Here is a 57671-nt window from a genome sequence, read left to right on the forward strand (position 1 = left end):
CAGCGTCAGATGATGTCATCCACGACGCCACCGTCGACGCGCAGCGCCGCGCCCGAGGTGGCGGAGGCCTGGGGCGAACAGACATAAATCACCATATTGGCCACCTCTTCAACCGTGGCCGCGCGCTGGATAACCGAGCTGGGGCGGTTGGCTATCACAAACTCTTTCGCCAGCTGCTCCAGCGATTTGCCGGTTTTTTCGATTTCATCTTTCATCATCTCTGCGAAACCGTCAGACATCGTCGGGCCCGGCAGGACGCTGTTGACCGTCACGCCGCTCCCCGCCACGAACTTCGCCAGACCGCGCGCCAGCGAGAGCTGCGCCGTTTTGGTCACGCCGTAGTGGATCATATCCGCCGGAATATTGCAGGCCGACTCGGAGGAGATAAACACCACGCGTCCCCAGCCTTTCTGCACCATACCCGGCAGCAGGGCGCGGGACAGACGCACGCCGGACATCACGTTGGTCTGCCAGTAACGCTCCCAGGTCTCATCGTCGGTGGCATAGAAATCCTGCGGACCGTAAATCCCGGCGTTGTTGACCAGAATATCGACGTTATTCGCCACCTTCAGAAGCGACTCGACCCCTTCCGCCGTGCTGAGATCGGCAATCGCGGCACGGACCTGTACGCCCGGCACCACCTGCTGGAGCTGCTGAATGCCTTTATTCACCGATTCCGTGCTGCGGCCATTGACGATCACTTCCGCACCGCTTTCTGCCAGACCTCTGGCAATGGCGAATCCGATCCCGCCGGTTGAGGCGGTCACCAGCGCCACTTTCCCCGCAAAGTCGATTTTCATCATCTGCTCCTTATCTTTTTAACGTTCGGACCTTAAAGCGTAGCAGGTGAGGATGACGGCTCCTGGCTAAAAAGGCGCAATAGCGTCTCAACCTGTTCATCAAGCGGGGCGAGGGAACGCTTAACAATCAAGTGTAGCGGCGTTGCCCTGCGCGCGCCGTGGCTCAGCGGCAGGCGTTTTAGTACGCCCTGATCCAGCTGGGTCTGGATGCGTTCCTCCGGCAGCCAGCCGTAGCCGACCTGAGAGACGACGGCCTCTATGGCGGCATCGATGGTGGAGAAGGTCCACGACTCGCCGGCAGCACGCGCGGCGGGCTGGCTGTCCGCAATCTGGATGAGCGGCCACGGGCGCAGCATCTCATCATTGAGCGGCGCGTCGAGGTGAAACAGGGGATGCCGGGAATGGGCCACGGCAACAAAGTCGATATTCATCAGCCATTCGCCGAGCCCGGTAATGTCCTGGCGGCGGGTTAAGACCATCACATCGGCTTCGTCGTTAATGGCGTCGGCGCGGGTATTTTCCAGCACCTCGGTCAGACGTACCTGAGTCTGCGGATACTGCTGCTGGAACTGACGCAGGATGGCGAACAGGCGGCGGCGCGGGAAAATGGAGTCCACCACCAGATCCAACCGCGTGCGCATCCCGTTGCGAAGGGTCGCTGCGCGCGTCTCAACGTACGAAAACGCTTTCAGCAGCGGTTTAACCTGGTTGAGAAGAAGCTCTCCGGCCGGGGTTAACACCGCCCGTCTCCCCTCCGGGACCAGGAGCGCCACGCCGAGTCGCTCCTGCAGCAGCGACAGGTTATAGCTCACCGAGGACTGGCTGCGGTGGGTTTCTTCCGCGGCTTTGGCAAAGCTGCCCGCTTCCACCACTCTTTCCAGTAAAGCCCATTGTTCCAGCGTCGTCTTATGCATGATTTATCTAAAATTTGGATGGATTTGATTAAAACATAGCGTTATTCATTCATTTTTTGAAGGGGTACGATCGTCTCATCAAAACAAAGGAGACATCTTATGAACACCTTCGACAAACACGACTTAAGCGGCTTCGTTGGCAAACATCTTGTATATACCTACGATAACGGATGGAACTACGAGATTTACGTAAAAAATGAGACCACGCTTGATTACCGTATTCACAGCGGTCTCGTGGCCAACCGTTGGGTGAAAGATCAGCAGGCTTACATCGTGCGGGTAGGGGAAAGCATCTATAAAATTTCCTGGACCGAGCCAACCGGCACCGACGTCAGCCTGATCGTGAACCTGGGCGACAAGCTGTTCCATGGCACTATCTTCTTCCCACGCTGGGTCATGAACAATCCGGAAAAAACCGTCTGCTTCCAGAACGACCATATTCCGCTGATGAACAGCTATCGCGATGCGGGCCCGGCGTATCCAACGGAAGTGATTGATGAGTTTGCCACGATCACCTTTGTGCGCGACTGCGGTGCAAATAATGAAAGCGTTATCGCCTGCGCGGCCAGTGAATTACCGAAAAACTTTCCAGATAACCTGTAATAAGCGCGACAATTAACTAAAAAGAAAAGTTCCCGGCTATTTCATATTATTTTGAAATAGCCGGGATTTTTTTTGTTTGTTGAGGATTGGTTTAAAGCAATTCATTTCAGAATGTTGCAGAAGATCACATTAAAAATAATTAAACGTAATTTAACTTGTTGTTTTTCAAGAAGCTGCTAGTTGTTTTATAACGTTGTATACCTTGTCTTAATTTTTCCCTAAGGAAAGAGAGCTACTTTGATATAAGTTTATGGTTCGTTGAAATAAACGGGCTGGCATTTGGTTAATATCAAAAACATGCCATTTTTATTGCAAGGAAATTAATAATGAGTGATTTTCTGCCTTTTTCGCGGCCGTCGATGGGCGCTGAGGAAATTGCGGCGCTTCAGGACGTTTTGATGTCGGGCTGGATCACCACCGGGCCAAAGAATCAGGAACTTGAAGAGGCATTCTGTCAGCTTACCGGGAATCAGCATGCGATTGCCGTCTGTTCAGCCACCGCGGGTATGCACGTCACGCTGATGGCGCTGGATATTGGCCCGGGCGATGAAGTCATTACCCCTTCCCAGACCTGGGTCTCCACGCTGAATATGATCGTGTTGCTGGGTGCCACGCCGGTCATGATTGATGTGGACAAAGATACATTAATGGTGACGCCAGAAGCCGTTGAAGCCGCCATTACCCCGCGTACCAAAGCCATTATCCCCGTTCATTATGCCGGCGCGCCGTGTGAAATCGACGCCATTCATGCCATCGGCGAACGTCACGGTATTCCGGTTATTGAAGATGCGGCCCATGCCGCCGGAACGTACTACAAGAACCGTCATGTGGGCTGGAAAGGAACGGCGATTTTTTCCTTCCACGCCATTAAAAATATGACCTGCGCGGAAGGCGGCCTGGTGGTCACGGATAATGCCCAGCTGGCACAGCGGATCCGCAGCCTGAAATTCCATGGCCTGGGCGTAGATGCCTATGACCGCCAGACGCACGGCCGCGCGCCGCAGGCGGAAGTGATCGCGCCGGGCTATAAATATAACCTGGCGGACATCAACGCCGCGCTGGCGCTGGTGCAGTTAGGCAAGCTGAAAGAGGCTAACAGGCGCCGCCAGGAAATTGCTGAACGCTACCTGCGTGAGCTTGCCGATACGCCGTTCCAGCCGCTCACCATTCCGTCATGGCCGCACGTGCACGCCTGGCACCTGTTTATTATTCGCGTTGACGAAGCGCGCTGCGGGATCTCACGCGACAACCTGATGGCGGCGCTGAAAGAGAAAGGCATCGGTACCGGCCTCCACTTCCGCGCGGCACACACCCAAAAATACTACCGCGAGCGTTTTCCTGATGTATCGCTCCCGAATTCTGAATGGAATAGCGCGCGTATTTGTTCTCTCCCTCTTTTCCCGGATATGACTCATGACGACACAACCCGCGTCATTACCGCACTCCATCAGCTTGCAGGACATTGATATGTTCAGTGCACCGCCTGTACAAAAAGTTTCCGTGGTAATCCCGGTTTATAACGAGCAGGAGAGCCTGCCCGAACTGATCCGCCGTACAACCGCCGCCTGCGACACGATGGGCAAGGCTTATGAAATTCTGCTGGTAGATGATGGCAGTAGCGATCATTCCGCGCTGATGCTGACCGAGGCCGCGCAGGCCGAAGGCAGCCATATTGTTGCCGTGCTGCTCAACCGCAACTACGGCCAGCACTCGGCGATTATGGCGGGGTTTAGCCATGTCACGGGCGATCTGATCATCACCCTGGACGCAGACCTGCAAAACCCGCCGGAAGAGATCCCGCGTCTGGTCGCCAAAGCCGATGAAGGCTATGACGTGGTCGGCACGGTACGTCAGAACCGTCAGGACAGTCTGTTCCGCAAGCTGGCCTCACGCACCATCAACCGCCTTATCCAGCGCACGACCGGGAAAGCGATGGGCGATTACGGCTGCATGCTGCGCGCCTACCGCCGCCACATTGTCGACGCGATGCTGCACTGCCATGAGCGCAGCACCTTTATTCCGATCCTCGCCAACACCTTTGCCCGCAAGGCAACGGAAATTCCGGTTCTGCACGCCGAGCGCGAGCACGGGGAATCGAAGTACAGCTTTATGCGTCTCATCAACCTGATGTATGACCTCATCACCTGCCTGACCACCACGCCGCTGCGTCTGCTGAGCGTGTTCGGCAGCATCATCGCCGTGGCCGGTTTTGCGCTGTCCGTTCTGCTGGTGGTGCTGCGACTGGTCTTTGGCCCGCAGTGGGCGGCGGAAGGGGTCTTCATGCTCTTTGCCGTGCTGTTTATGTTCATCGGCGCCCAGTTTGTCGGGATGGGCCTTCTCGGTGAATACATTGGCCGTATCTATAACGATGTTCGCGCGCGTCCGCGCTACTTTATTCAACGTGTTGTCCGTCAGGAACACAAAGCATCTCAAGAGGAAATTCACCCATGAAAGCTGTTGTATTTGCCTATCACGATATGGGGTGCACGGGCACGCTGGCCCTGCTGGAAGCGGGCTATGACATTGCGGCAATTTTTACCCATCCGGACACGGCCGGAGAGAATAACTTTTTTGGCTCCGTGGCGCGTATCGCCGCCGAGCGCGGGATCCCGGTTTATGCACCGGACGATGTCAACCATCCGCTGTGGGTGGATCGCATCCGCGCGCTCGCGCCTGACGTGATCTTCTCGTTCTACTATCGCAACCTGCTTTCCGACGAAATCTTAGGTCTGGCCGCAAAAGGCGCCTTTAATCTTCATGGTTCACTGCTTCCCGCCTACCGTGGCCGCGCTCCGCTGAACTGGGTGCTGGTGAACGGTGAAACTGAAACGGGCGTAACGCTGCACCGCATGGTGCGCCGTGCGGATGCGGGCGCTATCGTGGCACAGCAGAAGGTCGCTATTGATGCGGACGAAACGGCGCTGCAGCTGCATCAAAAGCTGAATGCGACGGCACAGACGCTGCTGCGTGATGCACTTCCAGGCATCCTCAACGGCACCTTTAGCGAGACCGCGCAGGATGAGAGCAAGGCAAGCAGCTTTGGCCGCCGCGCGCCGGAAGATGGTCGTCTGGACTGGAGCAAGCCTGCCCGCCAGCTGCACAACCTGGTGCGTGCCGTGACCGACCCGTGGCCGGGCGCGTACAGCTTTGCGGGCGTAAGCAAATTTATCGTCTGGAAATCCCGCGTGCGTGACGACATCCCTGCCGCCAAACCGGGCACCGTCGTCTCTGTCTCTCCGCTGATTGTGAGCTGCGGCGAGCAGGCGCTGGAGATCGTCACCGGACAAACCGACAACGGCCTGTACGTTCAGGGCACGCAGCTGGCGCAGTCTCTGGGTCTGGTGGCCGGGGCGCTGATCACCAGCGCACCGGTTGTTGCCATCAAGCGTCGTACCCGCGTGCTGATCCTCGGCGTGAACGGCTTTATCGGTAACCACCTGACGGAACGTCTGCTTAAAGACGACAACTACGAGATTTACGGTCTGGATATCGGCTCTGACGCCATCAGCCGTTTCCTCAACAACCCGCGTTTCCACTTCGTGGAAGGGGATATCAGCATCCATTCCGAGTGGATTGAATACCACATTAAAAAATGCGACGTGGTGCTGCCGCTGGTCGCCATTGCCACGCCAATCGAGTACACCCGTAACCCGCTGCGCGTGTTCGAGCTGGACTTCGAAGAGAACCTGAAGATCATCCGCGACTGCGTGAAATACGACAAGCGCATCATCTTCCCGTCCACGTCTGAAGTGTACGGCATGTGTACCGATAAGAACTTCGATGAAGACACCTCCAACCTGGTGGTCGGGCCGATCAACAAACAGCGCTGGATTTACTCCGTCTCCAAACAGCTGCTGGACCGCGTGATTTGGGCCTACGGTGAGAAAGAAGGCCTGCGCTTTACCCTGTTCCGTCCGTTCAACTGGATGGGCCCGCGTCTGGATAACCTCAACGCGGCGCGTATCGGCAGCTCCCGTGCGATCACCCAGCTGATCCTGAACCTGGTGGAAGGCTCGCCAATTAAGCTTATCGAAGGCGGGAAACAGAAACGCTGCTTTACGGACATCAGCGACGGTATCGAAGCGCTGTTCCGCATCATCGAAAACAAAGATAACCGCTGCAACGGTGAAATCATCAACATCGGTAACCCGGACAACGAAGCGAGCATTCGCGAGCTGGCAGAGATGCTGCTGGCCAGCTTTGAGCGCCATCCGCTGCGCGACAAGTTCCCGCCGTTTGCCGGTTTCCGCGAAGTGGAAAGCAGCAGCTACTATGGTAAGGGCTACCAGGACGTTGAGCACCGTAAGCCAAGCATTCGCAACGCGAAGCGCTGCCTCAACTGGACGCCGACGGTGAAGATGGAGCAGACCATTGACGAAACGCTCGATTTCTTCCTGCGCACCGTGGAGCTTTCGGAACAGGTCTCATGAAAAAAGTCGGTTTACGCATTGATGTCGACACCTTCAGGGGAACGCGTGACGGCGTACCCAAACTGCTGGAACTGCTGAACAAACACGATGTGCGTTCCAGCATTTTCTTCAGCGTGGGGCCTGACAACATGGGACGCCATTTATGGCGTCTGATTAAACCGGCATTTCTGTTCAAAATGCTGCGCTCGCGCGCAGCATCCCTCTACGGCTGGGATATTTTGCTGGCCGGCACCGCCTGGCCCGGCAGACGTATCGGCGCGGGTAATGAAGCCGTTATCCGCGAGGCGGCGCAGCATCATGAGGTGGGTCTGCACGCCTGGGACCACCATGCCTGGCAAGCCTGGGCGGGAGTCTGGGATATCCCGCGCCTGTCCCGTGAGGTTGAGCGTGGGATGCTGGAGCTGGAGGCCATTACCGGTCAGCCCGTGCGCTGCTCCGCCGTGGCGGGATGGCGTGCGGATCAGCGCGTCGTGAAGGCCAAAGAAGCCTTTGCGTTTCGCTACAACAGCGACTGCCGCGGAACCGGACCTTTTTTGCCGCTGTTAGGCGAAAATCGCTACGGAACGGTGCAAATTCCGGTCACGCTTCCCACCTGGGATGAAGTGGTCGGGCGCGAGGTGAAGGCGGATGAGTTCAATCGCTACATTCTGGACCACATCCATCGTGACGCCGGCACGCCGGTGTATACCATCCATGCCGAAGTGGAAGGGATTGCGTATCAGCATGATTTCGACGAACTGCTGACGATGGCCGCTCAGGAGGGCATTGAATTTTGCCCGTTGAGCGAGCTGCTGCCGGACGACCTCAGCACCCTGCCCGTGGGTAAAGTCGTACGCAACGAAATGGCTGGCCGGGAAGGCTGGCTTGGCTATCAACAAACCGTGAGTCCGGTCCCATGAAAACAGCCCGTTATGGCTTAGCGCTTCTCGCACTGTTTATCGTTTACTACCTCATTCCGGTCGATATCCGCCTGCTCTGGCAGCCTGATGAAACGCGCTACGCGGAAATCAGCCGCGAAATGCTGGCATCCGGAGACTGGGTAGTCCCGCATTTTCTGGGGCTGCGTTACTTTGAAAAACCGATTGCTGGCTACTGGATAAACAGCATCGGGCAGTTGCTGTTCGGGCACACCAACCTCGCCGTGCGCGCCGGTTCTATCTTCTCCACCGGTTTAGCGGCGCTGCTGGTCATCTGGATGGCCTGGCGTCTCTGGCGGGATAAGCGGACCGCTATTTTCTCCGGTCTTATCTTCCTGACCCTGTTCCTGGTGTATGGCATCGGCACGTATGCGGTGCTGGATCCTATCATCACCCTGTGGCTGGTGGCGGCGATGTGCAGCTTCTGGCTGGCCTCACAGGCTCAAACCGTTGCCGGAAAAGCGGGCGGCTATGTGCTGCTTGGGCTGGCCTGCGGAATGGGGGTGATGACCAAAGGCTTCCTGGCGCTGGCCGTTCCGGTGATTGGCGTGCTGCCGTGGGTGATCGCCCAGAAGCGCTGGAAAGAGGTGCTGATTTTTGGCTGGCTCGCGATCCTGAGCTGCGTGCTGATTGTTCTGCCGTGGGGGCTGGCCATTGCGCACCGTGAGCCTGACTTCTGGCGTTATTTCTTCTGGGTGGAACATATTCAGCGTTTTGCCCAGAGCGACGCGCAGCACAAAGCCCCGTTCTGGTACTACATACCGTTCCTGATTGCGGGCAGCCTGCCGTGGCTGGCGCTTTTGCCCGGCGCGTTTCGTCTCGGCTGGAATGACAGACAAAACGCGGGTGGCGGGTTCTATCTGCTGGGTTGGGTGGTGATGCCGCTGCTGTTCTTCAGCATCGCCAAAGGCAAGCTGCCGACCTATATCCTGCCGTGCTTTGCCCCGCTGGCGATCCTGATGGCGCGCTATGCCTGCCTCGCGGCGGAAAAAGGTGCCAGAGCGTTACGCATTAACGGCGGGATTAACCTGGCGTTTGGCGTTATCGGCGTGGCGGCGGCGCTGGTGGTCTCGCCGTGGGGGCTGTCTAAACATCCGGTCTGGACGTCGGTAGAACTGTATAAAGTGTTCTGCGCGGTGGTGGCGTTCCTCATCTGGGCCGCGGTAGGCTGGTTTACGTTCCGACAGAGCCAGCAGCGCTGGTGGCTGGCGGCACTGTGCCCCGCAGGGCTGGCGCTGCTGATTGGTTTTGCCATTCCGAACCTGGTGGTGGATTCCAAACAGCCGCAGTCGCTGGTCGATACCGTGCGCGAGCCGCTTCAGGAAAGCCGATTCGTGCTGGCCAATAACGTTGGCGTGGCCGCGGGCCTGGCGTGGGAGCTGAAGCGCAATGACATCACGATGTTCGATCAAAGCGGCGAACTGCGCTACGGACTGGATTATCCCGATGCGAAAGATCGTTATGTTGATAAAGATGACTTCGCGCAGTGGCTGGCGGAGCATCGTCAGCAGGGGCGCGTATCGCTGGTGATTCTTCTGTCAAAACACGATGAAATCGCGCGCGCAAATCTGCCGAAACCGGACAGCCTGTATATTCAGGGGCGTCTGGCCCTGCTGGAGTATCTGCCGAAGTGATGACCTGGATCTGGCTGATACTGGCAAGCCTGCTCAGCTGCGCGGGACAGCTGTGCCAGAAACAGGCCACCCGTCCGGCGAAAGCCGGGCGGCGCGGGGCGCACATCGCGCTGTGGCTTGGCCTGGCACTGCTGGCGCTTGGCAGCGGGATGCTGGTCTGGCTGGTGGTGCTGCAACGCCTCCCTGTCGGCATCGCGTACCCTATGCTGAGCCTCAATTTTGTCTGGGTGACGCTGGCGGCGAAGGCGTTCTGGCGTGAGCACGTCGCTGCGCATCACTGGCTGGGGGTAGGGTTCATCATCATTGGGATTGTTATCCTGGGAGGGAGCCTGTGAAAGGAGCGTTCTGGGCCATATGCAGCGTGCTGTTAGTCAGCGCGTCGCAGCTGCTGCTGCGCAATGCCATGCGGGCACTGCCACCGGTCAGTGAGATCATGGTGTTTGTTTCCGCGCTGTGGCACTTCTCGTCCGGCACGGGCGCGCTGCTGCTGGGGTTGACGGGGTATGTGGCGTCCATGGGCTGCTGGTATCTGGCGCTGCACCGTATGGCGCTCAGCAAAGCCTATGCCCTGCTGAGTCTCAGCTATATTCTGGTGTGGGGCGCCGCGATCCTGCTGCCGGGCTGGGGGGAGCGCTTCTCCTGGCACGGGCTGGTGGGGGTCGGGTTTATTATTCTGGGCGTGTTAGTGATTTTTCTGCCCCGAACGTCCCAACGTGAATAATCGACTCGTGGGTCAGGGTATAAGGGGTCGATGTGCAGACGGCAAGGCTCAGCGAGCCGACCTGTAGCTGACTGACCGCGTGCGTCTGCGCCGTGCTGTCGATGCTGACAATCTGCCATGCGCTGCCGCCACGCTGTTTCACAATCGCTTCTTTCCGCGTCCAGATGCGCCAGAACGCGGAAAGACGTTCCTCGGGCGCTTCACGCTCCAGCTCGTCATGCTCCGTCATGCTGAATACCGCATTAGCCAGCGCCTGCCAGTTCTTCCTCGGGCGAATCACTTCGATATCGCAGCCAACTTCACCTTCATCGCTCATCAGCAGGGCAATATCGTCACCGCTGTGGCTCAGGTTGAACCACAGCGGATGACCCTTCGCAAAGGCCGGTTTGCCCTGCTCGCCGTAAATGATGTCGGGGAGCGGGCGAGGGGATAACGTTCTGGCGAGCAGCGTCCTCCCGGCCAGCCAGGAGGCCTGTCGGGCACCCTGAGGCGCCCTGTCTGCGAGCGCTGACGCCAGCGGGTCCGCGCAAAGAGTGGAAATTTTTCCCAGTACAAACTGGTACATAGTTACGCCCAGCGTTTAATGATAATCGAGGTGTTGATGCCGCCAAACGCGAAGTTATTGCTCTGCAGATACTCGCAGTCAATCTGACGGGCTTCTCCCATAATATAATCTAAAGCACCGCATTGCTCATCCGGCTGCGTTAAATTGAGCGTCGGGGCAAACCAGCCTTCACGCATCATCTGCAGGCTCATCCACGCTTCCAGCGCGCCGCAGGCACCCAGCGTATGGCCAAAATAGCTCTTCAACGAGGAAACCGGCACGCTGTCACCATAGATAGCGGCGGTCGCCAGGCTTTCGGCGATATCGCCGCGATCGGTGGCGGTACCGTGCGCGGAGATATACCCCATATCCCGGGCGCTTAATCCCGCCATGGACAGCGACTGCTCCATGCAAATCTGCATGGTTTCACGCTGAGGCTGGGTGATATGGGCCGCGTCGCAGTTAGTGGCAAAGCCCACGATTTCGCCGTAGATCGTGGCCCCGCGCGCTTTTGCATGCTCCAGCTCTTCCAGAATCAGGGTGCCTGCGCCTTCCCCAATGACCAGACCATCGCGCTGCGTATCAAATGGCGACGGGGTGTGTTTAGGCGCGTCATTGCGCTGGCTGGTGGCGAACAGCGTGTCAAACACCGCCGCTTCAGACGGACACAGCTCCTCAGCGCCCCCCGCGACCATCACGGTCTGATACCCGTGGCGAATGGCCTCCCAGGCGTAGCCAATCGCCTGGCTGCCGGAGGTACAGGCGCTTGAGGTCGGGATGACGCGGCCACGTAGTCCAAAGAACAGGCCGGTATTCACCGCCGTAGTGTGCGGCATCATCTGGACGTAGGTTGTCCCGGTGATGTTATTGGTGTGCTTTTCGGTGAGCATGGTCGCGAATTCGCTGACCGGACCGGTGCTGCCAGTCGAAGAACCGTAGGCGATACCGGTTTGACCGTTGGTGAGCACCGCTTCGCCAATCAGCCCCGCCTGCTCCAGCGCCAGCTCGGTGGCGCGGGTCGACATCAACGACACCCGGCCCATGGCGCGAATACGCTTGCGGGTATAGTGCTCCGGCAGCGTGAAATCATCGATCGGCGCGCCCAGCAGGGTATGCAGGCCATCATACACCTGCCATTCCGGCATTTTACGCACCGCGTTTTCATACGCCAGCAGCCTGCTGGAAACGGATTGCCAGCTTTCGCCAAAGGCGGTCACGCCGCCCATGCCCGTAATCACCACGCGACGCGTCATAGCATTCCTCCGTTAATAGAAATGACCTGGCGGGTAACGTAGCCCGCAATATCCGACATCAGATAGCTTGCCAGCCCGGCGACCTCCTCAGCCTGGCCCATACGTTTCATTGGGATGATGGACATCGCTTCCTTCAGCGCGGCTTCTTCCATCTCAATCATGCCGGTATCAATCAGACCCGGGGCGATGCAGTTGACGGTGATTTTGCGTTTTGCCAGCTCAATCGCCAGCGCTTTGGTGGCGCCGATAATGCCCGCTTTGGCCGCGCTGTAGTTCACCTGTCCGCGGTTTCCCATCACGCCGGACACGGACGATAAGGTGATAATACGCCCCCCTTTACGGGTGCCAATCATCGGCATAATGCAGGGGTGAATGACGTTATAAAAACTGTCGAGATTGGTGTGGATCACGCTGTCCCAGTCGTCTTCGCTCAGCGCCGGAAAGGCGCCGTCGCGCGTAATTCCGGCGTTGTTGACAACGCCATACCATGCGCCATGGGCTTCAATCTCCTGCTCCAGCACTTCGCGGCACTGTTCGCGGTTGCCCACATCAAAGGCGAGTAAACGACCTTTGCCACCCGCCTGCGTGATGGCGTCCAGCGTCTCCTGCGCGCCTGCGGCATCACGATGGTAATGCACGCCTACGGTAAACCCGTCGGCGGCGAGCTGGCGGGCGATGGCGCGCCCTATGCCTTTGCTGGCCCCTGTGACCAGTACGGAACGACTCATGCGTTAGATCCCTGATTAAAAAGCGATGTTAATTCTTCTGCGCTCGGCTGGAAGGTGTTGACCCGGCCCGTGGCCAGCGTCTCTTCATTCGCGAAAATCGCGCATTCAAAGCTGCCGAAGCGTTCATCCTGCATCAGCAGCTTAACGGTGATGTCCAGCGTCAGGCCTGCGGCGAAATGCCCGCTGGCGCAGACCAGCTCGCGCGCGCCGAGCACCATGCCCAGCGCGATATGATCCTGCCCCTGCTGCTGGCGATGCCAGCCTGACCAGACGCCGACGGTCTGCGCCATCAGCTCGAGCGCGTACCAGCCCGGCAGGTCGCCATCGGCATTGAGAAACGGCGCCAGCACGCTTTGCCCGTTGACGGCCACGCGGCAGACCGCCGTGTCGTCCGTAACGTTCTCAACGGACCCCAGCAGCATCATTGGCGCCTCGTGCGGCAGGTAGGCTTCGGGTGATAAGTAGCTCATGAGGCTCTCCCCAGCAGGATGCTGGCGTTATTGCCGCCAAACGCGAACGAGTTAGACAAAATGACCGGCTTTTTCAGAGCGGCGCGCTGGTGCAGCAGGCCGCACGACGCCAGCGTGTCGTCCGGCGCGTAGCGGGCGAAGTCCTGCGGCGGCAACGGCAGATCGCGCGTCAGAATCAGCCAGCTCAGGGCCGCTTCGGTAATACCGGCGGCGCCCAGCGTATGGCCGGTAAGGTGTTTGGTTGAGCTGCACGGCACGCTTTCCCCGAAGAGATCGTGCACCACCTGCGATTCAATCTGATCGTTGAGCGGCGTGGCCGTGCCGTGCAGGTTGATGTAGCCGATATCCTGCGGCTGCATACCCGCTTCATTAAGCGCCTGTTTGATAGCCCTTACCGCCCCTTCACCCTGAGGATGCGGGGCGGAAATATGGTACGCATCGCTGGATTCGCCCGTTCCGAGCAGCGCCACGTCGGCGGGCTCCCGGCTCAATACCATCAGCGCGGCGGCTTCACCAATGGTGATGCCCTGGCGGTCGCGACCAAAGGGTTCACAGAGCGTAGGGGAGAAGGATTCAAGGCTGTTAAAGCCGTTGACGGGCATCCGGCTCAGGGTATCGGCCCCGCCGACGATGGCGATGTCCACCAGCCCGGCTTCAATCAGACGTTTGCCGCCGATCATCGCCCGCGCGCTGGAAGAGCAGGCCGTCGAGATCGTATAGGCCGGGCCTTCGAGCTGAAGCCAGTTGGCGAGGAAGCGGGACGGATCGCCAAGCTCCTGCTGCGGATACTGCCAGCGCGTGCTCGCTTCGCCATGGGTCATGCGCTGTACGTGTTCATCGCCTTCATCCAGCCCGGAGGTGCTGGTTCCCAGCACCACGGCCACGCGGTCGCGACCGACGCGGGCGATAGCCTCGTCGACGGCGGGCTGAATCTGCGCCAGCGCGGCCAGCAGCAGCTGGTTGTTGCGGGTGCGGTGTGCGGAGAAGGCGTCCGGGATGGGCGGAAGCTCGCCTTCCACGCCGCCCAGTACGGCTTCGGGTAAACCCTGCAACCAGCCGGTCCGGGCGTGCATCCCCGGCGCCACGCCTGCCGTCAGGTTCGCGGCAATCTCGTCAGGCGAGTTGCCCAGCGCGTTGACCATGCCAACAGCGGATATATAAATCATCTCAGTCACCCAGATATTGAATGGTGATGTGGTATTTAAAGACGTGTTGCTCGATGCTGATCGGCTCGCGCTTGCCTTTGCGCTGCAGGTAGACAATCTCCGTCACCAGCTTGCCGCTGGCGTTGCGCAGCTCGCGCCGATCGCCATTGTCCGTTAACGTCCAGCCCTTCGGCAACTGCGGCTGCCAGGCGCTAATCGGCCAGTGGCTGAGCATCACGTCGGCCAGCACCTGGCTGGCGGGCGGCAGCTGTGGCACGACGATCGACTGTTCGGTATGAATACCGGTCTCATCGTACGTTGCCAGGAACAGACGAATGCCCACGGAAGAGAGCCCGGCCAGCGTGACCTTATGCGCATCCGCGTTGAGCATCACCAGCAGGGACTGCGTTTGTCCGTTAAAGCTGCCTGTCAGCAGCTGCTGGGAGCTGACCGCCGGGCTAATGCCGGGCGGCGGCAGCGTCACTTTGGTGCCCGGCTGGAGCCAGGCCTGAGGCCGCGTCTCTTTGGTATCGGTCGAATGGCTGCAGCCCGCCAGCAGCAGCGCCGCGGCCAGCGCGACGGCGCGATAAAAAGCGTTCATTTACGTTTTCTCTCTTTCTTATCCGGCATCGCCAGCGGAGCCAGCAGGAAGGCGATAAAAATACCGCTCACCAGCACGATGCCAAAGCTGCTGATGGCCTGGGTGGCGCTGAAGACGAGCATGCCCAGCGTCAGCAGCGTGGTCATCATGGCCAGCGTAATCGCCAGCATCGAGGTCAGCGGCGTACCGCGCGGGTTGCTGAAAAACAGCGTGTAGTTAATGCCAATGCCGAGCACCAGTACCAGCGCCAGCAGTGAGAACAGATTCACCGGGTGGCCCGTTGCGGCCAGCACCGCCAGGCCGCAGCTCAGCGACAGCACGGACGGCACCAGGCTTATCAGCCCTTTACGCCAGCCGAGGCGCAGCATCGCCCCGCAGGCAATCACCGCCAGCGCGGCAAACAGTAGCCCCGTCAGCAGCGTGCGGTAGAGGGCAAACAGGCTGTCAAAGCTGGCTTTGCGATCGACCCAGACGACGCCGTCATGGCGCGCGGCCAGTTCACCGAGGTAAGCGCTGTTTTTCGCGCCGTCCACCGGCACGAGCACGCCGCTTTCCCCGTTGGGCAGGGTCAGCCAGAGCAGACGCCAGCCTTCGCTGGCCGGGCTTTTAAGCCACGCGTCCACGCTGACCGGCATGGCATCGAGGTTTGGGGATACGGCGCTGAGCCCGGCGCTTTTCAGCACGTTCGTCACCGCATGAGCAGCCTCGCGCAGTAGCTTCAGATCGCTTTTCTGGCGCGCCAGCGAGTTCAGCGGCAGGGTACGCCAGCGGGCGATCTCTCCGGCTTTCTGCGCCTGTGCCAGCGCCGGGGTAAAGGCTTCCAGCCGCTCCAGCGTTTGCTGAGGCGAGGCGCCATGCACCACAAACCATTTCTGATCGACACTCTGTCCGGTCAGGGCGGTAATGGCCTTCTCCTGCGCCAGAATATCTTTCGGCAGGGCCTGCAGCTGGGCGATGTCGTCGTCCACCCTCAGGGTGCTCATCCCCACGGCGGAGAGCAGCGCCAGCGCGACGGGCAAACCAACGGACAGTTTTTTATTGCGTCGCCAGGCGGCCAGCCAGCGCAGCATCAGGACCATCAGCGGAACCGGGCGCACCGGTAAACCGCGGCACAGCCACGGATGCCAGAAAATCACCGTCAGGCAGGAGGCGCTCAGCCCCACGGCGGCGAACACCGCCATCTGGCGGATCCCGGGGAAGGGGGCCAGCATCATAATCAGGTAGGCGGCAACGGTCGTCAGCAGCGCCAGCAGCAGCGCATTGCGCACTTTGGCCAGGCTTTGCCAGGGGGAATGCTCCGCGCCGTGCACCATCCGTTCGGTCAGGTAGTAGAGCGTGTAGTCGGCTGAAATACCGATGATGCTCATGCTCATCACCAGCGTCATCAGGTGCAGTTCGCCAAAGAGCAGCAGCGTCACTACCGTGCCCGCCAGCGCGCCGATGGCAATGGAGAGCACGCTCAGCAGCAGCGGGCGCAGGGAGCGGAACACCGCCACGATGAGCAGGAACACGCCAAGCAGGGTGGCGATGCCCAGCGTCGAGACGTCGCGTTTGGCCTGCTGGCTGGCGTAATCGCTGTAGAGCACGGTCCCGCGAGAAAGCAGCTGCGCCTGCGGGAAACGCGCTTTTAGCCTCTCCTGCAGCGCGTTAAGCGTCGTCACGAGCCGGTGGGTCTGCTGCATATCAAATGACGAGCCCGCCAGCTCGCCGTGCAGCAGATACCAGTAGTTTCCCGCCTCATCCTGTGTGACCAGCCAGCCGTCCATCAGCCGCAGCTTCTGGCCGTTTTGCGCCAGAGCGAGCTGCGAGCCGCGCATCAGCATCAGGGGATCGTTTTGCAGCTCTTTGCCGCTGACGCCGGAAAAGGCCGAATAGAGCTGAGATAAAATCCACTGCGCCTGCGCTTCTCCGCCGTTTTGCAGGCGGGCGCGGGTGGCGGGATCGATCAGGCCATTCCGGTGCTGCCAGAAGAACTCTCCCCAGGCCTTTTGCCCAGCGGCATCCATCGGGCCTTTGACCTCGCTGAGCGAATCGCTACTTTGCAGCAGCGCCAGCCACTGCTGCGCCACGCGCGGATCGGGCTCTTTGCCGGGGCTGACCAGCCAGACCAGCTGGCGGTCGAGACGCTGCATAAACCCGTCGTTGAGCGCCGGCGGGATCGCCCCCAGCGTCTGCTTCGGCAGCATGGCCAGCACGCTGCTGTTCAGACGCGCACCGGGCAGCAGCGACAGCAGCACGCCCAGCAGAATCAGGCATAGCGTGGCCCACAGCAGCGCTGGGCGCAGGGATTTACGGTGCGGCAAAGCGTTGGCGTTCGTCATCGGTCAGGCTGGCGGGCGTCAGTTGGTGGCGTGAAAGGGCGATATCGGTACGGTCGCCCTGTTTGTCGTTGAGACGAATCGTCTCCAGATAGGTCGCGCCGCCCAGATCGAGGGTGGCGAAAATCTTGTCCAGCGGCGTCGTTTTTGGCGTAAGCACCAGCGACCAGCGGCCCGCGCCCAGGTCTTTAAAATCGATGCGGAAGTTCTCTTCAAGCACCTTGCGGTCGGCCTGGAACAGGGCCCGCAGAAGATGGTTGAACTGGAACATCTGCGGATTATTGTCGGCGGTGACGGTCTGCGGCGGCTGGCCGTTAATGGCCTGAACCATCCGCTTGTCGTCCAGCAGGAGCATCATCGGAAACGGCGCTTTTTGATCCCACAGCAGGCCGCTGTCGCGGGCGATCAGCATCTCGCCCTGCGAGCGCAGCGGCTGCGGCATATCTTTTATGGTGCGAACCTGTTCGAAGTGCGCACGCACGACGGGCTGCCCGGTGAAGCGTTGCTGCAGTTCATCCAGCGTCACGGCGCTGACCAGCGGGCTGACGATCAGCGCCAGCAAAGGCAACCATCTCATGGCGTCACTCCCATTCGTTCAAACAGTATTGTCGGGCTCACAAAGCACATTTCGCGGGTGGCTTCTTCCACCGCCACCTGGATGGTGTAACCGGTGGTTGTGCGTTTGCCGGTCTGCGCATCGAAAATTTGATAGGCAATGCGCAGGCGGTTTTCATACTCTTCAACGTGCGCGCGGACGCGAATACGCTGCTCAAAGGTCACCGCATCGCGGTATTTCACCCGGGTATCGACGACGGGCCAGACGTAGCCGGAGGCCTTCATCTGGCGATAGCCATAGTCAAACTGATTGAGCAGCGCCTCGCGGGCGATCTCAAAGTAGCGGAAATAGTTACCGTGCCAGACCACGCCCATCATATCGACGTCGTGGAACGGAACGGTGATCTCAACTTCAGTCGTAAAGCGGGGATCGGTCAGCACCCTTTACTCCTTCTCTCTGGACTCTGGCAGATGCCAGAAATCGAAAAAATTAAACCAGTCGAGCGGCGACATGAGGGCGTAATGCTCCAGCCGCTGCGCGTAGCGATCGACAGTCTCCTGCAGCGCCTGCTGGCGTTCACCGCGCGGCAGGCGCAGCGGGTCGGCAAACGGTTCGCTGTGCAGGACGAGCTTACCCTGCTGGCGCAGGGCAAAAATCAGCACCACCGGGCAGCGCAGGATGGAGGCCAGGATAAACGGCCCCTGTGGGAACGGCGCTGGCTGGCCCATGAACGGACTCCAGATCACGCGCCACTCGCCGCCACGCTGCGGATTCACCGCGATGCGGTCGCCCACAATCGCGACCCATTCTCCCCGATCAAGCTTCTCTTTGATGGCAATCGCGGTGTCCGGGCCGATGTCGGTAACCGACATCAAATTCACGCCCGCCTGGGGCGCCATTTCGCTCATGATTTGCTTAAAGCGCTGGGCGTTCTCGCTGAAGACCAGGGCGGTGATAGTTTTGCTGCCGTCCAGCTGGGCCAGCGCCCGGCAGGCCTCAACGTCGCCAAGATGCGAGGCCAGCAGCAGCTTGCCCTGCGGCGCCGCGATATTAAGCGTTTCGCTCGCGCCGGGGGCAAAGACCACTTCGCGATCAAACTTCAGCTCACCGCGCCAGCTGGCGACTTTATCCAGCATCGCGTTGCCGAAGCGCATGAAATGGAAAAAGCTGTTGAGCCGCGGGGGAACGGGCATGTTCCGCTGACGCAGCTCTTGCTTCACTCTCTCAATCCACTGCCGCGAGGCCTGGCGCGCCGGACGCGCGATAAGCCAGTACACGCCGATTACCGGCCACAGCAGCACGGTAAAGGCCCGGCGCCCCATCAGCTTCCAGACGCGCAGCATCAGGCGCATGCCCCACAGGCCCTTGACCTCGTCCTGCTGCGCCCAGTGCTGGCGGCGTCGACGGAAAAGCAGGCCGGGCATGCGGGGCAGCATGCCGAAGAACAGCCGGGTATGCATCAGGGAGATCCGCACGTTATCTTTTAACGCGTCGAAGTGGGACAACCCGTCCTGCGGATAGGTGACGCGGGTGGGCAGAAAGACGCTGGTGTTGCCCTGCCAGTAGAGACGGACCATCACTTCGGTGTCAAAGTCCATCCGTTTGCCGAGCGTTTCACGCGCTGCCAGCCGCAGCGTGGGCGAGACCGGGTAGACCCGAAAGCCGCACATGCTGTCTTTAAGCTGCAGGGATAAGGTCTCAATCCACACCCAGACGTGGGTTACCCAGCGTCCGTAGAGTCGCGAGCGTGGAATGGAATCATCGTAAATGGGCTGTCCGGAAATCAGCGCGTCCGGGTGGCGCTCCGCCAGCGCCAGCAGTTTGGGGATATCTTCGATGGCGTGTTGACCGTCCGCGTCCACCTGCACGGCGTGGGTATAGCCCGCGCGCGCGCACTCCTCCAGCCCCCTGATGACCGCGGCACCTTTCCCGGCGTTTTGTGCCAGACGGACCAGCGTTACCTGTGGCTGCTCCGCCGCGAGGCGCTCGAGCTCCTGACGGGTGATCGCTTCGCTGCCGTCATCCACCACCAGGCACGGCAGGCCGAACGGGGCGAGACGCGACAGCACGCGGGCGATCATGTCGCCGTGGTTGTAGCACGGGATCAGCACGCAGGGGCGAAAGGTTACTGACATAGCCGAATTTTCCCGCTGCTGGCGGTATGGCGCTCCGCTCCGGCGTGACGCTGGTAGCTGAAGGTCAGCATCTGACGTTCGGCATGCCACTCAAGCACCAGCGTCACCGTGGTTTCCGGCAGCAGAGGCGCCTGGAACTTCACGTTTTGAATGCTGTGAAAGCGGTAGCCCGGCGCCAGTAACGTCGTGGCGTAGTGCATCACCCAGTCAAGCTGCGCAACGCCGGGCAGCAGCGGCTGTACGGCAAAATGGCCCTGAAACCAGAACAGCGCCGCGTCGAGATGCAAAATGATTTCCAGCTTCTCCGGCTGTGTCTGGCGGCGCTCAATTTCATGAATTTTCATGAAATAACTCCTCTAACTGCGCATAGACACGCTTGTTCATACTGTTTACCGGCATTTCATCGACAATGCGCCAGTAGCGCGGAACGGCGACGGGTTCAAGCCACGGCAGGAGCGCGCGACGCCAGGCGAACTCCTGCGCTTTTTTATCCTGCATATAGCCGCGCTGGCGAACCGCTTCGTCCAGGACCAGCAGTGCGCCAATCCCCTGACGGCCCCCGCGCGTGACCGGCAGCGCAGCCGCTTCGCAAATGCCGTCGATCTCCAGCAGGCGACGTTCGATCTCGTTAAGCGAGATGCGCTTTTCTTCAATTTTGACCACCCGCCCGCGACGACCGGCGATGCTGAACAGCCCCTCGCTGTCGAAGTGCAGGATATCGTCCAGCTGGAGTCCTTCAGCCTCGTGGATCAGTGGCGACGTGACGCGACAGGCATCATCTTCCTGATGGAAGATAACGCCGGGGAAGGCCAGCCACGGGACGTTATCCTGCTGGCGATGGCGCCAGGCGAGGATCCCGGTTTCGGTGCTGCCATAAATTTCATCCGGGCAGATGTTAAGCCAGCCCGCGGTGGTGGAAACGTCACACCAGGGCAGCATGCCCCCTGCTGAAATCAGCATTCTGACGGGCGGCGCGGGCAGTTCCGTATCCAGGCGCTTCAGGAACGCCGGGCTGCTGATGAACAGGTAGTGTTTGTCATGAGGAAGGGCGGCCAGCTGCTCTGCGTAGTAGAGCATCGCGGCATGCAGCGGCAGGCCCAGCGCCATCGGCAATACGATGCGGAATGTCAGGCCGTACAGGTGTTGCGGTACGACCGAGGCGACAACGCTACAGCCGGTCAGACGCTCGCCGAAGCGGTCAGCCAGCAGACGGGCTTCGCGATCCAGGCTGACGATGTGCTTAATCACCCGGCGCGGGGTACCCGTGGAGCCGGAGGTGAACAGCTCAACGAAGCGGCTTTCGTCAATCTCCGGCAGGGGCGCCCAGCGGCTAGCCGTCTGATGGCTGGAGGCCACCACAATCAGCTTGCCATGGAAATCGAGAGTCCTATCGCTCAGAACGCCGCTAAACAACGACTGCTGTTCTTCAAGCTGCGAGACGCGGCTATGGCCGGGAATGACCGGCGTTTTACCGGCATGCAGCGAGGCCAGAAGCGCAACGATAAACAGGTAGCTGTTTTCAAAGCACAGCGCCCATCGTTCGCCATCCTGCTGACGCAGGGTGTCGACCAGCAAGGTCACGTCGTGGCGCAGCTGGCCAAGCGTCCATGTACGATCGTCAAGCCAGGCAACGGGCGTATCGTCAGGGCGGGGCGCATTTAACCACTGGCCCAGCGGAAGAGGGTTAGTCATTGTGCATCTCTTTTTTAATCACCCGCTGGCGCACCAGCCACTCGGCCGCCATCAGCGTTCCCATCAGGATATAAGCCATCATACCGTTCCACAGCGTCCACAAACGCATGTCGCCATGGAGCACGGTGAACAGCGCCATCGCGCCGTTTCCGATGAAAAAGCCGCACCAGACGAGGGTCACCTTGCGGGTATAGCGCACGCCCTCCGGGGGCAGGTTTGGCTCGCGCAGGCGCGCCAGCCGTTCGACCAGCGGCATCGCGGTCCACAGCGAACCGCCGAACACGGCCAGCATCACAAGGTTGACAACCACGGGGTAGAACAGCAGCCACTGGTGGGTTTTCAGCAGGTAGCTTGCCGCGCAGAGCGCGATGCCCGCGAGCGCCACGCACTGAACCACATACCGCATCGGGCCGGCGTTCCGCCGCGCCTGGCGCAGCCGCAGCAGCAATACCAGCGCCATCACCGGCAACAGCCACTGCAGGCTGTTGTGGGTTAGCCCAAATCCAATCAGGAAGGGCCACGCCAGCAGCATCAGCCCCGTCAGCAGTGGGATGACCGGGAACGTCCGTCCACCACGCACGAGGTCTTACTCTTCGCGCAGAAGCTGTTCGACGGCGTCTACCACATCCTGAACGGTACGAACCGACTTGAAGGTTTCCGGCTTGATTTTCTTGCCCGTTTTCTTCTGCAGATGAACAATCATGTCCACCGCGTCAATGCTGTCCAGCTCCAGGTCTTCGTAAAGACGGGCTTCGGGCGTAATGTCCTGCGGGTCGATTTCAAAGAGCCTGGTCAGAAGGCCGCAGACTTCCTGATAAATGGTTTCTTGTTCAGTCATCGTTCACATCTCAGGCGCGTTGAGCGTTGATAAAGGACGCCAGCGTGGCGACGGAAAAGAAGTGCTGGCGCATCTCTTCGCTTTCGGCAGAAAGCACCACGCCATACTGGTTTTTTACCGCCAGACCCAGTTCCAGCGCATCAATGGAGTCCAGACCCAGCCCATCGCCAAACAGCGCGGCATCGGTATCAATATCCTCTGCGGTAAGCTCGTCCAGATTCAGCGTGGTGATAATGAGATTCTTAATTTCAAGATAAAGCGCTTGCATCATTAATTCCTGACAAAGATTGAAGGCCTGATGTTAATCGATGCTGCAGATGCCGGTTTAACTGCCTTGCCGCCAGCGCCGGTTCTTGTTCATTTGCATCGTAAAATTCGTCGATGTTCACGCGGTCGCGGACATCCACGGTGAAAACAGGTTTTTCTGGCGGTACATCATACCAGCGGTTTTTTTTATCCAGCAGGTGTTCGCTACAGTGGATCAGCACCACCCGCAGATCGCTGTTACAGCGCACGGCGATATTTGCCGCGCCGCGCTGGAGGGAGATAGCCTCGCCAAACCGGGTACGCGTGCCTTCCGGGAAGATTAACAGCGTGTCGCCCTGAGCCAGACGCTGCTGGCTGGCCGCGAGCAGGGGCTCGGCTTCGCTGTTAATCAGGTAATCCGCCGCGCGGATGACGCCGCTGACAAAGGGATTGCGCAGCAGCGCGCTTTTCACCAGGCAGTCGGTTTCGGGCATCACCGACGCCAGAATCACGTAGTCTATTAACGTGGGGTGGTTAGCCACCACCAGACAACCCCGATCGCTGCGCAGCGCGTCAAGATTGTGAATGCGATAGTCCAGTACGCCGAGGCCGCGCGCCACGGTCAGGAAGAAGCGGAAGCTGGCCGCAATGCTGCGACGCGCCAGGCGGCGACGGCTGGCGCGGTCGCGCTGGACGATCAGCAGCAGGTTGAACCAGACCAGCGACAGCAGCAGCCCGCCCACGCCAAACAGCGCGAAGCAGAAGCCGGTCATCGCCAGACGCCATAGCCAGTTGATACGGGCAGCCAGGCGGTTCATGCGCGCGTCCATTGCCACAGCAAACGTTCGCCGGGCACCGCAAACTGACGTTCCTCGCTGAGATAGCGCTGCAGGAACATCAGGCTTTGCGGCAGGGCGGGTTCTTCACCCGTGCTGCCGCTATGGGTTTCACACTGCATTCCGTTGCCGGATTCAATCACCAGCGCCAGCGCGTAAGGCCAGGTGGGCATCTGCGGCGGTAGCGCCGGATGGTAAAATTCCGGCAGCGCGCCGTCAAAATCGACCAGCAGGACGCGGGAATAGCCCGCATGCAGCAGGCTCAGCACTTCACATAAGGCCTGCTGGAAGGTGTCCAGCCCGGCAGAAATGGATGACGAGACGATGGCCTGGCGTGCGGTAATCGTAAGATTGCCCACCGCGGAATTGTGCACGGACATCGCGAAGTCGGTGGGTGAAACGGACTGCCCGGTCGCCAGAGCATGCAGAATACGGTCGTTGCGCTCCAGCTCGCCGTGGCGGCTGGAATAGACGACGGCATCAATGGCGTGGTTTTGCAGCATGGCAAGACCAATATCCACCGCCAGCTTACTGCCTGAGTTGAGGCGGCGTGCGGTCATCATGGGTAAAGCGGTCAGGCGGGGAAGCGGGGCCGCTGGATCGACGGTCAGCTGCAGGCGCGACCACGCCTGCCACTCTGTGGCATCGCTGAGTCCTGGCGCTCTCGCCTGCCAGTCGATAATGTTCAGTGAAAATTTCATCTACGCGCGTCCGCGACAAAAAAACCGTATTCAAAGGGCAGGCTGGGCCACCCGGGCAGCTAAGCTGCTCTATTGTTCACGTTTGGTGCATATCAGCAGGGTATGACCGACCCCAAGGTTGTCCAGCCGCTGTTCAACGCTGAAACCTGCGCTCTCCAGGTAGCGATAAAACTTCTCTACGCTGTAAAACCGGCTATTGCCATTCGCCATACAGGTGAAATAGAGCGAGGTGGCATTCAGGCTGAAAGAGGCTGCTTCAAATTTCTGAGCATCCCAGAAAAGCTCCATGATGCACAAACGTGCGCCTGGCTTCATGGCCTGTGCGACGCGCGTCAGCATGGCGACAATCTGATCCGGAGAGAAACAATCCAGGAACTGGCTCATCCACCAGACGTCGGCGTCACCCGGCAATGTTGCTGGGCTAAGCATATCGACAGCATGGAATGCAATACGATGAGAAAAACCTGCTTTTGCGATGTTTTCCTGCGCCAGCGCTATCTGCTGCGGCAGATCGAGGATCGTCACGGCAACATTTTCGTCATAGCGGCAGCAGCGTAACGACCATTTACCCGTATTTCCGCCCACATCGTACAATTTTGTCGGCGAGCTTGCGAATATATATGGCAAAGCAGCGTCAAAAGCGGCGTCAGAATAGTAATGATCGAAGGCGAACCAGCTCTCTTTCGCCGGAGCTGGTAATTGGGATAACGCCGGGTAGATGGTTGGCCAGTTGCCAAACACGGCTAATCCGGCCGGTTTTTCCTCCTGCAGGGCGTCCGCCAGGTGAAATAGCCCCTGATAACAAACGTCCTGGGTGAAATCCATATTTACGCGGGTCATTTCGTCGTGCAGTAAAAAATGGCCCACTTTCGCCAGAAAATAACGTCCATTCTGTTGGGTAACGATTCGACCGCTTAATCCCATATCCAGCAGTACGCTGACGCCATAGCTGCCGAGCGTGCTGTGTTCGGTTATTTCCTCGAGGCTTGCGCCCTCTTTTCCTTGTTTATCGAGCCAGGCGAGAACGCCTGAGTTACGCAGACAAAGCGCAGTCTGGAATAACATCGGGGCAAAGGCGATGCGTTGCGCTTCGGTAATGGCATCCAGTGCGCTGAGTGTGTCCTTTTCGTACATTCCTGCGTAACCTTTGAGGCTAATAAAGAGAGGTTATCGGGCCATACGCGGCCCGACTTTAGAAAAAAATTACAGCGCGGCGCTAGCGGAGAGGTTCAGCTGAATGTCGTGGTCGAGGTTATTCACCCAGCGGTTATAATTTTTGTGGATTTTACCGTCTGCCGCTTTCAGGTTAAGGCTGTTTTCATAGTTGATTGAATAGCTTGTGGCCGTGTACGGAATACTCACCTGGACCGAGTGATCGCGTGACTGCAGACGCCCCTTAATCATTCCCGGGCCGGTTTCCGTCATGATCCAGTCGCGTTTTTGGCCTGCTTTCAAAATTGCCGTTTTTACCTGATCGGCAGTATGGCCCGCGCTGACAATAGAGTGAACCTGAGCGATTGGCGCGGTACGCGCGCAGCCTGCCAGCGCGCCAACGAATACGGCAGCAGCACACCATTTAACGATCTTTTTCATCAACAACTCCATATCAATAATAACAATTAAAGGCAGTGGTTTTTACAAATAATATTCATCCGGCTTTTTGTTATCGCCAGGCGTATTTTTAATCAATATTAATGTTTGCATTACGTTGAAGCGAAGGCGGGAATAATAGCATGGAAAATAAATAAGGATTTCATTTTTTATAATTTGCGTTAAATCATGAATTGCGTTTGAACGTAATGCGCGCGGCGTAATTAAAACCGGAATGAATATCGCCTTAACGCAAATAAAAATACCGCGACGGATTAGGGGCGCGGTAATTCATGGTGTATTACTGACGGTTTAAACCTACCTGTAAAGGTAGGTCGGTTAGCCGGGTAACCGGCTTTTCGGCCTCCCCGGACCGAGCAGGATCGCCAGCTTGCTGCCGCCTTTGGTGGTTTCCATCCAGATTTTACATACGCTGGTAAGGGGGACCGACAGCAGCATACCGACCGGGCCCAGCAGCCATCCCCAAATCAGTAAGGATAAAAAGACCACCAGCGTCGACATGCCCAGCCGGTGCCCCATCATGCGCGGCTCAAGAATATTGCCCAGCACCATATGCACCACGAGGAACAGCGCGCCGACCAGCATGCATTCGTAGAAGCCGTTAAACAGAAACGCCTGAATCATCGGCGGCACGGCGGAAAGTACCGCGCCAATATTGGGCACGTAGTTCAGCAGAAAGGCCAGCACGCCCCACATCAGCGCGAACTGCACGTCCATCAGCATCAGCCCCAGCCAGACAATCACCCCGGTCCAGACGCTCAGGAGCGTTTTCAGCGCCAGATATTTGGAGACGCCCTTCAGGGCCCGGTGTAACCCGGCAATGTGAATTTGCGGATTGTTCAGCGCAAAGCGCAGCTTATAGGGGACGTGGCGGACTTCGAACAGCATAAACACAACGGTCATGACCAGCAGCAGAATGCTGGCCATCGCGCCGGAAAGCCCCGTCATCAAGGTGGTGGCGTAGGTCATGACCTTCTCGGAGTCCATCCTGCGCAGCATCCGTTCGGGTGAGATATGCAGATTGAGGAAGGGCACCATCTCCTGCAGCGCGACAATTTTACGCGTCAGCTCTTTATTGTACTGCGGCAGCATGGTGGAGAATTCGCTCAGCGATGCCGCCAGCACGCCGAAGAGCGCCGTCAGGCCAATCAGCATGACAATAACCACGATGGTGATGGCTACCGGACGGCTGACGCCCCGGCGTAAAAACCAGGTGACCAGCGGATTTAGCACAATGGCAAAAAAGAGCGCCAGCAGGAGCTGAACAATAATATCGGCGGCAGCATGGATACCCGCAAGGATAACCACCAGGCAGGCGAGTTTTAATAAGATGTGGAGTCCAGCTTTGTCGGACGGGTTAGCGATCATGCGTGTTCCTTAATATGATGACCCGATAAGTGTAGTGCCCGGGCTTCGCTTCGTCTGGCACCGTTAATCTGAAAGTCGGGGCTGATTTTCTTATTGCGCCGTGGTAATAGTGAAACACTGTTGTAAAAAATCCAGGTAGAACCCCATGCCCGAACCTGCCGCTGAACCGGCACTGAGCGGACTGCGCCTCAATCTGCGCATCGTTTCCGTTGTGATTTTCAACTTTGCCAGCTATCTGACCATTGGCCTGCCGCTGGCGGTCCTGCCGGGCTATGTCCATGACGTGATGGGCTTCAGCGCCTTCTGGGCGGGGCTGGTGATAAGCCTGCAATATTTCGCCACGCTCCTCAGCCGCCCGTATGCCGGGCGCTACGCGGACACGTTCGGTCCAAAAAGCATCGTGGTGGTGGGATTGTGCGGCTGTTTCCTTAGTGGCCTGAGCTACCTGCTGGCTGCCACCACCGGCCACTGGCCGCTGGTCAGCCTGGCGCTGCTCTGCCTGGGCCGCGTCATTCTTGGCATCGGGCAAAGTCTGGCGGGAACCGGCTCAACGCTGTGGGGCGTGGGGGTGGTAGGCGCGCCGCACATTGGCCGGGTGATCTCCTGGAACGGGATTGTCACCTACGGTGCGATGGCGCTCGGGGCGCCGCTCGGCGTGGCCTGCTATGCGTTTGGCGGGCTGTATGGGCTGGCTATCACCATTATGGCGGTCGCGCTGCTGGCAATCCTCTTTGCGCTGCCGCGCCCGAAAGTGAAGGCCAGCAAAGGCAAGCCGCTGCCGTTTCGGGCGGTGCTGGGGCGCGTCTGGCCGTACGGCATGGCCCTGGCGCTGGCGACCACCGGCTTCGGCGTGATTGCGACCTTCATTACCCTGTTCTACGACGCCAAAGGCTGGGACGGCGCAGCCTTTGCGTTAACCCTTTTTAGCTGTGCGTTTGTTGGCGCCCGCCTGCTTTTCCCTAACGGCATCAACCGTCTTGGCGGACTGAATGTGGCGATGATCTGCTTTGCGATAGAGATTGTCGGGCTGCTGCTGACCGGAATAGCGATGGTGCCCTGGGTCGCGAAAGTGGGCGTGTTCCTCGCGGGGGCTGGCTTTTCCCTGGTCTTCCCGGCGCTGGGCGTGGTGGCGGTAAAAGCCGTACCGCAGCAGAATCAGGGGGCGGCGCTGGCGACCTATACGGTGTTTATGGATATGTCTTTAGGCATTACCGGCCCGCTGGCGGGGCTGGTGATGGCCTGGGCAGGAGTTCCGGTGATCTATCTTGCCGCGGCGGGACTGGTGGTGATTGCGCTGCTGCTGACGTGGCGGCTAAAAAAATGGCCCCCGGTGCAGGCACCGGAGGCCACGTCATCATCGTGAAGCGTTACTGGATCACGATGGTGTTAATAATGTTTTCAGCAGCCGTCTGCGCTTTCTGCTGATCTTCCGCTGGCAGGGTGATCTGCAGGGTCAGCAGCTTATTATCAACCTTGCCCAGCACCACAGAAGAGTATGCGGTCTGGCCTTTTGCGGAGATGATGCTGTCGAGCTGTTGCAGCGTGTGGCCTTTCAGCTCGATGGATTTATTGGTCACGACCTGCAGCTGAGGATCGCGGCCGCGCTGCTGATCTTCCAGACGTTTGGACAGGACGGCCAGATCTTCGCTGGTATCGTCGCCCACAATCACAATAACCGCTTTCTGCCCGGTTGCGTCGGAGTAAACGTGCATGTTATTCGCCTGGGTCCCCAGCTTGCCGCTCTGATCGGTCATATCGGCTGGCAGAGAGAAGCTGAGTTTGCCATCCATCAGATTCACCGGCTGGCCGGTCGCGTTGCTCTCTGCGGATGCGCCCTGAGCAGGCGTTTTCGTGTCGCTGTTATCACAGGCTGCAAGACCCACAACCAGCAGGCCAATCCCGACATATTTAACCAGATTGCGCATTGACTTCTTCCTTTCGATAAACGGCCATAACGGCTCATTCGCTCATCTTATCACAACTGATAAAGCGAACCCTTAACCAGCCTGCAATGCCGTGATTTCAGATTTATCTGCCAGCCTTTTCAGCAGCATATTGAGCAGCACGCCGTACATCGGCAGGAAGAACACAATGCTAATGAGCACCTTGAAGCAGTAGTCCACCAGCGCGATTTCCATCCAGTGTTCAGCCATGAACGCATCCGGGCTGCGCCAGAAGGCGATGAAGAAGAAGGCCAGCGTATCGCTCACGTTACCGAACAGCGTGGAGGCGGTTGGCGCCATCCACCAGCGATGATTCTGACGCAGGCGGTTAAACACATGCACATCGAGGATCTGCCCCAGCGCGTAGGCCATAAAGCTTGCCGCGGCGATACGGGCAACAAACAGGTTGAAGTGGGTTAATGCTTCAAAGCCCTGCCAGCTTCCCATATAAAACAGTGACGAAACCACGTACGAGATGAACAGCGCCGGGAGCATGACCGAAAAAATAATACGGCGAGCCAGCGGTGCGCCAAAGATACGCACGGTCAAATCCGTCGCGAGGAAAATAAACGGGAAGCTGAATGCGCCCCAGGTGGTGTGAAAACCAAAGATGGAGATCGGGAGCTGCACCAGATAGTTGCTGGAGGTGATCACCAGCAAATGGAAAAGCGAAAGCCAGAACAACGCTTTTACGCGCTGTGATTCAGAAAACGACGTCATATTGTGACCTTTTTATACGTTGGGGTGAGGGAACCCAATAAAAACCGCAGCATGATACTGCTTTGTCAGGACATTGCAATGGTTAGTTTTTACGCAATCGTTAACCTGGTTTGCATTGATCGCAACCGGGCGTAAACTACAGCCGTTTTTACCAGACCGAGAAGACCATGACCGACCTGTTTTCCAGCCCAGACCACACTCTTGATGCCCAGGGCCTTCGCTGCCCGGAGCCGGTAATGATGGTACGCAAAACCGTGCGCAACATGCAGACCGGTGAGACGCTGCTGATTATTGCCGACGACCCGGCCACGACCCGCGATATTCCCGGCTTTTGTACCTTTATGGAGCATGAACTGGTGGCACAGCAGACCGAAGCGCTGCCGTACCGGTATTTGATTCGTAAGGGGTAGATGGGCTGGCGTTGCTGTAGGTCGGGTAAGGCGAAGCCGCCATCCGACGAATATGTGTCCTCTGCGGCCTGATGCCCTCACCCCGACCCTCTCCCACGGGGAGAGGGGGCAAACACTAAAAACGGCAATCTTTGATTGCCGTTTTGCGTTTACCTAGCCTTTCATCCACGCGCGGATCCCGTCCAGGAACATCTGCGTTGCCATCATCACCAGAATCAGCCCCATCAGGCGTTCCAGCGCGTTCACCCCTTTCTCACCCAGCAGGCGCAGGAATAGCGACGACTGCAGCAGGATGATAAACGTCCCGCCCCAGGCGATCAGCAGGGCAATCACCAGATGGCTCATCTGGTTCGGATACTGATGCGACAGCAGCATCAGCGTGGCCAGAATCGTTGGCCCGGCGACGAGTGGAATCGCCAGCGGCACGATAAACGGCTCTTCACCCGCGGGCAGGCCGCTGCTGCTGCCTTCCGCGCTCGGGAAAATCATCTTAATGGCAATCAGGAACAGAATAATCCCGCCGGAAATCGAAACGGTTTCGGCGCGCAGGTTGAGGAATGCGAGAATTTTCTCACCGGCAAACAGGAAGATAAACATCACCAGCAGGGCGATGAGCAGCTCGCGGATCATAATCGCCCGGCGGCGCTTCGGCTCGGTGTGCTTCAGCACCGACATGAAGATAGGCAGGTTTCCCAGTGGATCCATAATCAGGATCAATAAAACCGCCGCGGAAATGATTTCACTCATCTTTAAATTATCCCTGATACTTAGTAGTGTTATTCCGATGATTAGCGCTTTTTCTGATTGCCGGGCAATCATCGATTAATTTCGCTTGCGACTTTGGCAGCATTTTGTAATGTGAAGCATATCCCAGTTCAATACTGGCTTGCACAATCAGCACACACCCTCAGCAGGAAAAAAATGCTATGAAAAACGTTGGTTTTATCGGCTGGCGCGGTATGGTCGGCTCTGTACTCATGCAACGCATGGTTGAAGAGCGCGATTTCGACGCTATCCGCCCGGTCTTCTTCTCCACTTCCCAGCTCGGCCAGGCTGCTCCGTCCTTTGGTGGTACCACAGGCACGTTGCAGGATGCTTACGATCTGGAAGCGCTGAAGGCACTCGACATTATTGTGACGTGCCAGGGCGGCGATTATACCAACGAAATCTATCCAAAGCTGCGTGAAAGCGGCTGGCAGGGCTACTGGATTGACGCGGCCTCTTCGCTGCGCATGAAAGACGATGCCATCATCATTCTCGACCCGGTAAACCAGGGCGTCATCACCGACGGCCTGAACAACGGCGTGAAAACCTTTGTCGGCGGTAACTGTACCGTCAGCCTGATGCTGATGTCCCTCGGCGGCCTGTTCGCGCAGGATCTGGTTGAGTGGGTCTCCGTGGCGACCTACCAGGCGGCGTCCGGCGGCGGCGCGCGTCATATGCGCGAGCTGCTGACCCAGATGGGCCTGCTGCACCAGAGCGTCGCGACCGAGCTGGCAAACCCGGCGTCCGCGATCCTCGATATTGAACGTAAGGTCACTCAGCTGACCCGCAGCGGCGAGCTGCCGGTGGATAACTTCGGCGTACCGCTGGCCGGTGGCCTGATCCCTTGGATCGACAAACAGCTGGATAACGGCCAGACCCGCGAAGAGTGGAAGGGCCAGGCTGAGACCAATAAAATTCTCGCGACCGCGAACACCATTCCGGTTGACGGTCTGTGCGTGCGTATCGGCGCGCTGCGCTGCCACAGCCAGGCCTTCACCATTAAACTGAAAAAAGATGTGTCTATTCCGACCGTGGAAGAGCTGCTGGCCGCGCACAACCCGTGGGCGAAAGTGGTACCAAACGATCGCGATATCACCATGCGCGAGCTGACCCCGGCTGCCGTTACCGGCACGCTGACCACGCCGGTTGGCCGTCTGCGTAAGCTGAACATGGGGCCGGAGTATCTCTCCGCGTTCACCGTCGGCGACCAGCTCCTGTGGGGCGCCGCCGAGCCGCTGCGCCGCATGCTGCGCCAGCTGGCGTAATAATTTGTTAACTACCGGGGGTGATTTTCACCCCTTTTTTTTGCGTACTACATGGAGTAACACGCGTATGTCTTATTTTTTATCAGGAGTCATCTAGAGCGTTGGCTATGCTTTAAGGAAGAGTCATTTCTTACCTGAGGTTCGAACGGAGCAGAATGGATGCACATTTTTGTGCTGTCCCGTTCAGGTCACATTAAAAGTCGTCCCGGAGCGCTTAAAAAGGACGACATAAAAAACAGGATGAATACCATGTCCGATCGTGTGGATAGAGACGTGATTAATGCGCTTATTGCGGGTCATTTTGCTGACCCCTTTTCTGTGCTTGGGATGCATCAAACTGAGGATGGCCTTGAAGTTCGGGCACTGTTACCGGATGCCACAGAAGTCTGGGTGATTGAACCCAAAACCGGCCGCAAGGTGGGTAATCTTGAATGCCTCGATTCCCGTGGCTTCTTTTCGGGCGTAATGCCCCGCCGTAAAAACCCTTTTCGCTATCAGCTCGCCGTTCTCTGGCACGGTCAGCAAAACCTGATTGACGATCCTTACAGCTTCGGCCCTCTGCTTAAAGAGATGGACGCCTGGCTGCTCTCCGAAGGAACGCATCTTCGCCCTTATGAAACCCTGGGTGCCCATGCCGATACCATGGACGGCATTACCGGCACGCGGTTCTCCGTGTGGGCACCTAACGCCCAGCGCGTCTCCGTTGTCGGCCAGTTCAACTACTGGGACGGTCGCCGCCACCCGATGCGCCTGCGCCGGGAAAGCGGCATCTGGGAGCTGTTTATCCCCGGAGCGCACCCCGGGCAGCTTTATAAATTCGAGATGATCGACGCCAACGGAAAGCTGCGCATTAAAGCCGACCCGTATGCCTTCGAAGCGCAGATGCGCCCGGATACCGCGTCGCTGATTTGCGGCCTGCCGGAGAAGGTCGTCCAGACGGAGGAGCGTAAACAGGCCAACCGCTTTGACGCGCCCATCTCCGTCTATGAGGTACACCTTGGCTCCTGGCGTCGCCACACCGATAACAACTTCTGGCTCAGCTACCGTGAGCTTGCCGACCAGCTAGTGCCCTATGCCAAATGGATGGGCTTTACCCACCTTGAGCTGCTGCCGGTCAACGAGCACCCGTTCGACGGCAGCTGGGGCTATCAGCCCACCGGGCTGTATGCGCCAACGCGCCGCTTTGGCACGCGCGATGACTTCCGCTATTTCATTGATGCCGCGCACGCCGCCGGGCTGAACGTCATCCTCGACTGGGTGCCGGGCCATTTCCCTGCGGATGATTTCGCGCTGGCAGAGTTTGACGGCACGAAGCTGTACGAGCACAGCGACCCGCGCGAAGGCTATCACCAGGACTGGAACACGCTGATCTACAACTACGGTCGCCGTGAGGTCGCAAACTACCTGGTAGGGAATGCCCTGTACTGGATCGAGCGGTTTGGTATTGACGCCCTGCGCGTCGATGCGGTGGCGTCGATGATCTACCGCGACTACAGCCGCAAAGAGGGCGAGTGGATCCCGAACGAGTTTGGCGGGCGTGAAAACCTGGAAGCGATTGAATTCCTGCGCAATACCAACCGCATTATCGGCGAACAGGTGGACGGTGCCGTGACCATGGCGGAAGAGTCGACCGACTTTGCGGGCGTCTCCCGTCCGCCGTCATTAGGCGGCCTGGGGTTCTGGTATAAGTGGAACCTGGGCTGGATGCACGACACGCTCGACTACATGAAGCTGGATCCGGTTCACCGTAAATATCATCACGATAAGCTGACGTTCGGGATGCTCTACAACTACACCGAAAACTTCATGCTGCCGCTGTCGCATGATGAAGTGGTGCACGGCAAAAAATCCATTCTCGACCGCATGCCGGGCGACGCGTGGCAGAAGTTTGCCAACCTGCGCGCCTACTACGGCTGGATGTTTGCCTTCCCGGGCAAGAAACTGCTGTTTATGGGCAATGAGTTCGCACAGGGACGCGAGTGGAACCACGACGCCAGCCTCGACTGGCACCTGCTGGAAGGAGGCGACAACTGGCACCACGGGGTGCAGCGTCTGGTGCGCGACCTGAACCTGACCTACCGCCACCACAAAGCGCTGCACGAGCTCGACTTCGATCCGTACGGCTTTGAGTGGCTGGTAGTGGACGACCACGAGCGCTCGGTGTTTGTCTTTGTGCGTCGTGACAAAGCGGGTAACGAAATCATCGTCGCCAGCAACTTCACGCCGGTGCCGCGCGAACACTACCGCTTCGGCATTAACCAGCCGGGCAAATGGCGCGAGATCCTGAATACCGACTCGATGCACTATCACGGCAGCAACGCCGGTAACGGCGGGCTGGTCCAGAGCGACGCCATCGAAAGCCACGGGCGACCCAACTCCCTGAGCCTGACGCTGCCGCCGCTTGGCACCATCTGGCTGATGCGGGAGGGCGAATGACGCAGCTTACGGCAGGTGAACCCGAACCGCTCGGCGCGCGTTTTGACGGAAAGGGTGTCAATTTCACCCTCTTTTCCGCTCATGCTGAGCGGGTAGAACTGTGCGTGTTTGACGGGGAAGGTAACGAGCACCGTTACGATTTACCCACGCGCACGGGGGATACCTGGCACGGCTACCTGGCCGGGGGACGGCCAGGCATGCACTATGGCTTTCGCGTGCACGGTCCGTGGGAGCCGGCGCAGGGCCACTGGTTTAACCCGGCGAAGCTGCTGATTGATCCGTGCGCGCACCGCGTGGACGGTGAATTTAAAGACGACCCGCTGTTCCACGTGGGCTACGGCGAGCCCGACCACCGCGACAGCGCGCCCGTCGCGCCAAAAAGCGTGGTGGTGAACGATCTTTATGACTGGGAAGACGATGCCCCGCCGCAGACGCCGTGGGGCAATACCGTCATTTATGAAGCCCACGTCAAAGGGCTGACCTACCTTCACCCGTCGATCCCCAAAGAGATGCGCGGCACCTATAAGGCGCTCGGGCATCCCACCATGATCGCCTACCTGAAGCACCTCGGCATCACCGCCCTGGAACTGCTTCCCGTCGCCCATTTTGCCAGCGAGCCGCGTCTGCAGCGGCTGGGGCTTAGCAACTACTGGGGCTACAACCCGCTGGCGATGTTCGCGCTTGAGCCGCGCTATGCCGCCCATCCGGAAAAGGCGCGGGACGAGTTTCGCGATGCGGTGAAGGCGCTCCACGCGGCGGGCATTGAGGTCATTCTGGACGTCGTGCTGAACCACAGTGCTGAAAGCGATCTCGACGGTCCGACGCTCTCCATGCGCGGAATTGATAACCGTAGCTATTATTGGATCAGGCAGGATGGCGATTATGAGAACTGGACCGGCTGCGGTAACACGCTCAACCTCAGCCATCCGGCGGTCACGCATTTTGCTTATGAATGCCTGAAATACTGGGTGGAAACGTTCCACGTCGACGGTTTTCGTTTCGACCTGGCGCCCGTAATGGGGCGCACGCCGGCGTTCACCCAGCAGGCTCCGCTGTTTGAGGCGATAAAAAACTGTCCGGTGCTTTCGCAGGTGAAGCTCATCGCGGAGCCGTGGGACATCGGGGAAGGTGGTTATCAGGTCGGGAATTTCCCGCCGCTGTTTGCCGAGTGGAACGATCACTACCGCGATGCCGCGCGCCGCTTCTGGCTGGAACGGAATCTGTCGCTGGGGGAGTTCGCCGGACGCTTTGCCGCTTCAAGCGATCTCTTTAAGCGCGACGGCAAACGCCCGTCGGCCACCGTCAATCTGTTGACGGCACACGACGGTTTTACGCTCAGGGACTGCGTTTGTTTCAATCAGAAACACAATGAGGCAAACGGCGAAGAGAATCGCGATGGCACTAACAATAACCATAGCTTTAATCATGGTATAGAAGGGTTAGGCGGAAGCCTGGACGTCATCGAGCGGCGACGCGCCAGCGTTCATGCTTTGCTGACAACGCTTTTATTGTCGCAGGGCACGCCGATGCTGCTGGCAGGCGATGAACACGGCCATAGCCAGCACGGTAACAACAATGCGTATTGCCAGGACAACACGTTAACCTGGCTCGACTGGGGTGAAGCCAACAGCGGGCTGATTCATTTTACCGCTGCGCTGATCCATCTTCGCCAGCAGATCCCCGCGCTGACCGCCGACCGCTGGTGGGATGAGGGTGACGGCAACGTTCGCTGGTTGAATCAAGACGCGCAACCGTTAAGCGCGCAAGAGTGGCAACACGGCGTACCACGCCTGCAAATCCTGCTGTCGGATAAATGGCTGGTCACGCTGAACGCGACGGATGACGTCGCAGAGATTGTTTTACCTGAAGGGGAATGGCGAGCTGTTCCCCCCTTTGCCGGAGCGGATAATCCGGTAGTAATGGCTGTCTGGCACGGGCCTGCGCACGGAGTGTGCGTATTCCAAAGATGATAAAAAAGGAGTTAGTCATGGTTAGATTAGAGAAGAACGATCCCTTAATGTTGGCGCGCCAGCTACCATTAAAAACGGTTGCCCTGATACTTGCGGGTGGACGTGGTACCCGTCTGAAAGATTTGACCATCAAGCGCGCGAAACCGGCTGTTCACTTTGGTGGTAAGTTCCGTATCATCGACTTTGCGCTCTCCAACTGTCTCAACTCGGGCATTCGCCGTATTGGCGTCATTACGCAGTATCAGTCGCACACGCTGGTTCAGCATATCCAGCGCGGCTGGTCATTCTTCAGCGAAGAGATGAACGAGTTTGTCGATCTCCTTCCCGCTCAGCAGCGCGTCCACGGCGAGAACTGGTACCGCGGAACGGCGGATGCGGTGACGCAGAACCTCGACATCATTCGTCGCTACAGCGCGGAATACATCGTGATCCTCGCCGGGGACCATATCTACAAGCAAGATTACTCCCACATGCTCATCGACCACGTCGAAAAAGGGGCGCGCTGCACCGTAGCGTGTCTGCCTGTGCCCGTTGCTGAAGCGACGGCGTTTGGCGTGATGCATGTGGATGCCGACGACAAAATTATCGACTTTGTTGAAAAACCGGCGAACCCGCCAACCATGCCCGGCGATGACACCAAATCGCTCGCCAGCATGGGGATTTATGTCTTTGATGCAGATTATCTTTATGAGCTGCTGGAAGATGACGACAAAGACGAAAACTCCAGCCACGACTTCGGTAAAGACATCATTCCGAAAATCACGAAAGCTGGCATGGCGTATGCACATCCTTTCCCGCTGTCCTGCGTGCAGTCCGATCCCAATGCGGAACCTTACTGGCGCGATGTGGGAACTCTGGAAGCGTACTGGAAAGCGAACCTCGACCTGGCGTCAGTCACGCCTGAGCTGGATATGTACGACCAGAACTGGCCGATTCGTACCCATATGGAATCGCTGCCGCCGGCCAAATTCGTGCAGGACCGCTCCGGCAGCCACGGTATGACGCTGAACTCGCTGGTGTCCGGCGGGTGCATTATTTCAGGCTCGGTGGTGGTGCAGTCGGTGCTGTTCCCCCGCGTGCGGATAAATTCATTCTGTAATATCGATTCGGCAGTCTTACTGCCTGATGTCTGGGTAGGGCGCTCGTGCCGTCTGCGTCGCTGCGTTATCGATCGTGCCTGCGTCATTCCAGAAGGGATGGTGATTGGTGAGAACGCGGAAGAAGACGCGCGTCGTTTCTATCGTTCGGAAGAGGGGATCGTGTTAGTCACACGGGAAATGTTGCGGAAGCTGCAGATCAAACAGGAGCGATGATGCAGGTTTTACATGTATGTTCTGAGATGTTCCCGTTGTTAAAAACGGGCGGTCTGGCAGATGTTCTGGGTGCATTACCGGCGGCGCAAATCGCCGGAGGCGTGGATACCCGAGTCCTGCTGCCCGCCTTTCCGGATATCCGGCGCGGTATTCCCGATGCAAAAGTGGTGACCCGCCGTGAGACCTTCGCCGGACGCATCACCCTGCTGTTTGGACATTACAATGGCGTAGGGATTTACCTGATCGACGCGCCGCACTTATACGATCGACCGGGCAGCCCGTATCACGATACGAACCTGTTCGCCTACACCGATAACGTGCTGCGCTTTGCGCTGCTCGGCTGGGTCGGGGCAGAAATGGCGACGGGGCTGGATCCGTTCTGGCGCCCGGATGTGGTGCACGCGCACGACTGGCACGCCGGGCTTGCCCCGGCGTATCTCGCGGCGCGCGGCCATCCGGTCAAATCGGTCTTTACCGTGCATAACCTGGCGTATCAGGGGATGTACTATGCCCATCACATGAGTGAAATCGATCTGCCATTATCGTTCTATAACATGCACGGGCTGGAATTTAACGGGCAGATCTCGTTCCTGAAAGCCGGGCTGTACTACGCCGATCACATCACGGCGGTGAGCCCAACCTACGCGCGTGAGATCACCCAGCCGGAGTTTGGCTACGGCATGGAAGGGTTGCTGCAACAGCGCCACCGCGAAGGTCGCCTGTCGGGCATTCTGAACGGCGTGGATGAACAGATCTGGAGCCCGGAAACCGATCTCCTGCTGGCGGCGCGCTATGGCCGTGATTCCGTGGAAGACAAAGCGGAAAACAAACGCCAGCTGCAGATTGCGATGGGCCTGAAGGTTAACGACAAAGTGCCGCTGTTCGCGGTGGTCAGCCGCCTGACCAGCCAGAAAGGGCTGGATCTGGTGCTGGAGGCGCTGCCCGGTTTACTGGAGCAGGGCGGGCAGCTGGCGCTGCTCGGCGCGGGCGACCCGGTGCTGCAGGAAGGTTTTCTTGCCGCCGCGGCGGAACATCCGGGGCAGGTGGGCGTGCAGATTGGCTACCACGAAGCGTTCTCGCACCGCATTATGGGCGGCGCGGACGTCATCCTGGTGCCGAGCCGTTTCGAACCCTGCGGCCTGACGCAGCTTTACGGCCTGAAATACGGCACGCTGCCGCTGGTACGCCGTACGGGCGGACTGGCGGATACCGTATCCGATAGCTCTCTGGAAAACCTGGCGGACGGTATCGCCAGCGGGTTTGTCTTTGAGGACAGTAATGCCTGGTCGCTGCTTCGGGCGATTCGGCGTGCTTTCGTCTTGTGGTCCCGTCCATCGCTCTGGCGTTACGTTCAGCGTCAGGCGATGTCCATGGACTTTAGCTGGCATGTCGCGGCGCAGTCATACCGCGATCTCTATCAACGCTTGATGTAACGAGGCGAAGTTACTGATATGAACGCTCCATTTAGCTACTCTTCACCCACGCTCAGCGTTGAGGCGTTAAAGCACTCCATCGCCTACAAGCTGATGTTCACCATCGGGAAAGATCCGGTTATCGCCAACAAACACGAGTGGCTGAACGCCACCCTGTTTGCGGTGCGTGACCGCTTAGTTGAACGCTGGCTGCGCTCAAACCGCGCCCAGCTCTCGCAGGAAACGCGTCAGGTTTACTACCTGTCGATGGAATTTTTGATTGGCCGCACGCTTTCCAACGCGCTGTTGTCGCTCGGTATTTATGACGACGTCAAAACCGCCCTGGAAGAGATGGGGTTAGATTTAGAAGAGCTGATCGACGAAGAGAACGACCCGGGCCTCGGCAACGGCGGCCTGGGGCGTCTCGCCGCCTGCTTCCTCGACTCGCTGGCGACGCTGGCGCTGCCGGGCCGCGGCTACGGTATTCGCTACGACTACGGTATGTTCAAACAGAACATCGTCGACGGGCGCCAGAAAGAGTCGCCGGACTACTGGCTGGAGTACGGCAACCCCTGGGAGTTTAAGCGCCACAATACGCGCTACAAGGTGCGCTTTGGCGGACGTATTCAGCAGGAAGGCAAAAAATCCCGCTGGGTAGAAACGGAAGAGATCCTGGCTGTGGCCTACGATCAGATTATCCCCGGCTATGACACCGATGCCACCAACACGCTGCGCCTGTGGAGCGCCCAGGCCAGTAGCGAAATCAACCTCGGTAAATTCAACCAGGGGGACTACTTTGCGGCGGTGGAAGACAAAAACCACTCCGAGAACGTGTCCCGCGTGCTGTACCCGGATGACTCGACCTACTCCGGCCGCGAGCTGCGCCTGCGTCAGGAGTATTTCCTCGTTTCGGCGACCATTCAGGACATCCTCAGCCGCCACCATCAGCTGCACAAAACCTACGCCAACCTGGCGGAGAAAACCGCGATCCACCTTAACGACACCCACCCGGTGCTTTCCATTCCGGAGCTGATGCGCCTGCTGATTGACGAGCATAAGTTCAGCTGGGATGACGCGTTTGAAGTGACCTGTCAGGTATTCTCCTACACCAACCACACGCTGATGAGCGAAGCGCTGGAAACGTGGCCGGTAGACATGCTCGGCAAAATCCTGCCGCGCCATCTGCAGATTATCTTTGAAATTAACGACTACTTCCTCAAGACCCTGCAGGAGCAGTACCCGAACGATACCGGGCTGCTGAGCCGCGCGTCCATCATTGATGAATCGAACGGTCGCCGCGTGCGCATGGCCTGGCTGGCGGTGGTCATCAGCCACAAGGTCAACGGCGTGTCCGAGCTCCACTCGAACCTGATGGTGCAGTCGCTGTTTGCGGACTTCGCGAAGATCTTCCCGACGAGGTTCTGCAACGTGACCAACGGCGTCACGCCGCGCCGCTGGCTGGCGCTGGCCAACCAGCCGCTCTCTGAGGTGCTGGACGAGAATATCGGCCGTACCTGGCGTACCGATTTGAGCCAGCTGAGCGAGCTGGAACAGCATATTGATTTCCCGACGGTGAACAAAGCCGTGCGCGAAGCCAAGCTGCTGAACAAAAAGCGTCTGGCGGTCTGGCTGGCGATGCACCTCAACGTGGTGGCAAATCCGAAAGCGCTGTTCGACGTTCAGATCAAACGCATCCACGAATACAAGCGTCAGCTGATGAACGTGCTGCACGTGATCACCCATTACAACCGCATCAAGGCCGATCCAACGGCCGAATGGGTGCCGCGCGTGAAGATCTTCGCCGGTAAGGCGGCTTCCGCCTACTACATGGCGAAGCACATTATTCATCTCATCAACGACGTGGCGAAGGTGGTCAACCAGGATCCGGACATTGGCGACAAGCTGAAGGTGGTGTTCATTCCGAACTACAGCGTGAGCCTGGCGCAGATGATCATCCCGGCGGCGGATCTCTCTGAGCAGATTTCCACGGCGGGTACGGAAGCCTCCGGCACCAGTAACATGAAGTTTGCCCTCAACGGCGCGCTGACCATTGGTACGCTTGACGGGGCGAACGTCGAGATGCTGGAGCACGTGGGCGAAGAAAATATCTTTATCTTCGGCAATACGACGGAAGAGGTGGAGGCGCTGCGCAGGAAAGGCTACTCGCCACGTCAATATTACGAAGAGGATGAAGAGTTACGCCAGGTGCTGACGCAGATCGCGACCGGCGTGTTTAGCCCTGATGAACCGAGCCGCTATCGCGATCTGGTGGATTCGCTGATTAACTTTGGCGATCACTACCAGGTGCTGGCGGATTATCGCAGCTACGTGGACTGTCAGGATAAGGTGGACGAACTGTATCGCCAGCAGGAGAAGTGGACCAGCGCCGCGATGTTTAACATCGCCAATATGGGCTATTTCTCGTCCGACAGGACCATCAAGGAGTATGCCGAGACGATCTGGCATATTGATCCGGTGAGGTTATAAAAGCAAAACGGCAACCTCGGTTGCCGTTTTTAGTGTTTGTTCCCTCTCCCTGTGGGAGAGGGTGAGGGCAACAGCCCGCACCGATCGTATCACGACGCCAGCGACAGCTCACGCTTCCCCGCATTTTGCAGCAACCACTGCGCCACGCGAGACTGCTGCTCGGCGTTGAGCCACATCCCTTCTTTGGTACGACGCCAGATAGCATCATCCAGACGACGAACCCACTCGTGCTCAACCAGATAGCGCAGCTCGGCTTCGTACAGCTCGTGGCCAAAATGCTCGCCCAGATCCGCAATGTCCTTCGCATCGCCCAGGAACAGCTCGGTATTGCTGCCGTAGGTGCGGGCATAGTGGCGCGCCATCCCTTCGGTGATGAACGGGAAGCGACGGCGCAGTTTGGCGGCGTAATCATCGCGATTGTCGCCGATATCACCGCCGGGCAGTACCGCGCCTTTGGTCCAAGCCGGGCCAATGCCTTTATAGTACGGCGCCAGTTTTTCCAGCGCGTGCTCGGCCAGCTTGCGGTAGGTGGTCAGCTTGCCGCCAAACACGGAAAGCAGCGGCGCCTGACCGTCAACGTCGTGAATATCGAGCGTATAGTCGCGGGTAATCGCCTGCGGTGAATCAGACTCGTCATCGCACAGCGGACGCACGCCGGAGTAGGTCCAGACCACATCGTCGCGTGACAGCTGCTTCCTGAAGTGCGCGTTATACACTTTGAGCAGGTAGTTCACTTCGCTCTCATCGATCTCGACGTTCTTCGGATCGCCTTTGTACTCCACGTCGGTGGTACCGATGATCGAGAATTCGTCCATCCACGGGATCACAAACACGATGCGCTTGTCTTCGTTCTGCAGAATGTAGGCCTGCTTCTGGGTATGCACGCGCGGCACCACAATGTGGCTGCCCTTGATCAGGCGAATGCCGTACGGCGAAGGCAGATGCATGCCGTCGTCGAAGAACTGCTTCACCCACGGGCCGGTAGCGTTCACCAGGCCGCGTGCTTTCCAGCTGAATTTCTCGCCGGTATCGATGTCTTCCGCTTCCACAATCCACAGGCCGTTTTCACGACGGGCAGAGGTCGCGCGGGTGCGGGTTTTCACCTCGCCGCCTTTCTTCTCAACCATCTGGGCATTCGCCAGCACCAGACGCGCATCGTCCACCCAGCAGTCGGAATATTCGAAACCGCGCACGATTTCAGGCTTAAGGACCGATTCTGAGCCAAAACGCAAACCTTTCGAACCCGGGAGGCTGGTGCGTTTACCCAGATGATCGTACATAAACAGACCGATTCGAATCATCCACGCCGGACGCAGATGCGGGCGATGGGGCAGGCGGAAGCGCATCGGAATAGCCAGATGCGGTGCCATTTTCAGCAGCACTTCACGTTCGGCCAGTGCTTCACTGACCAGGCGGAATTCGTAGTGTTCCAGGTAGCGCAGGCCACCGTGAATCAGTTTGGAGCTGGCGGACGACGTCGCGCAGGCGAGATCGTTAGCTTCCAGCATCAGTACGGATAAACCGCGTCCTGCGGCATCGACCGCAATACCGGCACCGTTGATGCCACCGCCTATCACAATCAGATCTTTGGTTTCCATAACACCCTCATGCACTTTCGTTAAAGCTCAGAAATGTTCGATATCGCTCATAATAGCAAAGGAACGCGCTTTTGGTAACATCAAAAAAACAATTTAGAGTGATATGGATAACATAATGGCGTTTACCCGCCGCCAGGACGTACACTACGGGGTAAAATAGTGCGACTAACTTTTCTCCCTCTCCCCGTGGGAGAGGGCTGGGGTGAGGGCATCAGCGCGCACCCAACCTGAACAACAGAAAGAGAACACCATGGATCAGTTTGAATGTATTAACGTAGAAGAAGCCCACCAGAAGATGCACCAGGGAAAAGCGGTGCTGGTGGACATCCGCGATCCGCAGAGTTTTGCGATGGGCCACACGCCGGGCGCGTTTCATCTCACTAACGACACGCTGGGCGCGTTTATGCGCGATAACGACTTCGAGACGCCGGTAATGGTCATGTGCTACCACGGCAACAGCAGCAAAGGTGCGGCGCAGTATCTGCTTCAGCAGGGCTACGACGCGGTATACAGCGTCGACGGCGGCTTCGATGCCTGGCATCGTCATTTCCCGGCAGAAGTGGAATACGCTTTTGAGCGCTGATCCCGCTATACTGTCCCCTTTTGTGTGGAAATAAGCGACCGCTGCCCATGTTGATGATCACCTCTTTTACCAACCCGCGCGTCGCCCAGGCGTTTGTCGACTATATGGCGACGCAGGGCGTTATTCTGACCATTCAGCAACATAACCAGACCGACGTCTGGCTGGCCGATGAGAGCCAGGCCGCGCGCGTAAACGAAGAGCTGGCGCGTTTTCTTGAGAACCCCGGCGACCCGCGCTATCTGGCGGCCAGCTGGCAGTCCGGGCAGACCGACAGCGGATTGCACTACAGCCGTTTTCCCTTCCTCGCCACCATCCGCGAGCGCGCGGGTCCGTTTACTTTGCTGCTGATGGCGGCCTGCATTATCGTCTTCATTATCATGAACGTGGTGGGCGACCAGAGCGTGATGATTGCTCTGGCCTGGCCTTATGACCCATCTCTTGAGTTTGACGTCTGGCGCTACTTTAGCCACGCGCTGATGCACTTCTCGGTGATGCATATCCTCTTCAACCTGCTCTGGTGGTGGTATCTCGGCGGCGCCGTTGAAAAGCGTCTGGGCAGCGGCAAGCTGATCGTTATCACCCTTATCAGCGCCCTGCTCAGCGGCTATGTGCAGCACAAGTTCAGCGGGCCGTGGTTCGGCGGGCTGTCGGGCGTCGTGTACGCCCTGATGGGCTATGTCTGGCTTCGCGGGGAGCGCGATCCGGAAAGCGGCATCTATCTGCAGCGCGGATTAATAACCTTTGCGTTAATATGGCTAATTGCCGGATGGTTTGATCTGTTTGGTATGTCTATCGCCAACGGTGCACACGTCGCCGGGCTGGCCGTGGGGCTGGCGATGGCCTTTGCCGACACGCTCCATGCGCGAAAACGAACATAATTCTCAGGGATAATTGATGAAACAAACACAACGTCATGACGCTATTATCGAACTGGTAAAAAAACAGGGATACGTCAGCACCGAAGAGCTGGTGGAGCAGTTTGCCGTCAGCCCACAAACCATCCGTCGTGACCTGAACGACCTGGCCGATCAGAACCGCATTCTTCGCCACCACGGCGGCGCGGCGCTGCCGTCCAGTTCGGTCAATACCTCCTGGCATGACCGTAAAGCCACGCAGACGGCTGAGAAAGAGCGCATTGCCCGCAAGGTCGCCAGCCAGATCCCGAACGGGGCGACGCTGTTTATTGATATCGGCACCACGCCGGAAGCGGTCGCCCATGCGCTGCTGGATCACGAGAACCTGCGCGTGGTCACGAACAACCTGAACGTGGCCAATACCCTGATGCAAAAAGACGACTTCCGCATCATCCTCGCGGGCGGCGAACTGCGCAGCCGCGACGGCGGGATTATCGGCGAAGCGACCCTCGATTTTATCTCTCAGTTCCGCCTCGACTTCGGCATTCTCGGGATCAGCGGCATCGACAGCGACGGCTCGCTGCTGGAGTTTGACTATCACGAGGTGCGCACCAAGCGCGCGATTATTGAGAACTCCCGCCACGTGATGCTGGTGGTGGACCATTCGAAGTTTGGCCGAAATGCGATGGTAAACATGGGCAGCATCAGCATGGTGGATGCGGTCTACACCGACGTGATGCCGCCAGCGGGCGTGATGCAGGTGATTAAAGATAATAATTTGCAGCTGGAATTATGCTAGGACTTGTGTCGGGTGGCGCTGCGTTCACCCGACCTACAAAACTTTCTCCCTCTCCCTGTGGGAGAGGGCCGGGGTGAGGGCATCAGACCGCAGAGGTCCTACACGCCATACCCCATCATCTTCAACAGCTGCTGCGCATGCTGTACCGCATCCTGACGATGCGCCACGCCCAGCTTCTGATACAGATTGCGGATATGCGTTTTGATGGTGGTCGCCGCCACCGCCAGCTCGCCGGCAATCTGCTCGTTACTGTAGCCTGAATAGATCAGCCCCAGCACCTGCCATTCGCGCTGGGTGAGCGGGCTGGTGCGGATAAGCTCCGGCACTTCCGGGTGGTTCAGCAAACGTTCAACGAAGTTCTCATCAAAATGCGCGAACTTGTGCCGATGATGCTGGTTAATCTCGCGCAGAATGCGCTGGGCGCGATGCTGATCGAGCTCCGGCAGCGTGTTGAGCTGAATAAGCTGACGCAGCTGCTGCGCCATCACTTCACCTTCAATCACAAAGTGGCTGATAAACCCTGTGCGGTTAGCCAGCTGCAGCGCTTCCAGCAGCACGCGCTGGGCATCGTTTTTACGACCCGCCTGCCAGTAAAGCTGGTTCAGCAGCAGCAGGTTACGGTTCAGGTCGCTCATCAGACGCAGGCTGCGCGCGTTCTCGTTCAGCTCTTCCAGCACAATCTCTGCGGGCTCTATTTCACCGAGCAGGATCTGCGCGCGGGCAATGTTGCGCCACTGGCTCTGCAGGAAGTGGTTGTTAGCAAATTCCGGTTTTGGCGTCTGACGCAGCCAGTTGGCGGCGGATTTTTTATCGCCGGTCATCTGCCAGTAAATCACCCGGACCTTATCGGCGTTAGAGACCCAGTCGCTATGATACTGACCGTTGCCGAGCAGGTTCTCCAGGCGGTTCAGATGGTTGCGGGCGTTATCGAGATCGCCGCGCGCCAGCGAGCATTGCACCAGCAGCGCCAGGCACTGCAGCTGCTGCTGAGGCTGGAAGCTGGAAAGGACATCCACACCCTGGCGGGCGCAGCTTTCCGCTTCATCCAGACGCGACCAGGCCCACAGCAGCTGAGCGCGAATACGCAACAGGAACTCGTGCATCGGCAGCTGTTCCAGGTGCTGTTCACGAATCAGCTGGAACGCTTTTTCCTGGTTTTCCCAGGCGGCCTGCAGGAACCCCTGTGCGAATAAAATCTCGCTCTGTTGGATCAGGCTCCACAGCGCGTAATGCCAGACATCATGACGACGCGCCATCTGTTCGGTTTGCTGCATCAGTGAAAGCGAACGCGTGAGGTCGCCTTTGCAGTGCAGCACTTCGCCGTGCACCGAGGTCGCAACGATGCGGCTGTAGAAGTTAGCCAGCGGCAGTTCATCCAGCGCGACCATCGCCAGCCGTTCAGCTTCGTCCGGGTCGCCGTCGTTAATGGCCACCTGAGCGCGCAGCGCGTTGAACTCGCCGTGCAGGGTGGTATCCATCTCGCTTTCCATCTCCTGCTCGGCGCGCGCCAGCAGGGTGTTCACTTCGCTGTAGCGGTGCTGGCTCTGCATCAGCCAGGCCTGCAGCAGCACCAGACGCGGGTTCTCCAGCAGGCTTTCCCACGGCAGGGCTTTGAGAGACTCTTCCAGCAGCGTCAGCTCGCTGTGGTTAAACAGGCCCCACGCATGATTGAGGAGGATATCGCGCAGCATGCTGGCATCACCGGCGGCCAGCGCGTGGTGGATGGCCTCGCTCGGGAAGCCTTGCGCCATCCAGCTTTCGGCAGCGGCGCGGTGGATCTCCGGCAGTTCAACCGCCAGTTCCCACTGACAGCGCTGGCGCAGGAAGCTGCCAAACAGCGGATGATAGCTAAACCACTCGCCGGGATCGTCCATGCGCGTCAGGAAAAGGCCCTGACGTTCAATCTCTTCGAGCTGCAGCTGACCGTTTTCACACCCCGTCACGCGCACGATGAGCGCATCGTTCATGGAGCGCAGCAGAGAGCTTTTCAGCAGGAAATTACGGGTCGATGGATCGACGCTGTCCAGCACCTCATCCACCAGGTAGTCAGAAAGGTGACTGGCGTTGATGCCCGCCAGACGCCGCGCAGACTGATGCGCCGGACTGTTGTTTTGTCGGGCAGAGAGCGCGATAAGCTGCAGCGCCGTGGCCCAGCCGGCAACGTCATCACACAGACGGCTGCTTTCGGCGGCCTCAATCGGTGATGTCAGGCGGCAGTCAAAGAACTGTTTCGCTTCCTGGTGGGTAAAGGCCAGCTGCTGGCTGCCCACTTCCAGAAGCTGATCGCGCACGCGCAGGTTGGCAATGCCCAGCTGCGGCAGGTTGCGTGACAGCACCACTAAAGTCAGGTTTTCCGGCTGATGGCGCAGGAAGAAACGCATCGATTCATGAATCACCGGATTCGTGATGAGATGGTAATCGTCGATCACCACGTAAAGCGGGCGATGCCATTCGGCCAGTTCGATAAACAGCTGAGAGAAAAGGGAGGACAGGCTGGCGTACTGGCGCTTTTGCACCATCACCTCACTGGCGACGCAGTGTCCATGGGTGGCTTGCTGTATGGCGGCAATCAGATAGCTGGCAAAACGCTCCTGCTGGTTATCGCCCTCGTCGAGGGAGTACCAGCCAAGATCGCTTTTACCCGCGGCCCATTGCGAAATGAGCGTTGTTTTTCCATAGCCTGCAGGACTCGTAACCAGCGCCAGTCGGAAATTATGCGCGCCGGAAAGTTTAGCCAACAGACGCTCGCGGACCACTGTATGGTCAAGACGAACCGGGCGACTTAATTTAGACGGAATCAACATAGGTTTCACTTCACTGTGGGGAACGAGAGATTTTATTTTTTTTGCGCTTCGTAATTAATACGATATAAGGTCGAACAGAAAGAGAACTATTGCAAGTTATGTCTGGGTTTTGTGGTTCTGAATTTGCACTCTGTCACAAAACATTCAGGCAAATGTTGGAACTTTCTCGAAAGGGCCGTAACGCCGCGTCACCGCTGGCTTGTCTGTATACATTGCCGCTGCGCTGAAACTGGTTTCAGAAAGGTATAGTGACGTCAAATTCAATAAAGTGCGGGTAAAGTTGAGTGAGAGTAATAGTCTCCGGGGATGTAACCCGATGACTAAATTATTATTCTACGTAAGTAATCATTTCAGAACGGATTAATCCCACCCGAAACTGCATTTCATTTCTTTGACATTCTCCCCGATTACTTTTTTATCTTCCGGGCACGCTCGAACTATGCTCTGAGAGTGGCCTCGATCACACTTTTATGCTCATCCCCGCTACTCCTCCCTGTCTAATCCCCCACAGGAGGAGGAAGAGGGGAAATGAGCCAGGCACACTAGCGCCAACTTGTGTTTTCTTTCTAAAGGATGCCGATCCCCTATGTCACAGCCTACCTTCAACAAAGCTCAATTCCAGGCTGCCCTGACGCGTCAGTGGCAGCGTTTTGGCCTTCATGCTGCAAACGAGATGACGCCTCACCAGTGGTGGCAGGCCGTGAGCGGTGCGCTCGCAGAGCAGCTGGATGCTCAACCGGTGGCGAAGCCTGTTAAAGGCCAGCGTCACGTGAACTATATCTCTATGGAATTCCTGATTGGCCGTCTGACGGGCAACAACCTGTTGAACCTTGGCTGGTATCAGGACGTCGGTGACGTCCTCAAAGAACACGACATTAACCTGACCGACCTGCTCGAAGAAGAGATTGACCCGGCGCTGGGCAACGGCGGCCTGGGACGTCTGGCAGCCTGTTTCCTTGACTCCATGGCGACCGTCGGCCAGTCGGCGATCGGCTATGGTCTGAACTACCAGTACGGCCTGTTCCGTCAGTCGTTTGCCGACGGGCATCAGATGGAAGCGCCGGACGACTGGCATCGCAATACCTATCCGTGGTTCCGCCACAACGCGCAGCTGGACGTACAGGTTGGCATTGGCGGGAAAGTGACAAAGCAGGGTCTCTGGGAACCGGCGTTCACCATTACCGGTGAAGCCTGGGATCTGCCGGTGCTCGGCTACCGTAACGGCGTGGCGCAGCCGCTGCGTCTGTGGCAGGCGAAGCACGCGCATCCGTTTAACCTGACCAAATTCAACGACGGCGATTTCCTGCGCGCCGAGCAGCAGGGCATCGACGCCGAGAAGCTGACCAAAGTCCTCTACCCGAACGACAACCACCTGGCCGGTAAAAAGCTGCGCCTGATGCAACAGTACTTCCAGTGCGCCTGCTCCGTGGCGGACATTCTGCGTCGCCATCACCTGGCGGGCCGCAAGCTGGCGCAGCTGCCGGACTTCGAAGTGATTCAGCTCAATGACACGCACCCGACCATTGCGATCCCGGAACTGCTGCGCGTGCTGATCGACGAGCATCAGCTGAGCTGGGACGACGCCTGGGCCATCACCAGCCGTACCTTTGCCTACACCAACCACACCCTGATGCCGGAAGCGCTGGAGCGCTGGGATGAGAAGCTGGTGAAAACGCTGCTGCCGCGCCACATGCAGATCATCAACAAGATTAACGACCAGTTTAAAACCCTGGTGGATAAAACCTGGCCGGGCAACAAAGCGGTCTGGGCGAAACTGGCGGTGGTTCACGATAAGCAGGTGCGCATGGCGAACATGTGCGTGGTCAGCGGCTTTGCGGTGAACGGCGTGGCGGCGCTGCACTCGGATCTGGTGGTCAAAGATCTCTTCCCGGAATACCACCAGCTGTGGCCGACCAAATTCCACAACGTGACCAACGGCATCACGCCGCGTCGCTGGATCAAGCAGTGCAACCCGCTGCTGGCCGGTCTGCTGGATAAGACCCTGAAGAAAGAGTGGGCCAACGATCTGGACCAGCTCATCAACCTGGAAAAACAGGCTGACGACGCGAAATTCCGCGAGCAGTACCGCGCGATCAAGCTGGAGAACAAGGTTCGCCTGGCTGAGTTCGTGAAAATGCGTACCGGGATTGAGATCAACCCGAATGCCATTTTCGACATTCAGATCAAACGTCTGCACGAGTACAAACGTCAGCACCTGAACCTGCTGCACATTCTGGCGCTGTACAAAGAGATCCGCGAGAACCCGCAGGCCGACCGCGTGCCGCGCGTGTTCCTGTTCGGTGCGAAAGCGGCGCCGGGCTACTACCTGGCGAAAAACATTATCCTCGCCATCAATAAAGTGGCGGCGGCGATCAACAGCGATCCGAAAGTGGGTGACAAGCTGAAGGTGGTGTTCCTGCCGGACTACTGCGTCTCGGCGGCTGAAATGCTGATCCCGGCGGCGGATATTTCCGAGCAGATCTCTACCGCAGGTAAAGAAGCGTCCGGTACCGGCAACATGAAGCTGGCGCTGAACGGTGCGCTGACCGTCGGTACGCTCGACGGGGCCAACGTCGAAATCGCCGAGAAGGTGGGTGAAGAGAACATCTTTATTTTCGGCCACACCGTGGAAGAGGTGAAAGCCATCAAGGCTAAAGGCTATGACCCGGTGAAATGGCGTAAGAAAGACAAAGTGCTCGACGCGGTGCTGAAGGAGCTGGAAAGCGGTAAATACAGCGACGGCGACAAGCACGCGTTTGACCAGATGCTGCACAGTATGGACAAACACGGCGGTGACCCGTATCTGGTAATGGCGGACTTCACGGCCTACGTTGAAGCGCAAAAGCAGGTCGACGTGCTGTATCGCGACCAGGAGGCGTGGACCCGCGCGTGCATTCTGAACACTGCCCGCTGCGGTATGTTCAGCTCTGATCGTTCAATCCGTGATTATCAGGCCCGTATCTGGCAGGCAAAACGCTAAGGAAGCGCGATGGAGAGTAAACGTCTGGACAGCGCCGCGCAGGCGGCGGGGATCAGCCTCAGTTACATTAATGCGCACGGCAAACCGCAGTCTATTGGCGCCGACACCAAAAGACGTTTGCTGGATGCCATGCACAAAGCCGACGCGAAAGCGTCGGTTGCGCCGGTGCCGAACGTGAAGGTGTTCACCGCAGGCAAAAAGATGCCGCTGGCGGTGGAGGGGCGCGGCGAGTTTAGCTGGCTGCTTACCACCGAAGAGGGGCATCAGCACAAAGGCCACGCCACCGGCGGCAAAACGTTAAACCTTCCGGCGAAGCTGCCGGAGGGGTATCACACCTTAACGCTCACCCAGGACGATCGTCGTTTCCACTGCCGGGTGATCGTCGCGCCAAAACGCTGCTACGAGCCGCAGGCGTTGCTCGAAGGCAAAAAGCTGTGGGGTGCCTGCGTGCAGCTCTATACGCTGCGCTCCGACAGCAACTGGGGCATCGGTGATTTTGGCGATCTGAAAAAGATGCTGGTGGATGTAGGCGAGCGCGGCGGCGCGTTTATCGGGCTCAACCCGATCCACGCGCTCTATCCGGCCAACCCGGAGAGCGCCAGCCCGTATAGCCCGTCGTCCCGTCGCTGGCTGAACGTGATTTATATCGACGTTAACGCGTTAGATGACTTCAAAAACAGCAAAGAGGCGCAGGCGTGGTGGAAACTCAGCACCACGCAGCAGGCACTGAAGCAGGCGCGCGACGCGGACTGGGTGGACTATTCCACCGTCACGGCGCTGAAAATGGCCGCGCTGCGTCTGGCGTGGAAAGGCTTTTCGCAGCGTGATGACGAGCAGATGGCCGCGTTCCGCCAGTTTGTAACGCAGGAGGGCGAGAGCCTGTACTGGCAGGCGGCGTTTGATGCGCTGCACGCGTATCAGGTGAAAGAGGACGAAATGCGCTGGGGCTGGCCGGTCTGGCCGGAAGCGTATCAGTCCGTCGACACGCCTGAAGTAAAAGCGTTCTGTAAAAAATATGCCGATGAAGTGGACTTCTACCTGTGGCTGCAGTGGCTGGCGTACAGCCAGTTTGCCGCCTGCTGGCAGGTGAGCCAGGGCTATAAGATGCCGATTGGCCTGTACCGCGATCTGGCCGTGGGCGTGGCGGAAGGCGGCGCGGAAACCTGGTGCGACCGTGAGCTTTATTGCCTGAAGGCCTCCGTGGGGGCACCTCCGGATATCCTTGGCCCGCTCGGCCAGAACTGGGGATTGCCGCCGATGGATCCGCACGTCATGGCGGCGCGCGCCTACGAGCCGTTCATCGACCTGCTGCGCGCCAACATGCAGAACTGCGGCGCGCTGCGTATCGACCACGTGATGTCCGTGCTGCGTCTGTGGTGGATCCCGTACGGTGAAACGGCCGATCACGGGGCGTACGTGCAGTATCCGGTTGACGATCTGCTGTCGATCCTGGCGCTGGAAAGCAAGCGCCATCAGTGCATGGTGATCGGTGAAGATCTCGGTACCGTGCCGGTGGAAATTGTCAGCAAGCTCCGCGACAGCGGCGTCTACTCCTATAAAGTGCTCTATTTTGAAAACGACCATGAGAAAACCTTCCGCGCGCCGAAAGCGTACCCTGAACAGTCAATGGCAGTCGCGACGACGCATGACCTTCCTACGCTTCGTGGCTATTGGGAAAGCGGCGATCTGACGCTCGGTAAAACGCTGGGTCTGTATCCTGATGAAGAGGTTCTGCGCGGCCTGTATCAGGATCGCGAACTCTCCAAACAGGGGCTGCTGGATGCGCTGCACAAGCAGGGCTGTCTGCCGAAACGTGCCGGACATAAGGCGTCGCTGATGTCCATGACCTCCACGCTCAACCGTGGTTTGCAGCGTTACATTGCCGACAGCAATAGCGCGCTGCTGGGCCTGCAGCCTGAAGACTGGATTGATATGGCGGAGCCGGTGAACATTCCGGGGACCAGCTATCAGTACAAGAACTGGCGTCGCAAGCTGTCCACAACGCTTGAGAAGATGTTTGCCGATGACGGGGTGAACAAGCTGATTAAGGATTTGGACAAGCGGCGAAAAGCAGCCGCGAAGAAGTGATAAAAAACCCGCCAGTGGCGGGTTTTTTATTGCCCGGTGGCGCTACGCTTACCGGGCCTGCATGGATCGAGTAGGCCGGGTAAGCGTCAGCGCCACCCGGCTTTTTTACATCAAACCACCATATTCAACAGCAGCACCCCGACCAGACCACACACCGAAATAATGGTTTCCAGCGCGGACCAGGACTTGATGGTTTCACCGATCGTCAGGTTGAAGTACTCCTTGAACAGCCAGAAGCCAGGGTCGTTAACGTGAGAGAAAATCACGCTACCGGAACCGACGGCAATAACCATCAGCTCAGGGCTTACGCCCGTGGTCGCAATCAGCGGGGCAACGATACCGCCCGCGGTGATCGCCGCAACGGTCGCAGAACCCAGCGCAATACGCAGAACCGCGGCAATAGACCAGGCCATCAGGAGCGGCGATACGTTGGTTTCATGCATCATGGCAGCGATGTATTTGTCCACGCCGCTGTCGACCAGAACCTGCTTGAATGCACCGCCGCCGCCGATGATCAGGAGCATCATGGCAATGATTTTGATGGAAGAGGTCAGCGTATCGTTGATCTGATCCATTGAACGGCCGCGGTTCAGGCCGAAGGTGAACATCGCGATCAGCACGGCAATCAGCGTTGCCATTACCGGGTCACCCAGGAATTCCGCAACGGACAGGAACGGATGACCTTTCGGCAGGATCATCTCTGCCACGGCGCGCATCGCCATCAGGATCACCGGTACCAGAGAGGTCCAGACGCTGACGCCAAAGCCAGGCATCTCTTCTTCGGTGAAGGTTTTGGCGCTGTAGAGACCTTCCGGAATCGGCTTATCAATGCCTTTCAGGAAGCGGGCATAAACCGGGCCCGCCAGAATCACGGTTGGGATCGCCAGAATCGTACCGAACAGCAGGGTTTTACCCATATCCGCGTGGAAGATGGTTGCGATAGCGGTTGGACCCGGGTGCGGCGGCAGGAAGCCGTGAGTCACGGACAGCGCCGCAGCCATTGGCACACCGACATACAGCAGCGGGATGTTTGCCGCAGCCGCGATGGTGAACACCAGCGGCAGCATCAGCACGAAGCCCACTTCATAGAACAGCGCGAAGCCGACGGTAAAACCGGTTAATACCACCGCCCACTGGATGTTCTTCTTGCCAAATTTGGCAATCAGCGTGGTGGCGATACGCTGCGCGCCCCCGCAGTCTGCCAGCATTTTGCCGAGCATGGCGCCGAAGCCCATGATCAGCGCCAGGCTGCCGAGCGTGCCGCCGACGCCGGCTTTGATGGAACTGATAACTTTAACCAGCGGCATACCCTGCATCAGACCGACTGCAAGTGCCACCAGAACCAGAGCGATAAATCCGTTCATTTTGAAGCGGATCATCAAGAGCAGTAATAACACAACACCGATAGCAACGATGACTAATGGCATGATTTACCTGGCCTTTGAATTGTTATGGGTAACGTCATTGTTTCAACGACAAATTCCGATTGTCCCAACTGGGAACAGAGTGTTAACGGCACTCATACTGATGCCTTCGAAACCATTAAGTTTAGTCGGCTGTTATAAGGATGCTGAGTGCCCACGAGAATGATACGGGTAACATGACTTGATTGAGAATCACCCTGGGAGGGTAAATTTGAATTATGAGACGCAGGTCAACATATGGGAGGTAAACGCAAAACGGTAACCATGAGGTTACCGTTTTTAATGTTTTCACCCTCTCCCGTGGGAGAGGGGCGGGGTGAGGGCATCAGACCTCACTATTTCTGTAGGCCCGGCAAGCGCAGCGCTACCGGGCGATACAGACGGATACTGAATTAGTAGTAAGAGTGCTCGCCGCGCTGGTGCTCGGTCAGGTCACGCACGCCTTTCAGTTCCGGGAACTCGTTCAGCAGCTGCTTCTCGATCCCTTCTTTCAGCGTCACATCGACCATGGAACAGCCGTTACAGCCGCCGCCAAACTGCAGAATGGCAAAACCTTCGTCGGTGATTTCCATCAGGGAAACACGACCGCCGTGGCCCGCCAGCTGTGGGTTAATCTGGGATTGCAGCAGATACTCAACGCGCTCCATCAGCGGGGCATCGTCAGACACTTTACGCATTTTCGCGTTCGGTGCTTTCAGGGTCAGCTGAGAACCCAGCTGGTCGGTGACGAAGTCGATCTCCGCATCTTCAAGATACGGTGCGCTCAGCTCATCAACGTAGGCGGTGAGCTGCTCAAATTTAAGGGCAGTGTCGGTGGCTTCCACAGCGTCCGGAGGACAATAAGAAACACCACATTCTGCATTCGGAGTGCCTGGATTAATCACAAACACGCGGATCTGCGTCCCTTCTTCCTGATTTGCCAGCAGTTTGGCAAAGTGCGCTTGTGCAGAATCGGAAATACGGATCATAGCTTTGGCCTAATAGTTGACTAAATTACCTGGGTATAATCATACGCCCATTGAAGAAGGGCTACAAGGTACGGCACAGACACCATACCTGAACCGATGCGGCGCCGCTTCGCAAAAGCAGTCGGGAAAGTTCAGTAACGGTACTGCCCGTGGTGACGACATCATCCACAATCGCGATATGGAGACCGTCGACCGGCAATTCAAGGCGAAAGGCATTTTTGAGGTTTCTTTTGCGAAGCCGGGCGCTGAGCTGATGCTGGATGGCGGTGGCATGAACGCGTGTCAGCGCGTGGGCCTCATACCGGCAGCCGAGCCACCGTGCGAGGGGACGGCAGATCAGATCACTCTGGTTATAACCGCGCCGCCAGTGCCGACGTCGATATAAAGGGACATTCACCACCATGTCGATTTTCGGCAGTGACCGGTGACGTCGCGCCTGTAAAACCGCCAGCAACAGCAGTCTGGCAAGGGGCTGTGCCAGCGAGCTCTGCCCGGAAAACTTCAGCGCGTGGATCAGCCTGTTCAGCGGCGGAACATAATCATCCACGGCCACCAGCGCGCTCCACGGCGGGGATTTTTTCAGGCAGCGGCCACAGGGCAACGAGGGGTTTGTGGCCGGTAAACCACATTGTGGACAGATCCCGATACGCCATTCCAGCGATCGCGTGCAGACGGAGCAGACGCCCCACCCGCTGAGCGCCAGCGGCATTTGGCATAGCCAGCACAAGCCGGGTACTGTTAGCATGTGCAACCTCCATGTGAAAAAAGAGAACAGTAACTGATGAAGACGCTGTGGTGGCAGACCGTCGGGACAGGAAATTGCCATCTTGTGCTGCTGCACGGATGGGGCCTGAATGCAGAGATATGGAATTGCATACGTGAGGAACTCGCCTCGCATTTTACGCTGCATCTGGTGGACTTACCCGGCTTTGGCCGCAGCCGCGGGTATGGCGCGTTGTCGCTTGATGAGATGGCGCAGCAGGTTCTGGACGCTGCGCCGCAAAACGCGGTTTGGCTGGGCTGGAGCCTGGGCGGGCTGGTGGCGAGCCAGATTGCGCTGTCGCGGCCTGACCGCGTAAAAGCGCTGGTGACGGTGGCGTCATCGCCCTGTTTTAGCGCGAAGGAAGAGTGGCCCGGGATCAAGCCTGACGTGCTGGCGGGCTTCCAGCAGCAGCTGAGCGACGATTTCCAGCGGACCGTAGAGCGGTTCCTGGCATTGCAGACAATGGGCACTGACACCGCGCGTAAGGATGCCCGAACGCTGAAGCAGACCGTGCTTTCGCTGCCGATGCCGGAGGTTGAGGTGCTTAACGGCGGTCTTGAGCTCCTGAAAACGGTTGACCTGCGCGAGCCGCTGGCAGCTCTGACAGTGCCGCACCTGCGCATCTACGGTTATCTCGACGGGATTGTGCCGCGCAAAGTGGTTCCGCTGCTGGATTCGCTCTGGCCGGACAGCGAATCGCAGATCGTTGCCAAAGCCGCGCATGCCCCGTTTATCTCTCATCCGACGGAATTTTGTTCAGCGCTCATTGCGTTAAGTCAACGTTTAGACTGATTATTTTCTATCCATCCTGGAAAAAATAACACACCGCAACCATACTCCAGATGTCGTTGCGGTTGTTCTGCCTACGATAATCAAAACAACAATCCTATGGAGAGTCAGGCTATGAAACTTGTTACAGGTATTGTCACTTCTCTGGTTATTGGGTCACTGTCATTTGGCGTCTTTGCGGCAAAAGAGCTGGAAAAAGATAAAGTTGCCGGTATGAATTTGACGAAAATTGGTGAGAT

General features: G+C 58.2%; 53 protein-coding genes (1 of these 53 cut by a window edge). 23 read left to right on the plus strand and 30 right to left on the minus strand.

The genetic code is table 11. The annotated features are described in order from the left end of the window. Positions 1-5: 5 nt before the first annotated feature. Both INF68_RS18825 and INF68_RS18830 read right to left on the minus strand, forming a co-directional pair. Entirely contained in the window at positions 6-800 is a 795-nt protein-coding gene (locus INF68_RS18825; RefSeq protein WP_126786806.1) for an SDR family NAD(P)-dependent oxidoreductase, read from the minus strand. Between the two features lie 32 nt (positions 801-832). Further along, positions 833-1714: a LysR family transcriptional regulator gene (locus tag INF68_RS18830; RefSeq protein WP_032662157.1), complete on the minus strand. Its 882-nt coding sequence runs from the start codon at positions 1712-1714 to the stop codon at positions 833-835. A gap of 99 nt (positions 1715-1813) precedes the next feature. Between INF68_RS18830 and INF68_RS18835 the strand changes: the two genes are divergently transcribed. The 8 genes from INF68_RS18835 to arnF all read left to right on the plus strand — a co-directional run bounded on the left by INF68_RS18835 (position 1814) and on the right by arnF (position 10019). Continuing rightward, positions 1814-2317, plus strand: coding sequence for a phenolic acid decarboxylase (locus INF68_RS18835; RefSeq protein WP_008503103.1), 504 nt, complete (start codon positions 1814-1816; stop codon positions 2315-2317). A 326-nt stretch (positions 2318-2643) separates the two neighbouring features. Then, positions 2644-3783: a UDP-4-amino-4-deoxy-L-arabinose aminotransferase gene (arnB, locus tag INF68_RS18840; protein WP_023309541.1), complete on the plus strand. Its 1140-nt coding sequence runs from the start codon at positions 2644-2646 to the stop codon at positions 3781-3783. A 1-nt stretch (position 3784) separates the two neighbouring features. Then, entirely contained in the window at positions 3785-4768 is a 984-nt protein-coding gene (gene arnC, locus INF68_RS18845; RefSeq protein WP_032667968.1) for an undecaprenyl-phosphate 4-deoxy-4-formamido-L-arabinose transferase, read from the plus strand. Further along, positions 4765-6747: a bifunctional UDP-4-amino-4-deoxy-L-arabinose formyltransferase/UDP-glucuronic acid oxidase ArnA gene (arnA, locus tag INF68_RS18850; RefSeq protein WP_109846179.1), complete on the plus strand. Its 1983-nt coding sequence runs from the start codon at positions 4765-4767 to the stop codon at positions 6745-6747. The genes arnC and arnA overlap by 4 nt, the downstream gene beginning before the upstream one ends. After that, positions 6744-7646 carry a 4-deoxy-4-formamido-L-arabinose-phosphoundecaprenol deformylase gene (gene arnD, locus INF68_RS18855; RefSeq protein WP_109846178.1) on the plus strand — a complete coding sequence of 301 codons (903 nt, stop codon included), beginning with the start codon at positions 6744-6746 and terminating at the stop codon, positions 7644-7646. The genes arnA and arnD overlap by 4 nt, the downstream gene beginning before the upstream one ends. Then, positions 7643-9298 (plus strand): lipid IV(A) 4-amino-4-deoxy-L-arabinosyltransferase, encoded by a 1656-nt coding sequence (gene arnT / locus INF68_RS18860; RefSeq protein WP_126786766.1) that lies wholly within the window; start codon positions 7643-7645, stop codon positions 9296-9298. Before arnD ends, arnT begins: the two co-directional genes overlap by 4 nt. After that, positions 9298-9633 (plus strand): 4-amino-4-deoxy-L-arabinose-phosphoundecaprenol flippase subunit ArnE, encoded by a 336-nt coding sequence (gene arnE / locus INF68_RS18865; protein ID WP_039263049.1) that lies wholly within the window; start codon positions 9298-9300, stop codon positions 9631-9633. Before arnT ends, arnE begins: the two co-directional genes overlap by 1 nt. Further along, on the plus strand, positions 9630-10019 hold the full coding sequence (gene arnF / locus INF68_RS18870; protein WP_126786767.1) for a 4-amino-4-deoxy-L-arabinose-phosphoundecaprenol flippase subunit ArnF: 390 nt from the start codon (positions 9630-9632) through the stop codon (positions 10017-10019). Before arnE ends, arnF begins: the two co-directional genes overlap by 4 nt. Here arnF and acpT read toward each other — a convergent pair. The 20 genes from acpT to INF68_RS18970 all read right to left on the minus strand — a co-directional run bounded on the left by acpT (position 9967) and on the right by INF68_RS18970 (position 27061). Beyond that, entirely contained in the window at positions 9967-10584 is a 618-nt protein-coding gene (gene acpT / locus INF68_RS18875) for a 4'-phosphopantetheinyl transferase AcpT (protein ID WP_126786768.1), read from the minus strand. The two genes, arnF and acpT, sit on opposite strands and share 53 nt — an antisense overlap. Before the next feature lie 2 nt (positions 10585-10586). Then, on the minus strand, positions 10587-11816 hold the full coding sequence (locus tag INF68_RS18880; RefSeq protein ID WP_126786769.1) for a beta-ketoacyl-ACP synthase: 1230 nt from the start codon (positions 11814-11816) through the stop codon (positions 10587-10589). Beyond that, positions 11813-12544 (minus strand): 3-ketoacyl-ACP reductase FabG2, encoded by a 732-nt coding sequence (locus tag INF68_RS18885; protein WP_126786770.1) that lies wholly within the window; start codon positions 12542-12544, stop codon positions 11813-11815. Before INF68_RS18885 ends, INF68_RS18880 begins: the two co-directional genes overlap by 4 nt. Next, positions 12541-13014 (minus strand): 3-hydroxy-fatty acyl-ACP dehydratase, encoded by a 474-nt coding sequence (locus INF68_RS18890; RefSeq protein ID WP_126786771.1) that lies wholly within the window; start codon positions 13012-13014, stop codon positions 12541-12543. Before INF68_RS18890 ends, INF68_RS18885 begins: the two co-directional genes overlap by 4 nt. After that, positions 13011-14180 (minus strand): beta-ketoacyl-[acyl-carrier-protein] synthase family protein, encoded by a 1170-nt coding sequence (locus INF68_RS18895; protein ID WP_126786772.1) that lies wholly within the window; start codon positions 14178-14180, stop codon positions 13011-13013. The genes INF68_RS18890 and INF68_RS18895 overlap by 4 nt, the downstream gene beginning before the upstream one ends. Before the next feature lies 1 nt (position 14181). Continuing rightward, positions 14182-14760 (minus strand): DUF3261 domain-containing protein, encoded by a 579-nt coding sequence (locus tag INF68_RS18900; RefSeq protein ID WP_023309529.1) that lies wholly within the window; start codon positions 14758-14760, stop codon positions 14182-14184. Continuing rightward, positions 14757-17081: an MMPL family transporter gene (locus tag INF68_RS18905; RefSeq protein ID WP_126786773.1), complete on the minus strand. Its 2325-nt coding sequence runs from the start codon at positions 17079-17081 to the stop codon at positions 14757-14759. Before INF68_RS18905 ends, INF68_RS18900 begins: the two co-directional genes overlap by 4 nt. Beyond that, a complete protein-coding gene (locus INF68_RS18910; RefSeq protein WP_109846169.1) occupies positions 17050-17655 on the minus strand; it encodes an outer membrane lipoprotein carrier protein LolA in 606 nt (201 codons plus the stop codon). The genes INF68_RS18905 and INF68_RS18910 overlap by 32 nt, the downstream gene beginning before the upstream one ends. Then, the gene (locus INF68_RS18915) at positions 17652-18074 is read right to left on the minus strand and encodes a thioesterase family protein (RefSeq protein WP_126786774.1); all 423 of its coding nucleotides are present in this window, start codon (positions 18072-18074) and stop codon (positions 17652-17654) included. Before INF68_RS18915 ends, INF68_RS18910 begins: the two co-directional genes overlap by 4 nt. A 3-nt stretch (positions 18075-18077) precedes the next feature. Next, a complete protein-coding gene (locus tag INF68_RS18920; RefSeq protein ID WP_126786775.1) occupies positions 18078-19769 on the minus strand; it encodes a glycosyltransferase in 1692 nt (563 codons plus the stop codon). Beyond that, entirely contained in the window at positions 19760-20113 is a 354-nt protein-coding gene (locus INF68_RS18925; RefSeq protein WP_045888417.1) for a hydroxymyristoyl-ACP dehydratase, read from the minus strand. Before INF68_RS18925 ends, INF68_RS18920 begins: the two co-directional genes overlap by 10 nt. Then, on the minus strand, positions 20100-21461 hold the full coding sequence (locus tag INF68_RS18930) for an AMP-binding protein (RefSeq protein WP_126786776.1): 1362 nt from the start codon (positions 21459-21461) through the stop codon (positions 20100-20102). The genes INF68_RS18925 and INF68_RS18930 overlap by 14 nt, the downstream gene beginning before the upstream one ends. Further along, positions 21454-22041 (minus strand): hypothetical protein, encoded by a 588-nt coding sequence (locus INF68_RS18935; protein ID WP_126786777.1) that lies wholly within the window; start codon positions 22039-22041, stop codon positions 21454-21456. Before INF68_RS18935 ends, INF68_RS18930 begins: the two co-directional genes overlap by 8 nt. 6 nt (positions 22042-22047) lie before the next feature. Then, positions 22048-22299 carry an acyl carrier protein gene (locus tag INF68_RS18940; protein ID WP_008503082.1) on the minus strand — a complete coding sequence of 84 codons (252 nt, stop codon included), beginning with the start codon at positions 22297-22299 and terminating at the stop codon, positions 22048-22050. A 10-nt stretch (positions 22300-22309) separates the two neighbouring features. Continuing rightward, positions 22310-22567 (minus strand): phosphopantetheine-binding protein, encoded by a 258-nt coding sequence (locus INF68_RS18945; protein WP_008503081.1) that lies wholly within the window; start codon positions 22565-22567, stop codon positions 22310-22312. After that, entirely contained in the window at positions 22548-23363 is an 816-nt protein-coding gene (locus INF68_RS18950) for a 1-acyl-sn-glycerol-3-phosphate acyltransferase (RefSeq protein WP_126786778.1), read from the minus strand. The genes INF68_RS18945 and INF68_RS18950 overlap by 20 nt, the downstream gene beginning before the upstream one ends. Then, a complete protein-coding gene (locus tag INF68_RS18955; RefSeq protein ID WP_126786779.1) occupies positions 23360-24082 on the minus strand; it encodes a beta-ketoacyl synthase chain length factor in 723 nt (240 codons plus the stop codon). The genes INF68_RS18950 and INF68_RS18955 overlap by 4 nt, the downstream gene beginning before the upstream one ends. Before the next feature lie 69 nt (positions 24083-24151). After that, the gene (locus INF68_RS18960) at positions 24152-25216 is read right to left on the minus strand and encodes a methyltransferase (protein ID WP_032662220.1); all 1065 of its coding nucleotides are present in this window, start codon (positions 25214-25216) and stop codon (positions 24152-24154) included. A 69-nt stretch (positions 25217-25285) separates the two neighbouring features. Then, a complete protein-coding gene (locus INF68_RS18965) occupies positions 25286-25675 on the minus strand; it encodes a hypothetical protein (RefSeq protein WP_126786780.1) in 390 nt (129 codons plus the stop codon). Between the two features lie 336 nt (positions 25676-26011). Further along, positions 26012-27061 (minus strand): AI-2E family transporter, encoded by a 1050-nt coding sequence (locus tag INF68_RS18970; protein ID WP_023309517.1) that lies wholly within the window; start codon positions 27059-27061, stop codon positions 26012-26014. Positions 27062-27206: 145 nt separating this feature from the next. Here INF68_RS18970 and INF68_RS18975 point away from each other — a divergent pair, with 145 nt between their 5' ends. Beyond that, entirely contained in the window at positions 27207-28424 is a 1218-nt protein-coding gene (locus INF68_RS18975; RefSeq protein ID WP_109846164.1) for an MFS transporter, read from the plus strand. Between the two features lie 4 nt (positions 28425-28428). On the opposite strand, the gene INF68_RS18980 is transcribed toward INF68_RS18975, so the two are convergent. Both INF68_RS18980 and INF68_RS18985 read right to left on the minus strand, forming a co-directional pair. Further along, positions 28429-28986, minus strand: coding sequence for a DcrB family lipoprotein (locus INF68_RS18980; protein ID WP_023309515.1), 558 nt, complete (start codon positions 28984-28986; stop codon positions 28429-28431). Between the two features lie 72 nt (positions 28987-29058). Next, entirely contained in the window at positions 29059-29724 is a 666-nt protein-coding gene (locus INF68_RS18985) for a 7-cyano-7-deazaguanine/7-aminomethyl-7-deazaguanine transporter (RefSeq protein ID WP_023309514.1), read from the minus strand. A gap of 167 nt (positions 29725-29891) precedes the next feature. Here INF68_RS18985 and tusA point away from each other — a divergent pair, with 167 nt between their 5' ends. Then, positions 29892-30134, plus strand: a complete 243-nt coding sequence (gene tusA, locus INF68_RS18990; protein WP_008503071.1) for a sulfurtransferase TusA — start codon at positions 29892-29894, stop codon at positions 30132-30134. Between the two features lie 153 nt (positions 30135-30287). Here the strand turns inward: tusA and yhgN are convergent, their stop codons facing one another. Next, the gene (gene yhgN, locus INF68_RS18995) at positions 30288-30881 is read right to left on the minus strand and encodes an NAAT family transporter YhgN (protein WP_003861574.1); all 594 of its coding nucleotides are present in this window, start codon (positions 30879-30881) and stop codon (positions 30288-30290) included. Between the two features lie 179 nt (positions 30882-31060). Between yhgN and asd the strand changes: the two genes are divergently transcribed. From asd to glgP, 6 genes are all read left to right on the plus strand, one after another. After that, positions 31061-32164, plus strand: coding sequence for an aspartate-semialdehyde dehydrogenase (gene asd, locus INF68_RS19000; RefSeq protein WP_126786781.1), 1104 nt, complete (start codon positions 31061-31063; stop codon positions 32162-32164). A gap of 249 nt (positions 32165-32413) precedes the next feature. Beyond that, positions 32414-34600 (plus strand): 1,4-alpha-glucan branching enzyme, encoded by a 2187-nt coding sequence (gene glgB / locus INF68_RS19005; RefSeq protein ID WP_063408976.1) that lies wholly within the window; start codon positions 32414-32416, stop codon positions 34598-34600. Beyond that, positions 34597-36570: a glycogen debranching protein GlgX gene (gene glgX / locus INF68_RS19010; RefSeq protein ID WP_126786782.1), complete on the plus strand. Its 1974-nt coding sequence runs from the start codon at positions 34597-34599 to the stop codon at positions 36568-36570. The genes glgB and glgX overlap by 4 nt, the downstream gene beginning before the upstream one ends. 17 nt (positions 36571-36587) lie before the next feature. Continuing rightward, complete coding sequence (gene glgC / locus INF68_RS19015) at positions 36588-37883, plus strand: glucose-1-phosphate adenylyltransferase (protein WP_023309510.1); 1296 nt, start codon at positions 36588-36590, stop codon at positions 37881-37883. Continuing rightward, a complete protein-coding gene (gene glgA, locus INF68_RS19020) occupies positions 37883-39316 on the plus strand; it encodes a glycogen synthase GlgA (protein WP_126786807.1) in 1434 nt (477 codons plus the stop codon). Before glgC ends, glgA begins: the two co-directional genes overlap by 1 nt. 18 nt (positions 39317-39334) lie before the next feature. After that, positions 39335-41782, plus strand: coding sequence for a glycogen phosphorylase (glgP, locus tag INF68_RS19025; RefSeq protein ID WP_126786783.1), 2448 nt, complete (start codon positions 39335-39337; stop codon positions 41780-41782). 89 nt (positions 41783-41871) lie between these two features. On the opposite strand, the gene glpD is transcribed toward glgP, so the two are convergent. Then, a complete protein-coding gene (gene glpD / locus INF68_RS19030) occupies positions 41872-43380 on the minus strand; it encodes a glycerol-3-phosphate dehydrogenase (protein WP_126786784.1) in 1509 nt (502 codons plus the stop codon). 250 nt (positions 43381-43630) lie between these two features. On the opposite strand from glpD, the gene glpE reads away from it, so the two are divergent. The 3 genes from glpE to INF68_RS19045 are packed head-to-tail and all read left to right on the plus strand — an operon-like array spanning position 43631 to position 45616. After that, positions 43631-43963, plus strand: coding sequence for a thiosulfate sulfurtransferase GlpE (glpE, locus tag INF68_RS19035; RefSeq protein ID WP_006177908.1), 333 nt, complete (start codon positions 43631-43633; stop codon positions 43961-43963). Between the two features lie 47 nt (positions 43964-44010). Further along, positions 44011-44841 (plus strand): rhomboid family intramembrane serine protease GlpG, encoded by an 831-nt coding sequence (gene glpG, locus INF68_RS19040; RefSeq protein WP_023309506.1) that lies wholly within the window; start codon positions 44011-44013, stop codon positions 44839-44841. A 16-nt stretch (positions 44842-44857) separates the two neighbouring features. Further along, the gene (locus INF68_RS19045; RefSeq protein ID WP_008503060.1) at positions 44858-45616 is read left to right on the plus strand and encodes a DeoR/GlpR family transcriptional regulator; all 759 of its coding nucleotides are present in this window, start codon (positions 44858-44860) and stop codon (positions 45614-45616) included. Between the two features lie 98 nt (positions 45617-45714). On the opposite strand, the gene malT is transcribed toward INF68_RS19045, so the two are convergent. Beyond that, on the minus strand, positions 45715-48420 hold the full coding sequence (gene malT, locus INF68_RS19050; RefSeq protein ID WP_023309505.1) for an HTH-type transcriptional regulator MalT: 2706 nt from the start codon (positions 48418-48420) through the stop codon (positions 45715-45717). Positions 48421-49006: 586 nt separating this feature from the next. On the opposite strand from malT, the gene malP reads away from it, so the two are divergent. Continuing rightward, positions 49007-51400, plus strand: coding sequence for a maltodextrin phosphorylase (gene malP, locus INF68_RS19055; protein WP_126786785.1), 2394 nt, complete (start codon positions 49007-49009; stop codon positions 51398-51400). A 9-nt stretch (positions 51401-51409) separates the two neighbouring features. Beyond that, a complete protein-coding gene (gene malQ, locus INF68_RS19060; protein ID WP_126786786.1) occupies positions 51410-53488 on the plus strand; it encodes a 4-alpha-glucanotransferase in 2079 nt (692 codons plus the stop codon). A 110-nt stretch (positions 53489-53598) separates the two neighbouring features. On the opposite strand, the gene gntT is transcribed toward malQ, so the two are convergent. From gntT to gntX, 3 genes are all read right to left on the minus strand, one after another. Continuing rightward, the gene (gene gntT / locus INF68_RS19065) at positions 53599-54915 is read right to left on the minus strand and encodes a gluconate transporter (protein ID WP_039263070.1); all 1317 of its coding nucleotides are present in this window, start codon (positions 54913-54915) and stop codon (positions 53599-53601) included. A gap of 389 nt (positions 54916-55304) precedes the next feature. Then, positions 55305-55880, minus strand: coding sequence for a Fe-S biogenesis protein NfuA (gene nfuA / locus INF68_RS19070; RefSeq protein WP_008503055.1), 576 nt, complete (start codon positions 55878-55880; stop codon positions 55305-55307). Between the two features lie 61 nt (positions 55881-55941). After that, on the minus strand, positions 55942-56625 hold the full coding sequence (gene gntX, locus INF68_RS19075; RefSeq protein ID WP_126786787.1) for a DNA utilization protein GntX: 684 nt from the start codon (positions 56623-56625) through the stop codon (positions 55942-55944). 36 nt (positions 56626-56661) lie between these two features. Here gntX and bioH point away from each other — a divergent pair, with 36 nt between their 5' ends. Next, a complete protein-coding gene (bioH, locus tag INF68_RS19080; protein WP_109846158.1) occupies positions 56662-57435 on the plus strand; it encodes a pimeloyl-ACP methyl ester esterase BioH in 774 nt (257 codons plus the stop codon). Positions 57436-57546: 111 nt separating this feature from the next. After that, positions 57547-57671, plus strand: partial view of a YdgH/BhsA/McbA-like domain containing protein gene (locus tag INF68_RS19085; protein WP_023309499.1) — the start only. 145 nt of this gene lie beyond the right edge of the window; 125 of the gene's 270 nt are visible here — the first part of the coding sequence; its start codon is at positions 57547-57549; its stop codon lies beyond the right edge, outside the window.

Source organism: Enterobacter cloacae complex sp. P16RS2, from assembly GCF_014982155.1.
GTDB lineage: Bacteria > Pseudomonadota > Gammaproteobacteria > Enterobacterales > Enterobacteriaceae > Enterobacter > Enterobacter cloacae_M.

What these genes read in the sequence shown, in the direction of transcription:
- INF68_RS18965 (WP_126786780.1), bottom strand. Translation starts at nt 25,675, where the DNA reads ATGAAAAAGATCGTTAAATGGTGTGCTGCTGCCGTATTCGTTGGCGCG.
- asd (WP_126786781.1), top strand. Translation starts at nt 31,061, where the DNA reads ATGAAAAACGTTGGTTTTATCGGCTGGCGCGGTATGGTCGGCTCTGTA.
- INF68_RS18970 (WP_023309517.1), bottom strand. Translation starts at nt 27,061, where the DNA reads ATGATCGCTAACCCGTCCGACAAAGCTGGACTCCACATCTTATTAAAA.
- INF68_RS18905 (WP_126786773.1), bottom strand. Translation starts at nt 17,081, where the DNA reads ATGACGAACGCCAACGCTTTGCCGCACCGTAAATCCCTGCGCCCAGCG.
- INF68_RS18950 (WP_126786778.1), bottom strand. Translation starts at nt 23,363, where the DNA reads ATGAACCGCCTGGCTGCCCGTATCAACTGGCTATGGCGTCTGGCGATG.
- INF68_RS18900 (WP_023309529.1), bottom strand. Translation starts at nt 14,760, where the DNA reads ATGAACGCTTTTTATCGCGCCGTCGCGCTGGCCGCGGCGCTGCTGCTG.
- malQ (WP_126786786.1), top strand. Translation starts at nt 51,410, where the DNA reads ATGGAGAGTAAACGTCTGGACAGCGCCGCGCAGGCGGCGGGGATCAGC.
- INF68_RS18930 (WP_126786776.1), bottom strand. Translation starts at nt 21,461, where the DNA reads ATGACTAACCCTCTTCCGCTGGGCCAGTGGTTAAATGCGCCCCGCCCT.
- INF68_RS18925 (WP_045888417.1), bottom strand. Translation starts at nt 20,113, where the DNA reads ATGAAAATTCATGAAATTGAGCGCCGCCAGACACAGCCGGAGAAGCTG.
- glgA (WP_126786807.1), top strand. Translation starts at nt 37,883, where the DNA reads ATGCAGGTTTTACATGTATGTTCTGAGATGTTCCCGTTGTTAAAAACG.
- malT (WP_023309505.1), bottom strand. Translation starts at nt 48,420, where the DNA reads ATGTTGATTCCGTCTAAATTAAGTCGCCCGGTTCGTCTTGACCATACA.
- INF68_RS19045 (WP_008503060.1), top strand. Translation starts at nt 44,858, where the DNA reads ATGAAACAAACACAACGTCATGACGCTATTATCGAACTGGTAAAAAAA.
- glgC (WP_023309510.1), top strand. Translation starts at nt 36,588, where the DNA reads ATGGTTAGATTAGAGAAGAACGATCCCTTAATGTTGGCGCGCCAGCTA.
- INF68_RS18945 (WP_008503081.1), bottom strand. Translation starts at nt 22,567, where the DNA reads ATGCAAGCGCTTTATCTTGAAATTAAGAATCTCATTATCACCACGCTG.
- bioH (WP_109846158.1), top strand. Translation starts at nt 56,662, where the DNA reads ATGAAGACGCTGTGGTGGCAGACCGTCGGGACAGGAAATTGCCATCTT.
- INF68_RS18980 (WP_023309515.1), bottom strand. Translation starts at nt 28,986, where the DNA reads ATGCGCAATCTGGTTAAATATGTCGGGATTGGCCTGCTGGTTGTGGGT.
- malP (WP_126786785.1), top strand. Translation starts at nt 49,007, where the DNA reads ATGTCACAGCCTACCTTCAACAAAGCTCAATTCCAGGCTGCCCTGACG.
- INF68_RS18830 (WP_032662157.1), bottom strand. Translation starts at nt 1,714, where the DNA reads ATGCATAAGACGACGCTGGAACAATGGGCTTTACTGGAAAGAGTGGTG.
- INF68_RS18825 (WP_126786806.1), bottom strand. Translation starts at nt 800, where the DNA reads ATGAAAATCGACTTTGCGGGGAAAGTGGCGCTGGTGACCGCCTCAACC.
- INF68_RS18940 (WP_008503082.1), bottom strand. Translation starts at nt 22,299, where the DNA reads ATGACTGAACAAGAAACCATTTATCAGGAAGTCTGCGGCCTTCTGACC.
- glpG (WP_023309506.1), top strand. Translation starts at nt 44,011, where the DNA reads ATGTTGATGATCACCTCTTTTACCAACCCGCGCGTCGCCCAGGCGTTT.
- arnD (WP_109846178.1), top strand. Translation starts at nt 6,744, where the DNA reads ATGAAAAAAGTCGGTTTACGCATTGATGTCGACACCTTCAGGGGAACG.
- arnB (WP_023309541.1), top strand. Translation starts at nt 2,644, where the DNA reads ATGAGTGATTTTCTGCCTTTTTCGCGGCCGTCGATGGGCGCTGAGGAA.
- arnC (WP_032667968.1), top strand. Translation starts at nt 3,785, where the DNA reads ATGTTCAGTGCACCGCCTGTACAAAAAGTTTCCGTGGTAATCCCGGTT.
- yhgN (WP_003861574.1), bottom strand. Translation starts at nt 30,881, where the DNA reads ATGAGTGAAATCATTTCCGCGGCGGTTTTATTGATCCTGATTATGGAT.
- glgX (WP_126786782.1), top strand. Translation starts at nt 34,597, where the DNA reads ATGACGCAGCTTACGGCAGGTGAACCCGAACCGCTCGGCGCGCGTTTT.
- glgP (WP_126786783.1), top strand. Translation starts at nt 39,335, where the DNA reads ATGAACGCTCCATTTAGCTACTCTTCACCCACGCTCAGCGTTGAGGCG.
- INF68_RS18920 (WP_126786775.1), bottom strand. Translation starts at nt 19,769, where the DNA reads ATGTCAGTAACCTTTCGCCCCTGCGTGCTGATCCCGTGCTACAACCAC.
- nfuA (WP_008503055.1), bottom strand. Translation starts at nt 55,880, where the DNA reads ATGATCCGTATTTCCGATTCTGCACAAGCGCACTTTGCCAAACTGCTG.
- INF68_RS18975 (WP_109846164.1), top strand. Translation starts at nt 27,207, where the DNA reads ATGCCCGAACCTGCCGCTGAACCGGCACTGAGCGGACTGCGCCTCAAT.
- arnT (WP_126786766.1), top strand. Translation starts at nt 7,643, where the DNA reads ATGAAAACAGCCCGTTATGGCTTAGCGCTTCTCGCACTGTTTATCGTT.
- glpD (WP_126786784.1), bottom strand. Translation starts at nt 43,380, where the DNA reads ATGGAAACCAAAGATCTGATTGTGATAGGCGGTGGCATCAACGGTGCC.
- INF68_RS18885 (WP_126786770.1), bottom strand. Translation starts at nt 12,544, where the DNA reads ATGAGTCGTTCCGTACTGGTCACAGGGGCCAGCAAAGGCATAGGGCGC.
- glpE (WP_006177908.1), top strand. Translation starts at nt 43,631, where the DNA reads ATGGATCAGTTTGAATGTATTAACGTAGAAGAAGCCCACCAGAAGATG.
- tusA (WP_008503071.1), top strand. Translation starts at nt 29,892, where the DNA reads ATGACCGACCTGTTTTCCAGCCCAGACCACACTCTTGATGCCCAGGGC.
- INF68_RS18985 (WP_023309514.1), bottom strand. Translation starts at nt 29,724, where the DNA reads ATGACGTCGTTTTCTGAATCACAGCGCGTAAAAGCGTTGTTCTGGCTT.
- INF68_RS18910 (WP_109846169.1), bottom strand. Translation starts at nt 17,655, where the DNA reads ATGAGATGGTTGCCTTTGCTGGCGCTGATCGTCAGCCCGCTGGTCAGC.
- INF68_RS18835 (WP_008503103.1), top strand. Translation starts at nt 1,814, where the DNA reads ATGAACACCTTCGACAAACACGACTTAAGCGGCTTCGTTGGCAAACAT.
- INF68_RS18895 (WP_126786772.1), bottom strand. Translation starts at nt 14,180, where the DNA reads ATGATTTATATATCCGCTGTTGGCATGGTCAACGCGCTGGGCAACTCG.
- gntT (WP_039263070.1), bottom strand. Translation starts at nt 54,915, where the DNA reads ATGCCATTAGTCATCGTTGCTATCGGTGTTGTGTTATTACTGCTCTTG.
- INF68_RS18890 (WP_126786771.1), bottom strand. Translation starts at nt 13,014, where the DNA reads ATGAGCTACTTATCACCCGAAGCCTACCTGCCGCACGAGGCGCCAATG.
- gntX (WP_126786787.1), bottom strand. Translation starts at nt 56,625, where the DNA reads ATGCTAACAGTACCCGGCTTGTGCTGGCTATGCCAAATGCCGCTGGCG.
- glgB (WP_063408976.1), top strand. Translation starts at nt 32,414, where the DNA reads ATGTCCGATCGTGTGGATAGAGACGTGATTAATGCGCTTATTGCGGGT.
- arnE (WP_039263049.1), top strand. Translation starts at nt 9,298, where the DNA reads ATGACCTGGATCTGGCTGATACTGGCAAGCCTGCTCAGCTGCGCGGGA.
- INF68_RS18880 (WP_126786769.1), bottom strand. Translation starts at nt 11,816, where the DNA reads ATGACGCGTCGCGTGGTGATTACGGGCATGGGCGGCGTGACCGCCTTT.
- INF68_RS18960 (WP_032662220.1), bottom strand. Translation starts at nt 25,216, where the DNA reads ATGTACGAAAAGGACACACTCAGCGCACTGGATGCCATTACCGAAGCG.
- acpT (WP_126786768.1), bottom strand. Translation starts at nt 10,584, where the DNA reads ATGTACCAGTTTGTACTGGGAAAAATTTCCACTCTTTGCGCGGACCCG.
- INF68_RS18955 (WP_126786779.1), bottom strand. Translation starts at nt 24,082, where the DNA reads ATGAAATTTTCACTGAACATTATCGACTGGCAGGCGAGAGCGCCAGGA.
- arnA (WP_109846179.1), top strand. Translation starts at nt 4,765, where the DNA reads ATGAAAGCTGTTGTATTTGCCTATCACGATATGGGGTGCACGGGCACG.